At 63.1% G+C, this 56,723-nt stretch carries 57 protein-coding genes and 1 tRNA gene (1 of these 58 running past the window's edge); 26 read left to right on the forward strand and 32 right to left on the reverse strand.

Going from position 1 to position 56,723, the window contains the following annotated elements:
• The first annotated feature begins 140 nt into the window (after window positions 1–140).
• A complete protein-coding gene (locus VNM24_02700) occupies window positions 141–716 on the forward strand; it encodes an MFS transporter (GenBank protein HWQ37507.1) in 576 nt (191 codons plus the stop codon).
• Between the two features lie 45 nt (window positions 717–761).
• Here the strand turns inward: VNM24_02700 and VNM24_02705 are convergent, their stop codons facing one another.
• The gene (locus VNM24_02705) at window positions 762–1,469 is read right to left on the reverse strand and encodes a type 1 glutamine amidotransferase (protein HWQ37508.1); all 708 of its coding nucleotides are present in this window, start codon (window positions 1,467–1,469) and stop codon (window positions 762–764) included.
• 11 nt (window positions 1,470–1,480) lie between these two features.
• Between VNM24_02705 and VNM24_02710 the strand changes: the two genes are divergently transcribed.
• The gene (locus VNM24_02710) at window positions 1,481–2,125 is read left to right on the forward strand and encodes a TIGR02281 family clan AA aspartic protease (protein ID HWQ37509.1); all 645 of its coding nucleotides are present in this window, start codon (window positions 1,481–1,483) and stop codon (window positions 2,123–2,125) included.
• 61 nt (window positions 2,126–2,186) lie between these two features.
• Here the strand turns inward: VNM24_02710 and folE2 are convergent, their stop codons facing one another.
• The 4 genes from folE2 to VNM24_02730 form a co-directional block, all read right to left on the reverse strand.
• Window positions 2,187–2,996, reverse strand: a complete 810-nt coding sequence (gene folE2, locus VNM24_02715; GenBank protein ID HWQ37510.1) for a GTP cyclohydrolase FolE2 — start codon at window positions 2,994–2,996, stop codon at window positions 2,187–2,189.
• A 57-nt stretch (window positions 2,997–3,053) separates the two neighbouring features.
• Window positions 3,054–4,898 (reverse strand): 1-deoxy-D-xylulose-5-phosphate synthase, encoded by a 1,845-nt coding sequence (dxs, locus tag VNM24_02720; protein HWQ37511.1) that lies wholly within the window; start codon window positions 4,896–4,898, stop codon window positions 3,054–3,056.
• An 83-nt stretch (window positions 4,899–4,981) separates the two neighbouring features.
• The gene (locus VNM24_02725; GenBank protein ID HWQ37512.1) at window positions 4,982–5,851 is read right to left on the reverse strand and encodes a farnesyl diphosphate synthase; all 870 of its coding nucleotides are present in this window, start codon (window positions 5,849–5,851) and stop codon (window positions 4,982–4,984) included.
• 13 nt (window positions 5,852–5,864) lie between these two features.
• A complete protein-coding gene (locus tag VNM24_02730) occupies window positions 5,865–6,116 on the reverse strand; it encodes an exodeoxyribonuclease VII small subunit (protein HWQ37513.1) in 252 nt (83 codons plus the stop codon).
• Window positions 6,117–6,256: 140 nt separating this feature from the next.
• On the opposite strand from VNM24_02730, the gene VNM24_02735 reads away from it, so the two are divergent.
• Together VNM24_02735 and VNM24_02740 are read left to right on the forward strand one after the other, a co-directional pair.
• A complete protein-coding gene (locus VNM24_02735; GenBank protein HWQ37514.1) occupies window positions 6,257–7,096 on the forward strand; it encodes a sulfurtransferase in 840 nt (279 codons plus the stop codon).
• A gap of 103 nt (window positions 7,097–7,199) precedes the next feature.
• Window positions 7,200–7,634, forward strand: coding sequence for a hypothetical protein (locus VNM24_02740; protein ID HWQ37515.1), 435 nt, complete (start codon window positions 7,200–7,202; stop codon window positions 7,632–7,634).
• 35 nt (window positions 7,635–7,669) lie between these two features.
• Here the strand turns inward: VNM24_02740 and VNM24_02745 are convergent, their stop codons facing one another.
• From VNM24_02745 to clpS, 4 genes are all read right to left on the reverse strand, one after another.
• Window positions 7,670–8,947, reverse strand: a complete 1,278-nt coding sequence (locus VNM24_02745) for an FCSD flavin-binding domain-containing protein (protein HWQ37516.1) — start codon at window positions 8,945–8,947, stop codon at window positions 7,670–7,672.
• A 17-nt stretch (window positions 8,948–8,964) separates the two neighbouring features.
• On the reverse strand, window positions 8,965–9,270 hold the full coding sequence (locus VNM24_02750) for a c-type cytochrome (GenBank protein ID HWQ37517.1): 306 nt from the start codon (window positions 9,268–9,270) through the stop codon (window positions 8,965–8,967).
• Between the two features lie 166 nt (window positions 9,271–9,436).
• A complete protein-coding gene (gene clpA, locus VNM24_02755) occupies window positions 9,437–11,698 on the reverse strand; it encodes an ATP-dependent Clp protease ATP-binding subunit ClpA (protein HWQ37518.1) in 2,262 nt (753 codons plus the stop codon).
• Window positions 11,699–12,016 carry an ATP-dependent Clp protease adapter ClpS gene (gene clpS, locus VNM24_02760; GenBank protein ID HWQ37519.1) on the reverse strand — a complete coding sequence of 106 codons (318 nt, stop codon included), beginning with the start codon at window positions 12,014–12,016 and terminating at the stop codon, window positions 11,699–11,701. It abuts the gene before it with no gap.
• A gap of 272 nt (window positions 12,017–12,288) precedes the next feature.
• Here clpS and VNM24_02765 point away from each other — a divergent pair, with 272 nt between their 5' ends.
• Window positions 12,289–12,495 carry a cold-shock protein gene (locus VNM24_02765; GenBank protein HWQ37520.1) on the forward strand — a complete coding sequence of 69 codons (207 nt, stop codon included), beginning with the start codon at window positions 12,289–12,291 and terminating at the stop codon, window positions 12,493–12,495.
• A gap of 93 nt (window positions 12,496–12,588) precedes the next feature.
• Here VNM24_02765 and icd read toward each other — a convergent pair whose 3' ends face one another.
• Entirely contained in the window at window positions 12,589–13,833 is a 1,245-nt protein-coding gene (icd, locus tag VNM24_02770; protein ID HWQ37521.1) for an NADP-dependent isocitrate dehydrogenase, read from the reverse strand.
• 487 nt (window positions 13,834–14,320) lie between these two features.
• On the opposite strand from icd, the gene aceA reads away from it, so the two are divergent.
• The 6 genes from aceA (at window position 14,321) to purB (ending at window position 21,342) form a co-directional block, all read left to right on the forward strand.
• Window positions 14,321–15,598: an isocitrate lyase gene (aceA, locus tag VNM24_02775; GenBank protein ID HWQ37522.1), complete on the forward strand. Its 1,278-nt coding sequence runs from the start codon at window positions 14,321–14,323 to the stop codon at window positions 15,596–15,598.
• Window positions 15,599–15,705: 107 nt separating this feature from the next.
• The gene (aceB, locus tag VNM24_02780; protein ID HWQ37523.1) at window positions 15,706–17,322 is read left to right on the forward strand and encodes a malate synthase A; all 1,617 of its coding nucleotides are present in this window, start codon (window positions 15,706–15,708) and stop codon (window positions 17,320–17,322) included.
• 169 nt (window positions 17,323–17,491) lie between these two features.
• Window positions 17,492–18,124, forward strand: a complete 633-nt coding sequence (locus VNM24_02785; protein ID HWQ37524.1) for a MarC family protein — start codon at window positions 17,492–17,494, stop codon at window positions 18,122–18,124.
• A 1-nt stretch (window position 18,125) separates the two neighbouring features.
• Complete coding sequence (locus VNM24_02790) at window positions 18,126–18,572, forward strand: NUDIX hydrolase (protein HWQ37525.1); 447 nt, start codon at window positions 18,126–18,128, stop codon at window positions 18,570–18,572.
• A 16-nt stretch (window positions 18,573–18,588) separates the two neighbouring features.
• A complete protein-coding gene (gene mnmA, locus VNM24_02795) occupies window positions 18,589–19,707 on the forward strand; it encodes a tRNA 2-thiouridine(34) synthase MnmA (protein ID HWQ37526.1) in 1,119 nt (372 codons plus the stop codon).
• Between the two features lie 249 nt (window positions 19,708–19,956).
• Window positions 19,957–21,342, forward strand: coding sequence for an adenylosuccinate lyase (gene purB / locus VNM24_02800; GenBank protein ID HWQ37527.1), 1,386 nt, complete (start codon window positions 19,957–19,959; stop codon window positions 21,340–21,342).
• Between the two features lie 31 nt (window positions 21,343–21,373).
• Here purB and VNM24_02805 read toward each other — a convergent pair whose 3' ends face one another.
• Genes VNM24_02805 through queA form a run of 6 tightly spaced genes read right to left on the reverse strand, consistent with a single transcriptional unit; the run spans window position 21,374 to window position 27,472 of the window.
• The gene (locus VNM24_02805; GenBank protein ID HWQ37528.1) at window positions 21,374–22,027 is read right to left on the reverse strand and encodes a DedA family protein; all 654 of its coding nucleotides are present in this window, start codon (window positions 22,025–22,027) and stop codon (window positions 21,374–21,376) included.
• A 12-nt stretch (window positions 22,028–22,039) separates the two neighbouring features.
• The gene (gene secF, locus VNM24_02810; protein ID HWQ37529.1) at window positions 22,040–22,969 is read right to left on the reverse strand and encodes a protein translocase subunit SecF; all 930 of its coding nucleotides are present in this window, start codon (window positions 22,967–22,969) and stop codon (window positions 22,040–22,042) included.
• Between the two features lie 28 nt (window positions 22,970–22,997).
• A complete protein-coding gene (secD, locus tag VNM24_02815; protein ID HWQ37530.1) occupies window positions 22,998–24,860 on the reverse strand; it encodes a protein translocase subunit SecD in 1,863 nt (620 codons plus the stop codon).
• 46 nt (window positions 24,861–24,906) lie between these two features.
• Window positions 24,907–25,278 carry a preprotein translocase subunit YajC gene (gene yajC, locus VNM24_02820; protein ID HWQ37531.1) on the reverse strand — a complete coding sequence of 124 codons (372 nt, stop codon included), beginning with the start codon at window positions 25,276–25,278 and terminating at the stop codon, window positions 24,907–24,909.
• 56 nt (window positions 25,279–25,334) lie between these two features.
• Window positions 25,335–26,438 carry a tRNA guanosine(34) transglycosylase Tgt gene (tgt, locus tag VNM24_02825; GenBank protein ID HWQ37532.1) on the reverse strand — a complete coding sequence of 368 codons (1,104 nt, stop codon included), beginning with the start codon at window positions 26,436–26,438 and terminating at the stop codon, window positions 25,335–25,337.
• Complete coding sequence (gene queA, locus VNM24_02830) at window positions 26,435–27,472, reverse strand: tRNA preQ1(34) S-adenosylmethionine ribosyltransferase-isomerase QueA (protein HWQ37533.1); 1,038 nt, start codon at window positions 27,470–27,472, stop codon at window positions 26,435–26,437. The genes tgt and queA overlap by 4 nt, the downstream gene beginning before the upstream one ends.
• 203 nt (window positions 27,473–27,675) lie before the next feature.
• Here queA and VNM24_02835 point away from each other — a divergent pair.
• The 9 genes from VNM24_02835 to VNM24_02875 all read left to right on the forward strand — a co-directional run bounded on the left by VNM24_02835 (window position 27,676) and on the right by VNM24_02875 (window position 35,748).
• Window positions 27,676–27,762, forward strand: a tRNA-Leu gene (locus tag VNM24_02835).
• Between the two features lie 91 nt (window positions 27,763–27,853).
• Window positions 27,854–28,639 (forward strand): fumarylacetoacetate hydrolase family protein, encoded by a 786-nt coding sequence (locus VNM24_02840; GenBank protein ID HWQ37534.1) that lies wholly within the window; start codon window positions 27,854–27,856, stop codon window positions 28,637–28,639.
• Between the two features lie 61 nt (window positions 28,640–28,700).
• The gene (locus tag VNM24_02845) at window positions 28,701–30,146 is read left to right on the forward strand and encodes an ATP-binding protein (GenBank protein HWQ37535.1); all 1,446 of its coding nucleotides are present in this window, start codon (window positions 28,701–28,703) and stop codon (window positions 30,144–30,146) included.
• A complete protein-coding gene (locus tag VNM24_02850; protein ID HWQ37536.1) occupies window positions 30,143–30,685 on the forward strand; it encodes a hypothetical protein in 543 nt (180 codons plus the stop codon). The genes VNM24_02845 and VNM24_02850 overlap by 4 nt, the downstream gene beginning before the upstream one ends.
• Window positions 30,682–32,031, forward strand: coding sequence for a sigma 54-interacting transcriptional regulator (locus VNM24_02855; GenBank protein HWQ37537.1), 1,350 nt, complete (start codon window positions 30,682–30,684; stop codon window positions 32,029–32,031). The genes VNM24_02850 and VNM24_02855 overlap by 4 nt, the downstream gene beginning before the upstream one ends.
• A 223-nt stretch (window positions 32,032–32,254) precedes the next feature.
• Window positions 32,255–32,758, forward strand: a complete 504-nt coding sequence (locus VNM24_02860; protein HWQ37538.1) for a hypothetical protein — start codon at window positions 32,255–32,257, stop codon at window positions 32,756–32,758.
• Between the two features lie 7 nt (window positions 32,759–32,765).
• Complete coding sequence (locus VNM24_02865) at window positions 32,766–33,179, forward strand: PA2779 family protein (GenBank protein HWQ37539.1); 414 nt, start codon at window positions 32,766–32,768, stop codon at window positions 33,177–33,179.
• Window positions 33,180–33,318: 139 nt separating this feature from the next.
• Entirely contained in the window at window positions 33,319–34,152 is an 834-nt protein-coding gene (locus VNM24_02870) for a PA2778 family cysteine peptidase (protein HWQ37540.1), read from the forward strand.
• Window positions 34,153–34,569: 417 nt separating this feature from the next.
• Window positions 34,570–35,748, forward strand: a complete 1,179-nt coding sequence (locus VNM24_02875) for an acyl-CoA dehydrogenase (protein HWQ37541.1) — start codon at window positions 34,570–34,572, stop codon at window positions 35,746–35,748.
• Between the two features lie 130 nt (window positions 35,749–35,878).
• On the opposite strand, the gene VNM24_02880 is transcribed toward VNM24_02875, so the two are convergent.
• From VNM24_02880 to VNM24_02910, 7 genes are all read right to left on the reverse strand, one after another.
• Entirely contained in the window at window positions 35,879–36,634 is a 756-nt protein-coding gene (locus tag VNM24_02880; protein ID HWQ37542.1) for a glucose 1-dehydrogenase, read from the reverse strand.
• Between the two features lie 84 nt (window positions 36,635–36,718).
• Window positions 36,719–37,741 carry an XdhC family protein gene (locus VNM24_02885; protein HWQ37543.1) on the reverse strand — a complete coding sequence of 341 codons (1,023 nt, stop codon included), beginning with the start codon at window positions 37,739–37,741 and terminating at the stop codon, window positions 36,719–36,721.
• A gap of 330 nt (window positions 37,742–38,071) precedes the next feature.
• Window positions 38,072–40,279 carry a molybdopterin cofactor-binding domain-containing protein gene (locus VNM24_02890; GenBank protein ID HWQ37544.1) on the reverse strand — a complete coding sequence of 736 codons (2,208 nt, stop codon included), beginning with the start codon at window positions 40,277–40,279 and terminating at the stop codon, window positions 38,072–38,074.
• Window positions 40,280–40,293: 14 nt separating this feature from the next.
• Window positions 40,294–40,743, reverse strand: a complete 450-nt coding sequence (locus VNM24_02895) for a (2Fe-2S)-binding protein (GenBank protein ID HWQ37545.1) — start codon at window positions 40,741–40,743, stop codon at window positions 40,294–40,296.
• A 321-nt stretch (window positions 40,744–41,064) separates the two neighbouring features.
• Window positions 41,065–42,285: an acyl-CoA dehydrogenase family protein gene (locus VNM24_02900; GenBank protein HWQ37546.1), complete on the reverse strand. Its 1,221-nt coding sequence runs from the start codon at window positions 42,283–42,285 to the stop codon at window positions 41,065–41,067.
• A gap of 68 nt (window positions 42,286–42,353) precedes the next feature.
• On the reverse strand, window positions 42,354–42,821 hold the full coding sequence (locus VNM24_02905) for a thioesterase family protein (GenBank protein ID HWQ37547.1): 468 nt from the start codon (window positions 42,819–42,821) through the stop codon (window positions 42,354–42,356).
• 62 nt (window positions 42,822–42,883) lie between these two features.
• On the reverse strand, window positions 42,884–43,345 hold the full coding sequence (locus tag VNM24_02910; GenBank protein ID HWQ37548.1) for a MaoC family dehydratase: 462 nt from the start codon (window positions 43,343–43,345) through the stop codon (window positions 42,884–42,886).
• Window positions 43,346–43,512: 167 nt separating this feature from the next.
• Between VNM24_02910 and gnd the strand changes: the two genes are divergently transcribed.
• A complete protein-coding gene (gene gnd / locus VNM24_02915; protein ID HWQ37549.1) occupies window positions 43,513–44,430 on the forward strand; it encodes a decarboxylating 6-phosphogluconate dehydrogenase in 918 nt (305 codons plus the stop codon).
• Window positions 44,427–44,924 (forward strand): gluconokinase, encoded by a 498-nt coding sequence (locus VNM24_02920; protein ID HWQ37550.1) that lies wholly within the window; start codon window positions 44,427–44,429, stop codon window positions 44,922–44,924. The genes gnd and VNM24_02920 overlap by 4 nt, the downstream gene beginning before the upstream one ends.
• On the opposite strand, the gene VNM24_02925 is transcribed toward VNM24_02920, so the two are convergent.
• Window positions 44,912–45,676 (reverse strand): aldolase/citrate lyase family protein, encoded by a 765-nt coding sequence (locus VNM24_02925; GenBank protein ID HWQ37551.1) that lies wholly within the window; start codon window positions 45,674–45,676, stop codon window positions 44,912–44,914. The two genes, VNM24_02920 and VNM24_02925, sit on opposite strands and share 13 nt — an antisense overlap.
• Window positions 45,677–45,773: 97 nt before the next feature.
• Here VNM24_02925 and VNM24_02930 point away from each other — a divergent pair, with 97 nt between their 5' ends.
• Entirely contained in the window at window positions 45,774–46,682 is a 909-nt protein-coding gene (locus VNM24_02930) for a dihydrodipicolinate synthase family protein (protein HWQ37552.1), read from the forward strand.
• A 7-nt stretch (window positions 46,683–46,689) separates the two neighbouring features.
• Here the strand turns inward: VNM24_02930 and VNM24_02935 are convergent, their stop codons facing one another.
• From VNM24_02935 to VNM24_02970, 8 genes are all read right to left on the reverse strand, one after another.
• Window positions 46,690–47,019: a lysozyme inhibitor LprI family protein gene (locus VNM24_02935; GenBank protein ID HWQ37553.1), complete on the reverse strand. Its 330-nt coding sequence runs from the start codon at window positions 47,017–47,019 to the stop codon at window positions 46,690–46,692.
• Between the two features lies 1 nt (window position 47,020).
• Window positions 47,021–47,797, reverse strand: coding sequence for a hypothetical protein (locus tag VNM24_02940; protein ID HWQ37554.1), 777 nt, complete (start codon window positions 47,795–47,797; stop codon window positions 47,021–47,023).
• Window positions 47,798–47,922: 125 nt separating this feature from the next.
• Window positions 47,923–48,555, reverse strand: a complete 633-nt coding sequence (locus VNM24_02945) for a hypothetical protein (GenBank protein ID HWQ37555.1) — start codon at window positions 48,553–48,555, stop codon at window positions 47,923–47,925.
• Window positions 48,556–48,789: 234 nt separating this feature from the next.
• The gene (locus VNM24_02950) at window positions 48,790–49,527 is read right to left on the reverse strand and encodes a 2-phosphosulfolactate phosphatase (protein ID HWQ37556.1); all 738 of its coding nucleotides are present in this window, start codon (window positions 49,525–49,527) and stop codon (window positions 48,790–48,792) included.
• Between the two features lies 1 nt (window position 49,528).
• Complete coding sequence (locus tag VNM24_02955; protein HWQ37557.1) at window positions 49,529–49,987, reverse strand: MaoC family dehydratase; 459 nt, start codon at window positions 49,985–49,987, stop codon at window positions 49,529–49,531.
• Window positions 49,988–50,121: 134 nt separating this feature from the next.
• Window positions 50,122–50,985, reverse strand: coding sequence for a 3-hydroxyacyl-CoA dehydrogenase family protein (locus VNM24_02960; protein ID HWQ37558.1), 864 nt, complete (start codon window positions 50,983–50,985; stop codon window positions 50,122–50,124).
• 64 nt (window positions 50,986–51,049) lie between these two features.
• Entirely contained in the window at window positions 51,050–52,240 is a 1,191-nt protein-coding gene (locus tag VNM24_02965; GenBank protein ID HWQ37559.1) for an acyl-CoA dehydrogenase family protein, read from the reverse strand.
• 58 nt (window positions 52,241–52,298) lie between these two features.
• Window positions 52,299–53,495 (reverse strand): acyl-CoA dehydrogenase family protein, encoded by a 1,197-nt coding sequence (locus VNM24_02970; GenBank protein HWQ37560.1) that lies wholly within the window; start codon window positions 53,493–53,495, stop codon window positions 52,299–52,301.
• 168 nt (window positions 53,496–53,663) lie between these two features.
• Between VNM24_02970 and VNM24_02975 the strand changes: the two genes are divergently transcribed.
• The 3 genes from VNM24_02975 to VNM24_02985 all read left to right on the forward strand — a co-directional run.
• Entirely contained in the window at window positions 53,664–55,013 is a 1,350-nt protein-coding gene (locus VNM24_02975; protein ID HWQ37561.1) for an aspartate aminotransferase family protein, read from the forward strand.
• A gap of 89 nt (window positions 55,014–55,102) precedes the next feature.
• On the forward strand, window positions 55,103–56,614 hold the full coding sequence (locus tag VNM24_02980) for a M81 family metallopeptidase (GenBank protein ID HWQ37562.1): 1,512 nt from the start codon (window positions 55,103–55,105) through the stop codon (window positions 56,612–56,614).
• A gap of 16 nt (window positions 56,615–56,630) precedes the next feature.
• Window positions 56,631–56,723, forward strand: partial view of a CoA-acylating methylmalonate-semialdehyde dehydrogenase gene (locus VNM24_02985; protein HWQ37563.1) — the start only. It continues 1,434 nt past the right edge of the window; the window shows 93 of its 1,527 coding nt (coding positions 1–93); it begins with the start codon at window positions 56,631–56,633; the stop codon falls past the right edge of the window.

Consider the following 56,723-nt stretch of genomic DNA (forward strand, 5'->3'; position numbering starts at 1 on the left):
CCGCCGATAGGTCCCGCCTTCTCACCGCCTGGCGGGCTCTTTCCGGGCCGCTCGGAGGCGGGCACAATTGGTTCGTGGGCGCTTGGTCGCGCCCTAGAGTCACGACAAAACAAATACTTAGCACGCCATGGCGAGGTCAGATGACCACGATTGCCGTCGTCAAGAAGGCCGGGGTTGCGGCGATTGCAGCCGACACCCTCACCAAGTGGGGTTCGGCCAAGGAAACCGCGACCTACATCGCCAACAGCGAAAAGATCCTGAAGGTCGGGGCGAACTATGTCGCGGTGACCGGTAACGCGACTTTCAAGATGATTCTGCGTGATTATTTCCAGGAGAACGCAGATCAGATCCGGCTCGACAATGCGGCCGACATCTTCAAGACCTGGAACCGGTTGCACGCCGTCCTGAAGGAGCGTTATTTCCTGCTGCCCGAAGAAGACAAGGAGGACGCCCTGGAGTCGTCGAGGATGGACGTGCTCATCGCCAACCCCAACGGGATCTTCGGCGTGTCCGGGCACCGCACGGTGCAGGAGTTCTCCAAGTTCTACGCCTACGGCAGCGGCAGCGACTACGCCCTGGGCGCCCTGTGGGCCAGCTATGACCGCCCGAATCTGTCCGCGGTCGAAATCGCCCGCCGCTCGATTCAGGCAGCTGCAGAGTTCGACGACGGCACGGGACTGCCGGTGCAGGCGCGCACCGTGCGCCTCAAGAAATGAATCTCCGCCGGAACTGGCGGAGCGCCGCGCTTCGGCCCCGTCGGATCAGCGCTTAAGACCGCCGGTCCAGATCTCATAGAGGCGATCGGCCACGCGATGCAACGCCGCGAGGCGCGCCTCCAGCTCCCGCGTGATCTGGTCAGGTGACTGCACGGCCGGGCTGTGGCTGCTCTGCGCGATCTCCTCGGCACCGCTTCGCAGCCAGCTGTGCACGAGGTCGGCGGTCATTTCCACATGGCACTGCATGGCCAGATGAGGACCTAGGACGAACGCCTGGTTCTCGCACCAGCGATTGCCCAGAATCCGGACCGCCCCCGGCGGGATGGAGAAGCGCTCACCGTGCCAGTGAAAGGCCTCGAAGGCGCTGACCTCCCCCAACCAACGGTGCGCTTCCGGACCGATGGACACCTCTACCTGACCCCACCCGATTTCCTTGACCGGATTTCGCCCCACGGTTGCGCCGAGCGCCTTCGCCATCAACTGCCCCCCTAGGCAGTGCCCGAGCACCGGCACGTTGTCAACGACCGCCTTGCGGATCAGGCGCAACGCGGGTGCGATCCACGGCAAGTCGTCGTTCACGCTCATCGGACCGCCCATGAATACCAGTCCGCCGAAGGACGACGGGTTGTCGGGTACGGCTGCGCCCTCGTCGACCGCGATCAGACGCCAAGGCAAGTTGCGCGCATCGAGGTAATTGGCAAAATACCCCGGGCCCTCGGTCCGCGTGTGCCGGAAGATCGCGATCGGTTTCATGGAGCGCTTCAATGAGTCGGTTGACGTCCTGTGTCCTGCTTGCCGCCACGCTTAGCTGGGCCGGCGCTGCCCGGCCCGCCGAGGTCGTCGTGCACGCGCTTGCGCAAGGGCGCGCCACGCTCAGCGTGGACAAGGGCAAAGCCAGGACCCTGCGGGTGGGCGAAGTCCATCAGGGCGTGAAGCTTATCAGTGCGAACACCCGGTCCGCAGTCATCGAAGTCGAGGGCAAACGCCGGCGCGTGACGATGGGCGAAGCGGTCGCCGCGAGTTCTCCCCAGCCCGGCACTCCCCAAGTCATCCTGACTGCCGACGGGCAGGGTCATTTCTTTACCACCGGCACGATCAATGGCGTGTCGGTGCGCTTCCTCGTGGACACCGGGGCGACGATGGTATCCATGGATGTCGAGGCCGCACGCAGGGCGGGAATCGACTACCTGCGCGGCGAGCGCGCCCTGTCGATAACCGCGAACGGCGTCACGCCGGTCTATCGGGTAAAGCTCGACAGCGTGCGCGTCGGTGACATCACGCTCACTAACGTCGACGGCACGGTCCACGAAAACGCTGCGCTGCCGGTCGTCCTGCTCGGCATGAGCTTTCTTGGGCGTCTGGAAATGCGACGCGAGGCAGACCGGATGACCTTGACCAAGAAGTACTGACTGCGCTGGCCGCGATGCAAGAGGGCCGCCGCGGCGGCCCTCTTGGGTTTGCAGGCGCGACTCAGCCGGCGCTAGCGCGCCGCTTGTCACGCTCGATCAACGCGTAGGCCGAGTGGTTGTGGATCGACTCGAAGTTCTCGCTCTCCACCACATAGGCGTCGATGCGCGGATCCTTGTTCAGGCGGGTGGCCACGTCGCGCACGATATCTTCGACGAACTTCGGATTGTCGTAAGCGCGCTCGGTGACGAACTTCTCGTCGGGCCGCTTCAACAGGCCGTAGAGTTCGCACGAGCCTTCCACTTCGGCCACGCGGACCAGTTCCTCGATCCAGACGTGCGCGTTGGTGCGGGCGGTGATCGTGACGTGGGAGCGCTGGTTGTGCGCACCGTAGTCCGATATGCCTTTGGAGCACGGGCACAGGCTGGTGACCGGCACGACCACTTTCATGGAAAAGCCGTACTGCCCGCGGTCGATCTCTCCGGCGAAGGTCACCTCGTAGTCCATGAGGCTCTTCACGCCGGACACCGGCGCACTCTTCTCGATGAAGTACGGAAAGACCATCTCGATGTGCCCCGATTCCGCCTCGAGGCGGTTGACCATTTCGCGCAACATGGACTCGAACGACTCCACCGAGATCTCCCGTTCGTGCGCGTTGAGGATCTCGACGAATCGGGACATATGGGTACCCTTGAATTTGTGCGGCAGCCCGACGTACATGTTGAAGTTGGCGATGGTGTGCTGTACGCCACCGGTCTTTTCCGCAACCTTCACGGGGTGGCGAATGGCCTTGATGCCAACCTTGTCGATGGCCAACCGCCGGTTGTCGGCGCTACGCTGGACGTCGGGAATCACCGCTTCGGGATAGTTCATCGCGAACTCCGCACAAACTGACGGCAGGATTATAGACGCCCGCTATAGTTGAGTAAACTAGTCAACTACGCGGTTTCGAATCGAAGCCAGAATGCCCTCGGCGTCCAGTCCGCACTCGTGGAGCAGGCTCGCCGGGTCGCCATGGTCGACAAAACGGTCCGGCAGGCCCAGCTGCAAGACCTTGTGGGCAAGACCTTGTCTTTCCAGGACCTCCAGGACTGCGCTGCCCGCACCTCCCTGGATGACATTCTCCTCGACCGTCACCAGCCAATCGTGCGTCGAAGCCATCTGCCGGACGAGTGCCTCGTCAAGGGGCTTGACGAACCGCATGTCGACCACGGTTGCATCGAGCACCTCGGCCGCCTGCAGGGCGGCGCTGGTTGGGGCGCCGAAAGCCAGGATCGCAATGCGGCGCCCCTGACGGCGCACCGCAGCCTTGCCTACCTCCAACGTGTCGAGGTCGCGCGGGACCTCCACGCCGGGTCCGCTGCCGCGCGGATAACGAACCGCCGCCGGGCGGTTCAGCGCAAACGCGGTCGAGAGCATCCGCCGGCACTCGGCCTCATCGCTCGGTGCCATCACGGTCATATTCGGCAGGCAGCGCAGGTAAGACAGGTCGAAGCTGCCGTGGTGCGTCGGGCCATCGGCACCGACCAACCCCCCGCGGTCGACGGCGAACACCACCGGCAGATGCTGGATGCAGATGTCGTGTATCAACTGGTCATACGCCCGCTGCAGAAAGGTTGAGTAGATAGCCACCACGGGCTTCAGGCCTTCGCACGCCAGCCCCGCGGCAAAGGTCAAGGCGTGCTGTTCGGCAATTCCCACGTCGAAATAGCGTTCCGCGTATTCCTGGGAGAAGCGCACCAGTCCGGACCCTTCGCGCATGGCGGGGGTAATGGCCACCAGGCGCTCATCGTGTGCCGCCATGTCGCACAGCCAGTCTCCAAAGACCTGCGTGTAGGTCGGTTTGCCCCCGGCTTTCGGAACGATGCCTACCTTGGGGTCGAACTTGGTTACTCCGTGGTAGAGGATTGGATCCTCTTCCGCCGGCTTGTACCCCTTGCCCTTGCGGGTAACCACGTGCAGGAACTGCGGCCCATCCAGCTTGCGCAGGTTGGAGAGCGTGGCGACCAGCACGTCGATATCGTGACCGTCGATCGGCCCGACGTAGTTGAAGCCGAACTCCTCGAACAGCGTGCCCGGCATGACCATGCCCTTCAGATGCTCTTCGGCGCGACGCGCCAGTTCCAGCACGGGCGGCATCTTGCCGAGGACTTTCTCGCCGGCCTTGCGCGCCGCCGCGTAGAAGCGTCCCGACATCAGGCGAGCCAGGTAGTTGTTCAGCGCGCCGACGTTCTCGGAGATCGACATGTCGTTGTCGTTGAGTACCACCAGAAGATTGGCGTTCATCGCTCCGGCGTTGTTGAGCGCCTCGAATGCCATGCCCGCGGTCATGGCGCCGTCGCCGATGACGGCGACCACCCGCCGGTTCTCTCCCTTGCGTTTCGCGGCCACCGCCATGCCCAGCGCCGCGCTGATCGAGGTGCTGGAATGGGCGGTACCGAAGGTGTCGTATTCGCTCTCCTCGCGCCGTGGAAATCCGGCGATGCCGCGATACTGGCGCAGGGTCAACATCGCCTCGCGCCGGCCCGTCAGGATCTTGTGCGCGTAGGTCTGGTGGCCGACATCCCAGACGATGCGGTCACGGGGCGTATCGAACACGTAGTGCAGCGCGACGGTCAGTTCCACGGTCCCGAGATTGGAGGAAAAATGCCCGCCGGTCTTCGAGACCACTTCGATGATGTAGTCGCGCAGTTCGGCAATGAGCTGAGGAAGCCGTTTTCGATCGAGCGCGCGAAGGTCCGCCGGAGTATCGATGGACTTGAGCAAGCCTGTCATGTGCGCATTATCCTGCGCGAGCGACTCGAGTGGAGCTTGCTCTCGCCACGCCTCGCTGCTCACGGTCTCGATTCCTTTCCTGGTCAGAACTTGCGCGACACGATGAATTCGGCGAGTTCGCGCAGCCTGCCCCCGTTGCCGGGCAATCCGTCGAGCGCCGCCAAAGCATCGTCGCGCAGCTCGCCAGCCAGTGCCCGCGAACGCTCCAGTCCCAACGCCGCCACGTAGGTCGGTTTTTGGTTCTTGGCATCCTTTCCCGCGGTTTTCCCCAACGTGGCAGTGCTCCCATCCGCGTCGAGCACGTCGTCGATTACCTGAAACGCGAGTCCGATGAACTTGCCGAAATGATCCAGCTGCCTCAACTGTACCGACGTCAGAGCGGCGCCGCAGCGCGCGCCGAGCAGGATCGCCGCCCGGATCAGCGCTCCCGTCTTGTGCACGTGCATGAACTCTAGTTCCGGGACGGTGAGGTTCTCGCCGACGCTCTGCAAGTCGATCGCCTGCCCGCCCGCCATGCCTCGCGAGCCGGCCGCCCGGGCGAGCATCGCCACCATTTCGACCTGGATAGTCGTATCGTCGACCAGATCAGGCTCGGCGAGCAGCTGAAAAGCCAGGCTGTGCAGACTGTCGCCGACCAACAGGGCGGTCGCCTCGTCGAACTCCAAGTGCACGGTCCGCTTGCCGCGGCGCAGCTCGTCGTTGTCCATGCAGGGTAGATCGTCGTGCACGAGCGAGTAAACGTGAATCAGCTCCACGGCGGCGGCCACGCGATCCACCCGTTGCAGCTTTGCCTGCGCCAGCTCGCCCGCGCCATAGGCGAGCAGCGGTCGCACGCGTTTGCCTCCCCCGAGCGCGGCGTAGCGCATCGCGCTGTGCAGCCGCGTCGGAGCAACGTCGACCGATGGCAGGACACGGGAGAGCACCTGCTCGACCCTGGACCGGCGGTCGAGCATCCATTGCTCGAAGCTAGCCGGCGTCGTCTCCACTCTTGAGATCTTGCAGAGCGCCGGCCTCGAGCACTCTGACTTGCTGCTGGGCCTCCTGCAGTTGGGCTTGGCAGAACTGGAGCAATTCGGCGCCGCGTTTGTACGCGGCGAGAGATTGCTCGAGCGGCAACTGGCCCGTTTCCATGCTGGCCACGATGGCTTCGAGTTCGGCAAGGGCGGATTCGAAACTCGCGGGCTTGTCGTCGGATTTCGACTTCGTGGCGTCGCTCACGGAAACCGGGCGGGGCGGAAAAGCGCAAAAATAGCCCAAGGCCGCCTCGCAAGCAACGCCGCACCAGACCGGCGCGGCAGGTTTGCGCAACACCTGCGCGGGCCGCTACCATACGCCGACCTCGCCACCGCCACCGCACCATGCACTTCTCCACGCTCGTATCGGTCGACGCGCTCGCCGCAAACATCGATAACCCGGCCTGGATCGTGTTCGACTGTCGTCACGAACTGGGCAATCCGGAGTTCGGTATCCAGGCCTACACGCAAGCACATCTGCCTCATGCGCGTTTCGCGCACGTGGACCGCGATCTGTCGGGCCCGGTGACCGGTACCAACGGCCGTCATCCCCTCCCTGAGCCCGACATCTTCGCGCGCTGGCTCGGTCGTGCGGGGGTCGACTCTTCCAAACAGGTAGTCGGATACGACAGTGCCGGCGGCAGCTATGCAGCCCGGCTGTGGTGGATGCTGCGCTGGCTCGGGCACGACCGGGTTGCGGTGCTCGACGGCGGGTGGAACGCATGGCTGAAGGCCGGGCTGCCGGTCACGCGCGAGGTCCCGCAGCCCGTTCCCGCCCGCTTCGTGCCCAGCCCGCGCCCGAGTTGGGTCGATGCCCGGTTCGTGCTGGAACACCTGGGAGCGCCAGACATGGTGCTGATCGACGCACGCAGCAACGATCGCTACCACGGCAAGAATGAAACCATCGATCCCGTCGCGGGCCACATTCCCGGTGCGCGTAACCGGTTCTTCAAGGACAACCTCGATTCAGAGGGCTTGTTCAAGCCGGCGGCGCGGCTGCGCGAGGAACTGCTCGCCGTCATCGGAACGGCACGACCCGGGCAGGTGGTCCATCAATGCGGGTCCGGGGTGTCCGCCTGTCACAATCTCCTGGCGATGGAAGTGGCCGGCCTGCATGGTTCCAGACTTTATCCGGGTTCCTGGAGCGAGTGGATTGCCGACCCATCGCGGCCGGTCGTCACCTGACCGTCCGCTTGGGGGCGGCTTTCTCCTCCGGCCAGTGCGAAGAGCCAGGGCCGCACGCACGCCCGGCTCCAGTGCTCTTGCGATCTGCGACTGGGAGAGGCCAATGAGAGCGTTCTCGACTAGATTCACACGGCTGGTAGTCGCGTTGACAGTCGGCGCGCTGGCTAGTGGTTGCGAGTCCACACCAGGCTTCGGCACGCGGGGAAAGGTTGTGGTCCGCAGCGAAAAGACGACCGTGGCCGTCGTGTTCAGCGAAGGCGACCGCCGCCTGATCACCGAGCATTACGCTGGGCGCAAGAAGAGTCTCCCGCCGGGGCTCGCGAAGGGAAAACGCCTTCCCCCGGGACTCGAAAAGCAGGTGGTCAAGAACGGAACCCTCCCGCCGGGCCTGCAGCGCCGGATGCTGCCAAGAGACCTGGAGGCAAAGCTATCGAAACTGCCGGAGGGTTACGTGAGGGTGATTATCGGCACCGATATCGTGCTCGAAGACACTCGGACGCGAATCGCCGTTGACGTCATCAAGGATATTGCCTATTGACGGGCGTGCCGTCGCTGCCCGCGGTCAAGCGCTGCTCAGGCAAGCATGTCGTTCCAGATGTTCCTGCCCCACGCCTCGGCGTAACGCCCCTCCAGCTCGCTCGGCCCGGTGGATACACCGCTGGCGCCCTTGATGACCTCCATCGTCTTCTTTTCCGCGTTGTAGGCATGGACCGAGGCGACATGGATGACCTCCTTGTCGCTCACGAAGCTGTAGCAGGTATTGGTCACCAAGGGCTCCGGGTTGGGTTGCTCGCCGTGCAGTAGCGCGATCACGGCGGCGGCACAGACCTTGGCGTGCTGGTTGGCCATGTGCCCCGACTTGGGCATCTGCGGCGCGGCCAGAATCGCGTCCCCCAGAACATGTACGTTCCTGGCCGCCTTGGATTCGTAAGTCAGGAAGTCGACTTCGCACCACTTGCCATTGGCGGTGATCAGTCCGGCATCGAGTGCGATTTTCGCCGCGCGCTGCGGTGGAACGACATTGAGCACATCGGCCTTCACGTCCTCGAAATCGAGCTTGGCCGTCAGAGTCGCCACGTCCACATCCACCAGATTGCTGTTGGGGCGGTATTCCACCATACCGCCATAACGTTCCGACCACACTTTCACGAACAACGCTTTCTTCGACTGCACGTCCTCGTTGGCGTCGAGGATCAGCACCTTGGACCGTGGTTTGTGGGTTTTCAAATAGAAGGCGACCTGGCAGGCGCGCTCGTACGGCCCGGGCGGACAGCGGTATGGGGCTCGCGGGATCGTGATTGCGTACACGCCGCCGTCGCGCATCGCCTCCAGCTGGCGGCGCAGGGCCACGGTTTGGGGCCCGGCCTTCCAGGCATGCAGTACGCGTTCCTGGGCGGCCCGGTCGCGCAGCCCGGGAATTTCCTCGTGGAGCAGGTCTACCCCCGGTGAGACGATCAATCGATCGTATTGCAGGACCGCACCGCTCGCGAGGCGCACTGCCTGCGCCGCGGTATCGACAGCGACGGCTTCATCTCGGACCAGCCTTACGCCGTGGCGCGCCGCGAGCGTGCCGTAGTCGCGTGTGAGGTCCTTCAACTCGATCACTCCCGCAAGGACGCGATTCGACAAGGGGCAGGAGATGAACTCGCCGTTGCGCTCGACCAGGGTGACCTCGATATCCGGCGACCACATTCGGACGTACTTCGCGGCCGTTGCCCCGCCATAACCTCCGCCGATGACCACGACCCGTCCAGCGCTTTTGCCCGACGCCGCGGATGCGCATCCGACCGCCCCCCCCGCCGCCGCGGCAGCGCCCAGCCACTTGATGAACTGTCTTCTGGACAATGACATGTCGGCCCCCGTTCGACTCATCGCTTCTGGGACGCGAAGAATTCCGCGATGCGCTCGATCTGCGTATCGCTATAGCCTTTGGCATGCTGGTGCATCACGGTGGCCGGACGTTTGTCGGCCTTGAACTCCAGCAAAACACCAATAATGTACGCCTTGTCCAGGCCGGCAATGCCGGGAATCGCGCCCTCGCTCTTGCCGTTTGTCCCATGACAGCCGGTACAGGTAGCGGCCCAATCGCGGGCTTGTAGATCTTGCTCGGCCGCTCCCGCTACAGGGGTCAGAAATGCGGTCAGAAATGCGATCGACCCGATGAAGGTTCTCATTGTTGGCCTCCTTGCGAGTGCCTATTTGGCCGCGGATCGGGCCACCCAGCGGGACCCGCGGGACAGATTCTAATCTCCTGAGGGCCGGGTCGACCATCCGACCGGCCTGCCCAAGTAGAAAGGCCGGCGAACGCCGGCCTTTTCTCTTTCAGCGGCTGCCCGCCAGCTAAGCTACGCTCTCGGCTTCTTCCTCGAAAACGAGCCGGGTCTTGCCTGTCGCGTCGATATCGACAGTCACCTTGCCTCCGCTCGCCAGCCGCCCGAACAACAACTCGTCCGCCAGTGCGCTGCGAATCGTTTCCTGAATAAGCCTCGCCATCGGGCGTGCGCCCATCAGCGGATCGAAGCCGTGCTTCGCCAGATACTCCTTCAGTGCAGGGGTGAAGGTGATATCAACCTTCTTTTCGTGCAGCTGTTCTTCGAGCTGCATGAGGAACTTGTCCACGACGCGGAGGATGATCTCATAAGACAACGGCGCAAATGAAATGGTGGCGTCCAGCCGGTTGCGAAACTCCGGCGTGAACAGCCGCTTGATCTCGGCCATCTCGTCGCCCACCGACTTGCTCGGCGTGAACCCCATCGACACCTTGGACAGCTCTGCGGCGCCTGCATTGGTCGTCATGATGAGCACGGTATTGCGGAAGTCGGCCTTGCGGCCGTTGTTGTCGGTCAGGGTTCCGTGGTCCATCACCTGCAGCAGGATGTTGAAGATGTCCGGGTGTGCTTTTTCGATCTCGTCGAGGAGCAGGACAGAGTACGGGTGCTTGGTGATCGCCTCGGTCAGCAACCCGCCCTGGTCAAAGCCCACGTATCCTGGAGGCGCACCGATGAGCCTGGAGACGGCATGGCGCTCCATGTACTCCGACATGTCGAAGCGGATCAGCTCTACGCCCATAACATAGGCGAGCTGCCGCGCCACTTCGGTCTTGCCGACCCCGGTGGGACCGCTGAACAGGAAGCATCCAATGGGCTTCTGCGGGTTGCCCAGCCCCGACCGTGACATCTTGATCGCTGCCGCCAAGGCGTCGATCGCCTTGTCCTGGCCGAAGACCACGGCCTTTAGGTCGCGATCGAGGTTCTGCAGCTTGGTGCGATCCGAGGAGGACACGCTGGTAGCGGGCACCCGCGCGATCTTGGCGATGATCTCCTCGATCTCGTGCTTTCCGATCACGCGCTTCTGCTTGGAGCGCGGTTGAATGCGCTGGGCGGCGCCGGCCTCGTCGATGACATCGATCGCCTTGTCGGGCAGATGGCGGTCGTTGATGAAGCGCGCGGACAGCTCCGCGGCCGCGGACAAGGCACCCAGCGTGTATTTCACGCCGTGATGAGCTTCGAAGCGAGTCTTCAGCCCTTTCAGGATCTCGACCGTCTCCCCGACCGAGGGTTCGGTCACGTCGATCTTCTGGAAACGACGCGACAGCGCGTGATCCTTCTCGAAGATTCCGCGGTACTCGGTGTAAGTCGTCGCGCCGATGCACTTCAGCGCCCCCGTGGAAAGCGCGGGCTTTAGCAGGTTGGATGCGTCCAGCGTCCCTCCGGAGGCTGCACCCGCTCCGATGAGCGTGTGGATCTCATCGATGAACAGGATGGCATGGGGATTGTCGGTAAGCTGCTTGAGCACGGCCTTCAGCCGCTGCTCGAAGTCGCCGCGGTACTTGGTGCCGGCAAGCAGCGCACCCATGTCCAAGGCGTAGACCTGGCAGCGGGCGAGAATTTCGGGCACGTTGCCCTCAATGATGCGCCGGGCAAGACCCTCGGCGATCGCGGTCTTGCCCACCCCCGCTTCACCCACCAGCAACGGGTTGTTCTTGCGCCGCCGGCACAGCGTCTGGATGACGCGCTCCAGCTCGATTTCCCTGCCGATCAGCGGATCGATCTTGCCGGAAATGGCGAGCGCATTGAGGTTGACCGTGTAGTTCTCGAGCGCGCCGCCCTGCGATTGTTCCTGGTCGGAGTCGGCATCGGTGTCCTGTTGTTGCTTCGCCGGTGCTGCTTGCGGCACCTTAGTGATGCCATGCGAGATGAAATTCACTACGTCGAGCCGCGTGACACCCTTCTGGTGCAGGAAATACACCGCGTGGGAGTCCTTCTCCCCGAAGATCGCAACCAGCACATTGGCGCCGGTGACCTCCTTCTTGCCGGAGGACTGGACGTGAAGGATCGCGCGCTGTATGACCCTCTGGAATCCCAGCGTGGGCTGCGTGTCGACGTCCTCGCCACTCACCACCGGCGTGTGCTCGTTGATGAATTCGGTCAGCAGCTTGCGCAGTTCCTCGATATTGGCTCCGCACGCGCGCAGCACTTCCGAGGCCGACGGGTTGTCCAGCATCGCCAGAAGCAGGTGCTCCACGGTAATGAACTCGTGGCGCTTCTGCCGCGCCTCCATGAACGCCATGTGAAGGCTAACTTCAAGTTCCTGCGCAATCATCTAGGTTTCTTCCATCACGCACTGCAAAGGATGCTGGTGCTGCCTTGAAAACGATATCACCTGTTCCACCTTGGAAGCTGCGACATCCCTCGGATAGACACCGCACACTCCCATGCCTTCCCTGTGTACTTTGAGCATGATCTGCGTGGCCTGTTCTCTGCTCATTAGAAAGAATTTCTGGAGTACGGAGACCACGAAATCCATCGGAGTATAGTCGTCGTTCAACAGTAGCACTTTGTACAGGCGTGGAGGCTTGACCTTGCTCTTTTCCACCTCCAGAACCGAATCTTCGCGGGTGCCTGTGGCCATTCTTGCCATGTCGCTGTACAGCGCGTCCTAGCGCTAATTTTGCTTATTGACGGCGAAAATACAAGTACGTTGTGACCCCGTGTCGGTCTCCGCTCTTGCTGCCTAAGGGGCGGTTCCGAGGCGGTTTTTTGCCCTTGACTTGGACTAGGGAATGACCTAAAAAGCAGCCGGGTGTTTGGCTTCAAGGTCACTGCTGTACCGGTTCTGCCGATAACGCGGACTTGAAACTCAAACAACGTCGGCGGGTGTCCAGCCCGCGCTTTCAGTCAGGGAAGGGGGATATGGCAACTGGTACGGTGAAGTGGTTCAACGATGCCAAGGGTTACGGTTTCATTACTCCGGACGACGGCAGCGAAGACCTCTTTGCCCACTTTTCGGCGATCCAGATGAGCGGGTTCAAGACGCTGAAAGAAGGGCAAAAGGTATCGTTCGACGTGACCCAGGGACCGAAAGGCAAGCAGGCATCCAACATCCAGGCCGTAAGCTAGGCGTTTCCGGGCGACAGAACCCGGGCGAAACCGGACAACTGACTCAAAAGCCCGCAGTCTTCGACTGCGGGCTTTTCATTTCGGCCGATGGGCTTATCGCGGCATTCGCTCGACCATCGCCTCGCCGAACCCCGAGCAGGACACCTGCTTTGCGCCCTGCATCAGGCGTGCAAAGTCGTAAGTGACCACCTTGTCGCTGATGGTCGCCTCCATTGAGCGCACGATCAGATCGGCGGCCTCGGTCCAACCCATGTGGCGAAGCATCATCTCTGCCGACAAGATCAGCGATCCCGGGTTGACGTAGTCCTTCCCCGCGTACTTGGGCGCCGTACCGTGGGTGGCCTCGAACATCGCCACCGAATCGGACAGATTCGCCCCCGGCGCGATGCCGATGCCGCCCACCTGGGCGGCCAAGGCGTCCGAGACGTAGTCGCCGTTGAGATTGAGCGTGGCGATCACGTCGTACTCTTCGGGCCGCAGCAGAATCTGCTGGAGAAACGCGTCGGCAATGACATCCTTGACGACGATCCCGTCCGGCAGCTTCATCCACGGTCCACCGTCGAGGACCTGGGCTCCGAACTCGCGCTTGGCCAGTGCGTAACCCCAGTCCCGGAACGCGCCTTCCGTGAACTTCATGATGTTGCCCTTGTGCACCAGAGTGAGCGAGCGCCGCTTGTTGGCGATTGCGTACTGGATTGCCTTGCGCACCAGGCGTTCGGTACCCTCGCGGGAAACCGGTTTGATGCCGATGCCCGAGGTGCGGGGAAAACGGATCTTTTTCACGCCCATGTCATTCATCAAGAAGTCGATCACTTTCCTGGCTGCATCCGACTCGGCCGGCCACTCGATGCCGGCATAGATGTCCTCCGAGTTTTCCCGGAAGATCACCATGTCGGTCTTCTCCGGATGCTTGAGGGGGCTGGGCACCCCTTGGAAATAGCGCACGGGCCGCAGACAAACGTACAGATCAAGCTCCTGGCGCAGCGCCACGTTGATGGACCGAATCCCACCGCCGACCGGGGTGGTCAGTGGCCCCTTGATCGAGACGACAAACTCCTTCGCTGCCTGCAGCGTCTCTTCCGGCAGCCAGACATTCTCCCCATAGACCCTGCACGACTTCTCACCGGCGTACATTTCCATCCAGACGATCCTGCGTCCAGTACCGTAGGCGGCGCTCACGGCCGCATCGACCACCTTGCGCATGACCGGCGTGATGTCCACGCCGGTTCCGTCGCCCTCGATGAACGGGATGATCGGATTGGCAGGCACTTCGAGCGTGGAATCCTTCCTGACTCGGATCTTTTCCCCTTGCGGGGGGACTTTGATGTATCGATACATGAACAGACGCCTCGTTATCGTTGGCTGGCCTGGTGACTGGAAGAAGTGCGTGAGACCGGAGACAAAAATCAAGCGGCGATTCTACCTCGCAGCCATCTGCGCCGAGCTGCCTGACCGCTCAGCGTCGTGCCTGCGGACGCTGTAGATAGGATCCCTAAAAGGCGCTTTCGCATCGCGCAAACGGGGGCTAGACTGGAACGCAACATGTTGAACGAACGGGGTTCGCCGCCGTGCGACGCGAATGTTGCGGTGCCGCAGCGTCCACGTTACGGTAGCTAAGCTGCGTTGCACGCGGGTGCACGTTCGTGGCCCCGGTGCGGTGACGCCACCAACGCGGCCATTTACCCGAGTGGCCGCAGAGGTTTCTAGGCTTCGCCAGCAGTCCGGGGGGGCCCGTTCGGTGCCCCGACCCCGAGGCCGAGTGGAAGTTGAGGGCAACCAGATCGGCGCTTCACTCAACAGGCTTATTTTTAAGGGAGAGGTGTGAATGAACCGCGATCAGACCATCGCCGGCATGCGGAAAGAGTGGGCGGAGAACCCGCGCTGGCGGGGAGTTAACCGACCGTATTCCGCCGAGGACGTGTTTCGCCTGCGCGGCAGCCTGCAGATCGAGTACACATTGGCGCGCCGCGGCGCGGAGAAGCTGTGGACCCTGCTCAACGAAGAACCGTTCGTCCATGCGCTGGGTGCGCTGACCGGCAACCAGGCGGTACAGCAAGTGCGCGCCGGCCTGAAGGCCATTTATCTTTCGGGGTGGCAGGTGGCTGCCGATGCCAACCTCGCCGGCGAGATGTATCCGGACCAATCGCTCTATCCGGCAAACAGCGTTCCGTCCATAGTGCGGCGCATCAACAATGCGCTGATGCGCACTGATCAGATTCAGCACCTGGAAGGCGGCCAGGAAGTCGACTGGTTTGCGCCTATCGTCGCGGATGCGGAAGCAGGGTTTGGCGGCGTGTTGAACGCCTTCGAACTGATGAAGGCCATGATTGACGCCGGCGCGGCGGGCGTGCACTTCGAGGATCAATTGGCCTCAGCCAAGAAGTGCGGCCACATGGGAGGCAAGGTACTCGTCCCGACACGCGAGGCCGTCCAGAAGCTTGTCGCGGCCCGACTCGCGGCGGATATTCTGGGCGTGCCAACGGTCCTTTTCGCCCGCACCGACGCCGAAGCCGCGAGCCTGCTCACATCGGACATCGACGACAACGACAAGCCGTTCTGCACCGGCGAGCGCACCCCAGAAGGCTACTACCGCGTAGTGCATGGAATCCAGCAGGCGATTTCGCGCGGGCTGGCCTATGCGCCATACGCCGACCTGATCTGGTGCGAGACCGGAAAACCGGACCTGGCGTTCGCACGCCAGTTTGCCGAGGCGATCCACAGGAAATTCCCGGGGAAACTGCTGGCGTACAACTGCTCGCCGTCGTTCAACTGGAAGAAGAACCTCGACGACGCGACGATCGCTCGGTTCCAGCGTGAACTGGGTTCGATGGGGTACAAGTTCCAGTTCATCACGCTGGCCGGCTTCCACGCGCTGAATTACTCGATGTTCGAACTGGCTCGCGGGTACGCGCGCGAGCACATGAGCGCCTACGTGAGGTTGCAGCAGGCCGAGTTCGCCGCGGAGCCGACGGGCTACACGGCCACCCGCCACCAGCGTGAAGTGGGTACGGGATACTTCGACGAGGTAATGCAGGTGGTGCAAGCCGGGCAATCCTCGGTGACGGCGCTATCGGGTTCAACCGAAGAGGAACAGTTTGCCTGACACTGGGTTGGGGCGACGCCGCGGGCAGCCATCCGCGCCCGCGGCGTTTATACTTTCCTCACGACGCAAAAGCATATTTCACATCGCGGAAACCCCAAAGCCCCTTCATGACTCAATACACAACTCCGCCTGGCATCCGAATCATCGGTCGCTTCACCCCCGAATACGCCTCCATCCTGACGCCCCAAGCGCTCGACTTCCTCGCCAAACTGCATCGCGGTTTCAACAGCCGTCGCATCGAGCTGCTGGGCCGGCGCCAGGAACGGCAGCGCGAGATCGATGCCGGACACCTGCCGGATTTTCTCCCGCAGACCCGCCACATCCGTGCGGGCGACTGGCAAGTGGCGGCGGTGCCGGCGGATCTTCGGGATCGGCGCGTGGAGATCACCGGCCCCACTGACCGAAAGATGGTAATCAATGCGCTGAATTCCGGCGCCAACGTGTACATGGCGGATTTCGAGGACTCGAATACGCCCACCTGGGACAACCAGGTGCAGGGGCAGGTCAACATGCGCGACGCGGTGCGCCGAACCATCGAGTTCACCAGCCCGGAGGGAAAGCAATACAGGCTCAACGACGAGATCGCGACCCTGCTGGTGCGCCCGCGAGGGTGGCATCTGGACGAGAAACATCTCTTTGTGGACGGTCAGCCAATGTCGGGCGCGCTTTTCGATTTCGGCCTGTACTTCTTCCACAACGCCAAGGAAAGGGTGAAGCGCGGCTCCGGTGTTTACCTGTACCTGCCAAAGATGGAATCGCATCTGGAAGCCCGGCTGTGGAACGACGTGTTCGTCTTCTCCCAGAAGGAACTGGGGCTTTCGCCGGGCACAGTGAAGGCCACGGTGCTGATCGAGAACATCCTGGCCGCGTTCGAAATGGACGAGATCCTGTACGAGTTGCGGGAGCATTCCGCCGGATTGAACTGCGGGCGCTGGGATTACATCTTCAGCTGCATCAAGAAGTTCCGAAACCAGAAAGACTTCGTCCTGGCCGACCGCGGGTTGGTCACCATGACCAGTCCCTTCATGCGCGCCTATTCGCTGCTGCTGATCAAGACCTGCCATCACCGCGGCACTTTTGCGATGGGGGGGATGGCCGCGCAGATACCGATCAAGAACGATCCGGCCGCCAACGAGGTCGCGCTCGCAAAAGTGCGTGCTGACAAGGACCGGGAAGCAAGCGATGGGCACGACGGCACCTGGGTCGCACACCCTGGCCTCGTTCCTATCGCCAAGGAAGCATTCGACAGGGTGATGAAATCCCCGAACCAGATTTCGAGGCAGCGCCCCGACGTGAAAGTCGCCGCCCGGGATCTGCTCGATTTCCGGCCGAAAGGACCCATCACCGAGACCGGCCTGCGGCTCAATATCAATATCGGCATCCAGTATCTCGGTGCCTGGCTCGCGGGAACCGGTTGCGTGCCGATCTTCAATCTGATGGAGGACGCCGCGACGGCGGAAATATCGCGCGCGCAGATCTGGCACTGGATTCGCAGTCCGCTTGGCATCCTCGAGGATGGACGCAAGGTCACGAAGGACCTGTTTCAGGAGCTGCTGCCGCAGGAACTGAAAAAAGTGCGGGAGATCCTCGGCGAGAGAGGCTACGCGGCTGGCCGGTACGAAGAAGCCGCAAGGATGTTCGCCGACTTGACGCTCGCAGACGAGTTCGTCGAGTTTCTGACGCTGCCTGCGTACGAATACGTGGTATCCCAAGAGCATCGTTGACCGGATCGTGCAGCATCGAGGATGCAGGGCGTCCTTGATGGACGGCCTGCGATCGCACTCGGGAGCAAGCCACGCCCTCGGCGGACGCACGAGGAGGCGGGCCCGGGTTCCAGTTCTTGCAGGCTAACGGGACAAGCGGTTCTCCCGCCGTCGAGCACCGGGAATTGACATGCTGGACTGGACTCAACTTGTCAAATTGACAGTGACGCTCGTTGCCATCGTTGACCCGATCGCGGCCTTGCCGGTGTTCTTGAGCGCCACAGGCGGACTGAGCCGCGCCGCACGCAACCGCGTGGCAGTAACGGTAACCTTGACCGTGTTCGGAGTACTGACCGCTTCCGCACTGTTCGGAAAAGAGGTTCTCGCCCTGTTCGGCATCAGCCTGCCTTCCTTTCAGATCGGCGGAGGTATCTTGTTCCTGTTGCTCGCTGTTTCCATGCTGCAGGCCAAGGAGAGCTGGATCCGGCAGACCCCGGCCGAAGCCGAGGAAGCGATCGAGCGGGCGGGACTGGCGATTGTGCCGCTTGCCATTCCGCTGCTCGCCGGTCCGGGAGCCATCACCACCATGATCATCGCGGCTCATGAATCGCCGAGCGCACTTTCCCGTCTCGGCCTGCTCTTGCCTGCGGCGCTGATCGCCGCCGTGGTGTGGCTCACACTGATCTCCGCCAACCGGATCTCCGAGCGGCTCGGCCAGACCGGTATCAATATCATCACGCGCGTCATGGGTCTGATCATTGCGGCAATCGCCATCGAGTTCATCTACAAAGGCCTGGTCGAGTTGTTCCCGAAGCTGCGCTGAAATGATCTGGAAACCGGATGTCACCGTGGCCGCCATCATCGAAGCAGATGGTCGGTTTCTCCTGGTCGAGGAGCGTACTCGCGAGGGCGTGAAACTCAATCAGCCGGCAGGGCACCTGGAACCTCACGAATCTCTGATCGAGGGTGCGGTGCGCGAAGCGCTCGAAGAAACCGCCTATGACTTCGTGCCTGAGCATTTGATCGGCATCTACCGCTGGAGCAAGACGGACGGCAAGGTCACCTATCTGCGTTTCGCCTTTGCCGGCAAGCTCGGCGAGCGGCACGCGAAGCGGCGGCTCGACACCGGGATCGTGCGTGCGGTATGGCTTACGATCGACGAGATCCACGCCAGCCAGCAGCGTCATCGCAGCCCGCTGGTCCTGCGCTGTGTCGACGACTACCTGCGCGGCAGGCGGTTTCCGCTGGATCTGCTGGTGCACTGCGACTGACGGGACAGGCCGGACGATGGGCAAGCAACGGGTCATCATCGGCATGTCCGGCGGAGTGGATTCCTCGGTCGCGGCATGGCTGCTCAAGCAACAGGGCTACGAAGTCGTCGGGTTGTTCATGAAAAACTGGGACGACGATGATGACGAGCAGTATTGCACCTCGCGCCAGGATCTGATCGACGCGGTTTCGGTCGCGGAACTCATTGGCATCGAGATCGAGGCGGTGAATTTCACCGCGGAGTATAAGGAGCGCGTGTTCTCCAGCTTTCTGGCGGAGTATCGCGCCGGACGAACGCCCAATCCCGACGTACTGTGCAATGCCGAGATCAAATTCAAGGCGTTTCTCGAGCACGCGCTGAAGCTTGGAGCCGACCGGATCGCCACCGGACATTATGCGCAGTTGCGAGAGGTCGACGGACTGTACCAGCTGCTGAAGGCCGAGGATGGACTCAAGGATCAAAGCTACTTTCTTTACCGCCTCAATCAGGATCAACTCGCGCGGACGCTCTTTCCCCTGGGCACCATGCACAAACGTGACGTGCGCGCACTGGCGAGGAAGCTCGGATTGCCCAATTACGACAAGAAGGACTCGACTGGCATCTGTTTTATCGGCGAGCGCCCGTTCCGCGAATTTCTCAGTCGCTACCTTCCGAGCGAGCCGGGTGACATCACGACCGTCGAAGGTCGCGTGATAGGCCGGCACATGGGCTTGATGTATTACACGATCGGACAGCGGCAAGGGCTGGGAATCGGGGGACCAGGACAGGCGTGGTATGTCGCCGGCAAGGACATCCAACGCAACCGGTTGGTCGTGGTTCAGGGCCGCGAACATCCCGCGCTGCTGTCCAGCGCGCTGATCGCCTCGGAACTCTCGTGGATCAGTGGACGCCCGCCACACACGCACTGGGTCTACGGTGCCAAGACCCGCTATCGGCAGAAGGACGCGCCCTGCGAGATCGAGCGTGTCGATGCAGATCACTGCGAGGTACGTTTCGCCGAACCGCAGTGGGCGGTGACGCCGGGACAGTCGCTGGTAGTCTACGAAAGCCGTGTCTGTCTCGGCGGTGGCATCATTGCTCGCGCGGTTCCGGTAACAGACGACCTTCCAGCACAAGCCGAGCTTCAGGCTGGCTGAGGGCGGGCTGGAGGCGGGGGGCGAGCCCTGCGCCAGCCCCCATGCCCTATATCCCCCGACACCTCGCGCCAGCCTCGCAGTCGCGCCTGGAACGGTCGAGGTCCTCCAGGAATCTGCACTTCCTGGCCTTCTTCCGGGGCGGCAGGAAGGGAGGTGTCGAGTATCTGCCCTCGCCAGCGCACAACGCGCAGCAGCCTCGGCCATGGTGCTGCGTGCTAACATTGCCTCGTGAAATCAGAACGTTCTGCAATGGGGTTCACGCCGCTGACGGCGTTGTCGCCGCTTGACGGGCGTTATCACGGCAAGACCGCGCCCCTCGCCGATTACTTCAGCGAGTTCGCGTTGATCCGCTATCGGGTTCGCGTGGAAGTGGAGTGGCTCAAAGCGCTGTGCGCGGCAGAAGCGCTGCGCGAGATCCACCCGCTGTCGAACTCTGCGATCGCCCGTCTCGAAGGACTGGTGGAAAACTTTTCGCTGGCGGACGCCGAGGCGATCAAAGCCTGGGAAGCCCGCATCAATCACGACGTCAAGGCGATCGAATACTGGCTACGGGAGAAACTCGCTCTCGACCCCGAGACGGCGCGCGTCGCGCGATTCGTCCATTTCGCATGCACGTCCGAAGATATCAACAATCTGTGCCATGCGCTGATGCTGCGCGATTCACGTGCCCGAGTCGCGCTCCCACTGATGGACCGGTTGATCGACGCATTGTCCGCGCTTGCCGACAGCACCGCCGACATGCCGATGCTCTCGAGGACGCATGGACAGCCGGCGACGCCCACGACGCTGGGAAAGGAACTGGCGAACTTCGCGTACCGCCTTGGCCGTCAGCGGCGACGCCTCGCGGCGATTCGCCTTTCCGCCAAGATCAACGGGGCAGTCGGCAACTACAACGCCCATCTGGCAGCCTATCCGGATTTCGACTGGGAGTCATTTGCCCGGGCTTTCGTCGAGCAGTTGGATCTGGAATTCAATCCCTACACGACACAGATCGAACCGCACGACGTGATCGCCGAGCTGTTCGACGCGTACGCGGCCTTCAACGTCGTCCTCCTCGATTTGGACCGAGACATCTGGGGCTATATCTCCCTCGGCTACTTTCGCCAGCACACCACGGAGGGTGAAGTCGGCTCTTCGACCATGCCCCACAAGGTCAACCCCATCGATTTCGAGAATTCCGAAGGCAACCTCGGTATCGCGAACGCCCTGTTGCGGCACCTGAGCGAGAAACTGCCGATCTCCCGCTGGCAGCGCGACCTCACCGATTCCACGGCGCTGCGTAACATGGGCGTCGCATTGGGGCACAGCATCCTGGCCTACGACTCCTGTTTGCGGGGTCTGGGCAAGTTGCAGCCCGACCCAGCCCGGCTTGCCGAAGATCTCGATGTGAACTGGGAAGTCCTGGCCGAAGCCATCCAGACCGTGATGAAGCGCTACGGCGTCGAGGACGCTTACGAACAGCTCAAGGCGCTGACACGGGGCCGGAGCGGAATGACGCGCGAAGCGTTGCACGAGTTCCTCCGAGCACTGTCCATTCCGCCTGCCGAAAAGCAAAGGCTGCTCCGGCTCGCGCCGAGCGCCTATACCGGGCTTGCCAGCGCACTCGCGCGCCGCCTCGCGCGCAGCCGATTCTAGCTTCCCCCGGCTTTTCGCCAAGGGAGGCGATCTAACCCGCGGTCCTGGCGACCGCGCGCCGCTGCCGCCGGTACTCGATCACACCGGGCATGATCGACACCAATACGATCCCGAGAATGATGGCGGTCAGATTGTCCTTGACGAAGGGAAGATTGCCGAAGTAGTAACCGGCGTAGGTCAGCGACACGACCCAGAGTATGCCACCGGCGATGTTAAACGCGAGGAAGCGGCGGTAATTCATTTGTCCCACTCCGGCCACGAAAGGCGCATAGGTCCGGATGATGGGAATGAAGCGCGCGAGAACGATAGTTTTGCCTCCATGGCGCTCGAAGTAGGCGTGAGTTTTCTCCAAATAGGCGCGCTTGAAGAAGCGGGAATCCTCGAAGTGGAAGACCCGCGGCCCGATGTAACGGCCGATCGCATAGTTGACCGAATCGCCCAGAATTCCGGCAAGCGTGAGCAGTACGGCCAGCCAATGGACGTTGAGTTGTCCTGCCGCCGCCAGGGTCCCGCCGACAAACAGCAGTGAATCGCCGGGCAGGAAGGGCGTGACGACCAGCCCGGTCTCGAGGAACACGATCGCGAACAGAATCGCGTAGACCCAAGTACCGTAGCTTTGGACGAGTTCCCGAAGATGCTGGTCCAGGTGCAGCAGCAAGTCGAGAAGGCCGGCCAGCAGATCCACCGCTAGACCGCCTTATACGACAGCCTCTTCCTTCTTCCTTTCCGGCCTGACCAGATCCTCGCGCGTCACGCCCAGCCACATGACGATGGGACTTGCCACCAGAACGGAAGAATAGATGCCGAACAGAATACCGATGGTAAGTGCCAACGCGAAGTAGAAGAGCGTGTCGCCTCCGAAAATCAGCATCGACGTCACCATGATCTGAGTGCTGCCGTGAGTGATGATCGTGCGCGACATCGTGCGCGTGATCGCATTGTTGATGATCTCGGGCGTGGAAGCCTTGCGCAATTTGCGGAAGTTTTCGCGAATGCGGTCGAATACCACGACAGACTCGTTGACGGAATACCCTAGCACCGCCAGGACCGCCGCCAGCACCGGCAGCGAGAACTCCCACTGGAACAGCGCAAAGAATCCCAGAATGATCACCACGTCGTGCAAGTTGGCGATGATCGCCGCGACGCCGAATTTCCACTCAAAGCGCAAAGCCAGATAGGCAACGATCCCGAGCGAAACGAGCAGCAGCGCCAGCGCGCCGTTTTCCACCAACTCACGCCCCACCTGCGACCCGACAAAGTCCACTCGACGCAGCTCCACGGTCGGGTCGTCCTCCCTGAGCGCCTTGATGACCGTTTCGGAAAGCTGAGCACCACTCACGTTGGGCTTCACCGGCAACCGGATCAGTGCGGTCTGCGAGCTACCAAAACTCTGCACCACCGCGTCGCCGAGGCCGGCACGCCCCAAGGTGTCCCGAATCTTTGCGATCTGTGCCTCATGTCCGTAGTTCACTTCCATGACCGTACCGCCGGTGAACTCGACGCCGAGGTGTAGTCCACGGGTGGCGAGGAAGAACACCGCGAGCAGGAAGGTAATCAACGAGATCACGTTGAAAACCAGCGCATGACGCATGAAGGGAATGTCGTTTCGGATCCGGAAGAACTCCATGATTCGCTGTCCTCTTCAGGCGATCTTTCTACACGGGTTGCTGGCGCTTGTGCCAGTCGGTGTTGCCGATCGGAAGCCGTTCGAGCTTGCGCCTGCTGCCGTACACATAGTTCACGATGCCCCGCGACACGAACACGGCGCTGAACATAGAAGTTAGGATCCCGAGGCAATGCACGACCGCAAATCCGCGGACCGGCCCGGTGCCGAACAGAAACAGGGCGATGCCCGCGATCAGCGTCGTGATATTCGAATCCAGGATCGTCGCCCAAGCCCTTTCGTAGCCCGCGGCGATGGCCGCCTGCGGCGTCGTTCCGTTTCGAAGCTCCTCGCGAATCCGCTCGTTGATCAGTACGTTGGCGTCGATCGCCATGCCCAGCGTCAGGGCGATGGCTGCGATTCCCGGCAGCGTCAGTGTCGCCTGAAGCAGCGACAGCAGCGCAACCAGCAACATCAGGTTGACGCCCAGAGCGATGACCGAGATGACGCCGAATACGCTGTAGTAGACGATGATGAAGATCGACAGTGCCGCGAAACCAATCCACGTGGAATGGAATCCGCGTCTGATGTTGTCTGCCCCCAAGCTGGGGCCGACCGTGCGCTCCTCGACGATTTCCATCGGCGCAGCAAGGGCGCCCGCGCGCAGGAGCAATGCGACGTCCCGCGCTTCGGTCGTTGTCATGCGACCGGAAATTTGCACACGCCCGCCACCGATTTCCTGGCGCACCACGGGAGCCGTGACGACCTCGCCCCTGCCTTTCTCGATCAAGACCATCGCGATGCGGCGCCCGACGTTCTCGCGCGTGGCCTGCTGAAACAGGGTCGCGCCGCGCCCATCGAGCGTCAGATGAACGGCGGGCTCCCCCGTCTGGCCGTCGAATCCGGGCTGCGCATCGGAAATCCGATCACCCGTCAGAATGACTTCCTTTTTGAGGAGGTAAGGAGTTCCTTCGCGGTCGTAGAGCAGGTCGGTGCCCAGAGGAATCTGCCCCCCGATTGCCGCCTGCAACGTTACCGGGTCCATCTTGTCCTCGTCCACCAGTCGCACTTCGAGGCTGGCGGTTCGACCCAAGATCTCTTTCGCCTTGGCGGTGTCTTGGACTCCGGGCAACTGAACGACCACCCGATCGGCGCCGGATTGCTGAACGATCGGCTCGGCCACACCCAACTCGTTGACTCGATTGCGCAAGGTAGTGATGTTCTGCTGCAGAGCGAATTCCTGGATGCGCTTCTGCACTTCCGGCTTGAGCGTGCCTACCAGTCTTGGTTCCGCGTCGGTTCCCTCTGCTCGCAGCGCCAGATCCGGTACTTCGCGTTCGAGCAGCGTCAGCGCTTGATCGCGCATTGCCACGTCGCGAAAGCGCACGACCACGCCCTGCCCTTCGCGCTGAATGCCCCCGTAGCGCACATCCTTGCTGCGCAGCACTTGGCGGACATCCTGAGCGTAGCGGTCCGCGGCCTTGGTCAGTGCACCCTGCATATCGACCTGCAGCAGAAAGTGCACGCCGCCCCGCAAATCGAGACCCAAGTACATTGGAAGCGCGTTGATGTTCGCCAGCCAGCGCGGCGAGTTGGAAAGCAGGTTGAGAGCGATGACATAAGCCTCGCCCAGTTCAGACTGCAGGACGTCCTTGGCCCTCAACTGAGTATCGGTGTTCGCGAAACGCAGCTTGACCCCGGTGGGATCGAAAAAAGAGGCCTCGGGGACGATATTCGACTTCCGCAACACCTCCTCAGCACGTCGCAGCAGAGATTCGTCGATCTTGGCGGTCGCCTTGGCTGCCGAGATCTGCACGGCCGGCGACTCCCCGAAGAAGTTCGGAAGCGCGTAGATCGCGCCGAGCACGAGCGCTGCGGAGATGACCAAATACTTCCAGAGCGGATAACGATTCATGAGAGGCTGGGGAACAAGCGGTTCGGCGGCGCAGCACCGCGCAGCGTTAAGCCGAGGAACTCGTGATGTTCTTGATCGTGCCTTTTGGCAAAAGCGATTGTATCGACGGTCGCTGAACGTGGATCTCGACGTTGGGCGCGATCTCGAGCGAAACGTACTGATCGCCGATTCGCGTGATCTTGCCGACAGTTCCTCCGGCCGTCACGACCTCGTCGCCCTTTTGCAACGCCTGAAGCATATTGCGATGTTCTTTCGCCCGCTTGGCCTGCGGCCGAATCAAGAGGAAGTACAACAGCACGAACATCAGGATCAACGGCAGCAGGCCAAACAGATCCATCCCGCCGCCCGATGCTGTCTGGGCATAGGCATTGCCGATCAACACTGGAACTCCTCCGTATCGCGGGCTCCGGCGCACCATAGGTCCCGCTTCGCACGCCGCGACCACGCTTGGATAAAAAGGGACTGCGCATCTTATCATGCGACCACTTCGGCCACTCCCACCTGCGCGGCCAGCTCCGCCAGCCTACCCTGCGAGATCGCCTCGCGCAGCGTCCGCATCAAGGACTCGTAGAAGTGCAGATTGTGCAAGGTGTTCAGGCGTGCGCCTAGGATTTCGTTGGTCCGCTGCAAATGATGCAGATAGGCCCTCGTAAAGTTCCTGCACGTATAGCAGGGGCACGACTCGTCGGGCGGTCGAACATCTTGGCGGTATTTTGCGTTTCGCAATTTGACGACCCCTTTTCCCGTGTAGAGCCATCCGTTCCTCGCATTGCGCGTTGGCAGGACGCAGTCGAACATGTCGACGCCCTCGACGACGGCCGCGACGATGTCGGCGGGCGTTCCTACACCCATCAGGTACCTGGGTTTGTCCTCCGGAAGCCGCGGAACGATGTGTCGCAGGATGCGCAGCATGTCCTGTTTCGGTTCGCCGACCGACAGTCCCCCGATTGCGTAGCCGTCGAACCCGATCCCGACCAGCCCGGCGAGCGACTCCTCTCGCAGGTCTTCGTACATGCCGCCTTGGACGATGCCGAACAGTGCATTCGGGTTGCCACGATGCGCCTGCCGACTGCGCAGCGCCCAGCGCAGGCTCAGCCGCATCGACTCCGCCGCCGTCACGTAGTCGGCTGGATAGGGCGTGCACTCGTCGAACACCATCGCGATGTCCGAGTTGAAATCCCGCTGGATTCGCATCGACTCCTCTGGCGAGAGGTGACAAGGACTTCCGTCGATCGGCGAACGGAAGATCACCCCCTCTTCGCTGATCGCACGCAATTCGCCGAGGCTGAAAACCTGGAACCCGCCAGAATCGGTCAGGATCGGCCTGCGCCATCCGCCGATGAACCCGTGCAAGCCGCCATGCGCCCGGATCACCTCGGTGCCTGGCCGCAGCCACAGATGAAACGTATTGCCGAGGATGATCTGCGAGCCGATGTCCTCCAGATCTCGTGGCGTCATCGCCTTCACCGCGCCATAGGTCCCGACCGGCATGAAAGCCGGTGTCTCGACGACGCCGTGAGCGAGATCGAGCCGCCCGAGGCGGGCGCGATCCTCTTTGGCCAGCAATGTGAACTTCACGCCCTCTGCGCTCCTCCAGCTCGCTCGATCAACATGGCGTCGCCGTAGCTGAAGAAGCGATAGCGCCGTTCAATGGCATGGCGATACGCGCGACGGATCGCATCGAGGCCGGCGAAGGCGGCCACCAAGATGTAGAGCGTGGAACGGGGAAGATGAAAGTTGGTCAGCAGGCAGTCGACCACCTCGAAACGGTAGCCGGGCCTGATGAACAGGCTGGTTTCGGCGTTGCCGGCGCGCAAGGTGCCGTTCGACCAGGCCGATTCGAGCGCGCGCAGGCTCGTCGTTCCAATCGCGAGCACCTTGTGCCCTCTGGAGCGGGCTTCGCTCACTGCCGCAGCAGTCTCTTCCGGTATCCGGTACCACTCGCTGTGCATGATATGCCGATCGATGACATTTACCCGGATCGGCTGGAAGGTTCCCGCTCCGACGTGTAGCGTGATCGTCGCGAGCCTTGCTCCGACCTCGCGCAGGCGGTCGAGCATCGCCTGGTCAAAATGCAGTCCTGCCGTTGGCGCAGCCACGGCACCGGGATGCACAGCGTAGACTGTCTGATAGCGCTCTTCATCGATCGTACTGGCTTCACGCTGGATATACGGCGGCAGCGGAACGCTGCCGATCCGCTCCAGGAGAGGGGCGATGTCTGTGTCGAACTCCAGTTCAAACAAGTCACCTTCCCTGCGCCGCACGACCGCCTCTGCGCCATCCTTGAACGCGATGCGCTGACCAGCTTTGGGCGGGTGACTCGCGCGTAGCATGACGAGCGCCCGCCGGTCCTCCAAGAGCCGTTCGACCAGCAGCTCCACCTTCCCTCCGGATGCCTTGGTCCCGAACAGGCGAGCCTTGATCACCCTTGTATCGTTGAATACGAGTACGTCGCCCGGTTGCACGAAGCGCGGCAGATCAGCGAATCGCCAGTCGCACAGCCCTCCGCTTGCTGCATCGAGGTGAAGGAGCCGGCTGGCACTGCGCTCCGGCGCCGGATAGTGCGCAATCAGGTCCAACGGCAGTTCAAAGTCGAACTCGTCGATATGCATCGCTCGAATTATATTGGCTGCAGGCAGCGATTCCTTGCTGCTCGACTGCGATTTCCGCGATAATCCACAGCCACCGCAGGATTGACTTGGCCGGGTAGGTGGTGGTTAGACAATGAATCCTCCAGCACTCGTTCCGGCATGGACGGGGCTTTGCCGCAGGTGGACTGCACGGCCGGAGCGGTTTGCTGAACTTTCTGATCGACGCCGGGATGGCGGAACTGGTAGACGCAGCGGACTCAAAATCCGCCGGTGGCAACACCATGTGGGTTCGATTCCCTCTCCCGGCACCAACCCGTGACAGGGCGCTCTCCAGCCACGGGCAGACGACTTGGCAGGCCCGTCTCCACGCACTCTTTTCAGACCTCGAAAACTACCCGTGAAATGAATCGGGCGGATATCGACGAAGCGGCAGCGATCCTCTGGACCACCTGGGACCGGGAGCAGCGCCTCGAGGCCTTGCCACCGCAGTGCAGGCCGGTTGAGCGCGCAGACGGCTATGCGATTCAGGCCGCCGTGGCGCGAAAGAGTGGTTCTCAGCTCTTCGGCTGGAAGATCGCCGCTACTAGCCGTGCGGGACAGCGGCACATCGGCGTGGATGGTCCGCTGGCCGGACGGCTGCTCTCCCAACGGGTGGTCACGTCGGGTGCGACGGTATCCCTTGCCAACAACCAGATGCGCGTGGCCGAGGCCGAATTTGCGTTCCGGATGGGCAAGGCCCTGGCTGTGCGCCAGACCCCGTACAGCATCGAAGAAGTCATGGCTGCGGTGGAAACGCTGCACACCGCAATCGAGATTCCCGACTCGCGTTTTCGCGACTTCACCAAGGTCGGGGCAGCGCAGCTCATCGCTGATAACGCCTGCGCGTGCTGGTTCGTCATCGGCCCGGAGGCGCCATCCCGGTGGCGCCAGATCGACCTGGCCGAACATGCCGTCACCGTTCAACGCAACGGCCAGCGAGTGGTAGATGGAAAGGGACACAATGTGCTCGGCGACCCGCGCGTGGCGCTCGTCTGGATTGCGAACGAGTTGAGCGCCTATGGTGAGCAACTCAACGCTGGCGACGTGATCACGACCGGAACCTGCGTGACGCCCGTGCAGATCTTTTCGGAGGACCGCGTGCTGGCCGATTTCGGCGTTCTGGGACAGGTCGAGGCGCGCCTGAACTGACACCTGCGGATGCCGGGCGCGTGGCGCCAAAGTTCTGACCGTGCGATAGTGTACGCAGGCCATGCAGCTGTATTACCCACGTTCGTTTCTCAAACTGATCCTGACCGGGTTCGCGCTCGCGGTCCTGCCACTCGTTCTCGCCCTTCTGTACAACGCCTATACCATCAGCCGGCTCGCCGACCACAGCCAGCGGGTGCTGTACCAGGCAGTGCAGGCCACGCAAACCAGTCGGGCGTTGATCGAACACGCCACAGCGATGGAGCGCAGCGTGCGCCAGTTCGCCATCGTCGGGGAGCCCGCAGTCCTGCAGGGCTATTCGCTGGCGCACGAACGCTTTCTGCAGACGGCCAAGCGTCTCGGCGGTTTCCCGCTCGAACAGTCGCAGCAGGAAGCGCTGGCGCGCTTGATCCGGACCGAAGGCGACCTTCATGCGCAGGTCTTGCAGACGGCGTCGGATCCGGAGGCGGCCGCGCGCTTGACTGCGGGCTTTTCGGCGCTTTCGCAGGCGGCGCGCGACCTCGACGATCAGGGCAATGTGCTGGTGGATCGGGAAGTGGAAACGGTCCAGCGAATGGCTGGCGAGACCCAGAAATTCGTATTCTGGCAGTTACTCGGGCTCGCGCCGGTGGCTGTCTTTCTGATCGTCGGCGCGACCCTGCTCATCCGGCGCCCGATATCCCAGATCGAGACGGCCATCCGGCGACTCGGGGAAGGAGGATTCGACTCGAAGATCAGCGTAAAGGGACCGGCCGACCTGGAGTCTCTGGGCCGTCAGCTCGACTGGCTGCGTCTGCGGCTGCTCGACCTGGAGGAGCAGAAATCACGCTTCCTTCGACATGTGTCGCACGAACTGAAGACGCCGCTGACCGCCCTGCGGGAGGGTGTGGAGCTGCTGGCCGACGAGGTGACGGGAAAGATGACGCCCGGTCAGGTCGAAATCGCGAGGATCTTGAGACAGAACACCCTGCGCCTGCAGCGCCTGATCGAAGACTTGCTAAACTATCACAGCGCCCAATTTCACACCGCTGCGCTCACCCTCACGCGGTTTAATCTGCGGGTTCTCGTTTCCCGGGTTGCCCAGCATCACTCTCTCGCCATGCGCGCCAAGAATCTCAGCCTGAACCTCTCCGCGTCGGACCTCGAGGTGGAAGGGGACGAGAAGAAGATCGAGGCTATTGTGGACAATCTGCTGTCCAATGCAATCAAGTTCTCGCCCGTCGGCGGCACCATCCGGTTCCAGTTGCGTCGCAGAGGGGCGGACGTCGTGGTAGACGTGATGGATGACGGTCCGGGAATCGCTCCGGCCGACAGGGTGCGCGTCTTCGAACCCTTCTATCAGGGCACTGCCCAGTATACGGGAGCTGTCAAAGGCACCGGTCTGGGACTGGCTATCGTCCGAGAGTACGCTCTGGCGCATCATGGGACTGTCGAGGTCATCGATGACGGAAATCCCGGAGCTCATCTGCGCGTGGTCCTGCCGAGCCGGCAGCTGGAGGCCGCGGCTTGAGGTGCCTGATCGCGCCCGCGATGTGTGCGGCGCTGTTCGCCGCCTGCGCCGTCACGCAACCGACGCGCGACCCTGCGCCGCTGCTGCCCCCACCCCAAGTCAAAGCCAGCGATGCCGACCGGCTGCTCAAGTACTATCACCGGGTGTTGTCCTTGAAAGGCGGTGAACTCGCGCGCGAATACGAAAGGGCTCGCCAGGCCTTCGAGCGGGAAGGCTCGGACGTGAATCGTATCCAACTCGCGATGCTGCTTTCTCTGCCAAGCGCGGGTTTTCGGGACGATTCCGCGGCTATCGGCCTGCTGCAACCCGTGCTGAAGGAGCAGCGCGGCGAGGAATCGTCGCTTCGGCCGCTTGCGTTGCTCATGCAGAGCTACATTCTGGAAGTTCGACGCGCCGAAGATGCCTTGCAGACACAGACCTCGAAGCTGCGTGACGAGCAGCGGCGCGGCGAAGCCTTGCAGCAGAAGCTGGAAGCGCTCTTGGAGATGGAAATGAAGATGATCGAGCGGGAGCAATCCGCCCAACCGAAACCCAGATGAACGGCAAAGGCAAGGTACTGATCGTCGACGACGACCCGGATCTGTTGCGGCTGTTGACGTTTCGCCTGGAAGGCGCCGGATATGTCGTGGAGAGCGCGGACAGCGCCGAGCGGGCGCTGGCGCGTCTCGCTGTCTCAGTGCCCCAGGTCGTGATCACCGATCTGCGGATGAGCGGAATGGATGGCATGGCGTTGTTCGAGAACATCCGCAGGAGTCATCCGGCATTGCCGGTCATCATTCTAACCGCTCACGGCACCATCCCGGATGCGGTCGCCGCCACGCAACGTGGTGTCTTCGGCTACCTCACCAAGCCCTTCGATGGCAAAGAGCTGCTGGCTCAGGTGGAGCGGGCGATGAGCGTGAGCGGAGCCCCGGCCCCAAAGGGCGCGGCCGAGACGCAGTGGCGGGCCGGCATCATTACCCGCAGCCCAGTCATGGAAAGCATCCTGAGCAAGGCGAGACTGGTCGCGAACGGCGACGCGAGCGTGCTCATTCGCGGCGAAAGCGGCACTGGAAAAGAGATGCTTGCCCGAGCCATTCATCGCGCAAGCGCCCGATCGGAGAAGATGTTCGTTGCCGTCAACTGCGCCGCCATTCCCGAGCAACTCCTGGAATCCGAACTGTTCGGCCACATGAAGGGTTCATTCACCGGAGCCGCGCGAGACTACAAGGGCTTGTTTCAGGCCGCGGACGGAGGGACTGTGTTTCTTGACGAGATCGGCGACATGCCCATTCCGCTGCAAGTAAAGCTGCTCCGCGTGCTTCAGGAACGCGAGATCCGGCCTATCGGATCAACCCAGACGATTCCGGTCAATGTGCGCATCATCTCCGCTACGCACCGCAACCTGGAAGACGAGATTGCCGCCGGGCGTTTTCGCGAAGATCTCTACTACCGGCTCAATGTGGTCTCCTTCGTCTTGCCTTCGCTCGCTGAGCGTCGAGAGGACATTCCGGCGCTCGCTGCTCATTTCCTTTCGCTGCTTTCAGCCAAGTACAACAAGCCGCTCAACGGCTTTTCCGCAGAAGCGATGGAGGCCCTGGTCAAGGCATCATGGCCGGGAAACATCCGTGAGCTCTACAACGTGGTTGAGCAGGCAGTGGCGCTCGCGACGACCCCGATCATTCCGCCCACCTTGATTGAGCACGCATTGACGGGTCGAACTGCGGAGTTGAGTTCCTTCGAGGCCGCTCGCAGCGAATTCGAAAGGGAGTACCTCGCCAAGCTGCTCAAGATCACCGGAGGCAACGTAACGCAAGCAGCCCGGCTGGCCAAGCGAAACCGAACCGAGTTCTACAAGCTGCTGCAAAGGCATCGGCTGGACCCGAAGATGTTCAAGGCGCTTTAGGGTGGACCGGAGCTTACGGGTCGCTGGACAGCGACACAAAAATCCGTCCATAAAACATACAGTTAAGTCGTACTCCACAGCTCGTGTCGCCAACCGGAGACAAGCGCATATTAGGTTCCTGTCGAGCTTGTGCTAAGAGGTCAATGATTTATCGAGGAATGCTCTGCTGGCATACGGGCTGCTTGCTGCTCTGCCTTGGAACCGAGACTCACGCAGCCGCAGAATGGCCCGAAAAAACAACCTCTTCTATGCCCTGGCAACCAGCGCGGTGTTCTCGGTCGCGACCTTTGGCGTGGTCGGCATCGCCGCAATTACAGGCCACCTTCGGGTCGGAGATGCCGAAGTGGATCGCTTGTTTGTAGCCGATCCTCGTCCGCTGAGCCACGCGTATGTGGCCATTCCGCTTGAGCGCCAAGCCCGCCCGCTGCATGTCGGTCTGACTCGTCAGCCCGACGAGGCATCGCCAGCGGCAAGCCGAGCATTTGCCTTGCGGCTTGGCGAGCGCATTGCCGAGCCGACCTGCGCGATATGCGGGGTGGTCAACTCGATCGAACGGGGTAGCGTCAGCCGTTCACGGTCGGCACAGGGGCGCGATATCGACGGCTTCGTGATCACGGTAAAAATGCAGGACGGAACTGTCAGGAAGATCCACGAACTGGAGCGCCCGAGGTATTCCGTCGGTCAGCGGGTCCGCTTTGTGAACGGCTCGATTGTTACTCTGGGATAGACAGGACGTGAACGCATTGCGCGTCTTCGGCAGACGATGGCTCGCGGGACTGGTCGCGCTATCCATGGCCTGCGGTGCGGCGGCGCCTCTTTCATCGGCCGAACTCATCGGCACGGATCAGGTCGCAGCGGCGATGCGCGAAGGCAATGCGCTGCCGCGCGCGCGTATCTCAGCCCTGCTGGAACGACCGGAAGTCCAGGCGGAACTGATCAGGCGTGGTGTGTCCGTCGACGAAGCCCGCAAGCGCGTAGCAGCGCTCACCGACGAGGAAGTCGATCAGTTGGCAGGTGGTGGCATCGAATCTCTGCCGGCCGGTGCTTCAGACGTTTTGGGAGCGATACTGGTGGTCTTCGTCGTCTTGCTGATCACAGACATCTTGGGATTTACTAAAGTATTCAGCTTCACCCGCCCGATGAAATAGTCTCTTGATGCACGGTTGCGTGTTGGGCGTCCGATTTCCTCCCTTATCGGGCGCCCTTTTTTTTCTTTTGGTTGCCTGCTCTGCATCCCCGACCCGGGTGGTGTTGGGGGACCTATCCGCGTCAGACATCCCTCCGCGCATGGAACTGTCCGAGACACCGTTTTTTGCCCAGACCGCTCATCAATGCGGGCCCGCCGCCTTGGCAACGGTGCTGGCCGCTTCCGGTCAACCAGTGAATCCGGACCTGCTCGCGCGGCAGGTCTATCTGCCCCAGCGCAGAGGCAGTCTGCAACTGGAGATGCTCGCCGCGACACGCCGTCACGGTCGCCTTGGCGTGCCTATCGATCCCGAACTCCCCGCGCTTCTGAAAACCATCGCTGCCGGTCATCCGGTCCTTGTGCTGCAGAATCTGTCGCTGCCCTGGCTTCCGCGTTGGCACTACGCAGTGGTCATCGGCTATGACTTGGATTCGGGCGAGTTGATACTTCGCTCCGGCGGCAATCCCCGTCTGGTGGTGTCGTTGCTCGCTTTCGAACGAACCTGGGTTCGATCAGGGCGCTGGGCTATGGTGGCCTTGAGCCCAGGAGCTCTCCCCCCGACTGTGAACGAGAAGGAGTATCTCACCGCCGCACTGGCTTTCGAGAAACTGGGTAAGCCAAGCGCCGCGCTGCAGGCTTACGACGCAGCAGTGCGCCGCTGGCCCGCCAGCGTCGCGTTCTGGATGGGTTTAGGGAACGCCGCCTACAACCTGCACGATTGGTCGCGCGCCGAACAGGCCTACCGCCGGGCTGCGGCAGCACCCGGTGACCCGGTTCCCGCACTCAACAATCTCGCCCTGGCCCTTGCGGCACAAGGGCGTCGGCGCGAGGCGATCGAGGCTGCCGAGCAGGCCGTAGCCGCTGGCGGCTTTTTCTCGGCGACGGCGCGGGCAACTCTGGCTGAGTTGCGAGCGTCGGCTGGCACCGAAGAATGAAGCGCGCCACGGTGCTGCTCGGCGTCGCGCTTACGCTGGGTGCTTGCTCCACGGGGAAGGAAGCCAACAAGGTAAACCTTGAGGGGTACCCGCCTGCGTTTCGCGCGGGTTACATCGACGGCTGCAACAGTGCCCGCCGTCTTGCTGGAACCGTTCGCGACGAGCACCGATTCAGGACAGACCCGATGTACGCTACCGGATGGCGCGACGGGCTTGACATCTGTAGGGCAGAGAAGAAAAGGTAGTGCGCCGATGGCAAGTCGCGCTTACCGCCTTCTTGTCTTCGACGATCAGCGGCTGAAGGCGGCCCCGCAGCCGGACCCTGCTGCACCCGTGAACAATCTCTTAGAATAGCGCGCATTCGCCGGTCCGCCCGCACCCGTCCCGCGCCAGAGGAAGAACCAGATGAACGCGCCAATGACTCGCCCCGAGTTCCGCTGGGATGACCCGCTGCTCTTCGATGAGCAGCTCACGGAGGAAGAGCGCATGGTGCGAGACTCGGCGCGCGCCTATTGCCAGGAAAAGCTCATGCCCCGCGTGCTCGAGGCGCATCGCCACGAGCGATTTGACCGGGAGGTATTCCGCGAGATGGGGGCACTGGGGTTTCTTGGGTGCACCCTGGAAGGCTACGGTTGCGCAGGCGTGAACCATGTCTGCTACGGGCTCATCGCCCGTGAGATCGAGCGGGTGGATTCCGGTTATCGCTCCATGATGAGCGTTCAATCGAGCCTGACCATGTATCCGATTTATGCCTACGGCACGGAGTCGCAACGCCGTAAGTATCTGCCCGGCCTTGCCAAGGGCGATCTGCTGGGTGCTTTCGGTCTGACCGAACCGGATTACGGATCCGACGCCGGTAGCATGATTTCGCGGGCGAGAAAGGTCGATGGCGGGTACGTGCTGAGAGGCGCGAAGATGTGGATCACCAACGCCCCGGTCGCCGACGTGTTCGTCGTGTGGGCCAAGGACGACGCCGGCATTATTCGCGGCTTCATCCTAGAACGGGGAATGAAGGGCCTGTCCACGCCGAAGATCGAGGGCAAGTTCAGCCTGCGCATCTCCATTACCGGTGAAGTGGTCATGGAAGACGTGTTCGTTCCGGGCGAGAACCTTCTTCCCAACGTGGAAGGGCTTAAAGGCCCCTTCGGTTGCCTGAACAAGGCGCGCTACGGAATTGCCTGGGGGGCCCTCGGAGCGGCCGAATTCTGCTGGCACGCCGCCCGCGAGTACACACTGAACCGCAAGCAGTTCGGTCGCCCTCTGGCGGCGAATCAGCTCGTGCAGAAGAAGCTGGCCGACATGCAGACCGAGATCACCCTCGGATTGCAGACAGTATTACGCGTCGGCCGCCTGATGGATCAAGGTCGTGCGGCTCCCGAAATGATCTCGCTGGTCAAGCGCAACTCGTGCGGAAAGGCCCTGGAGATTGCGCGCCTGGCGCGCGACATGCACGGCGGAAACGGCATCGCGGACGAATACCACGTCATCCGCCATGTCATGAATCTCGAAGCGGTCAACACCTACGAAGGCACGCACGACATCCATGCCTTGATTCTCGGCAGGGCTCAAACCGGCATCCAGGCATTCACAGCGTGAGGTCAAGCGCCGCCGTTGTAGCCTGAAGCAAGGGCGGGCGCGCGGTTTGACTTCCCGCACGTGCCTTGGCGAAAGCGGGCGTTTGCGCTCGGCGATGGGTTCAACCACGCGAGCACGAGCGGCGCGCTGACTACACGCAGCGGCCGCCGTCGACTTCGAGGCAGGCGCCGGTGATGAACTCCGCTTCGTCCGAGGCGAGATACAGGCAGGCATTGGCCACGTCGAGGGGCGTGCTCAAGCGTCCGAGGGGAATCGTGGCAATGAACTTGGCACGCAGTTCCGGGGTATCCGCTCCCATGAACTGCGCAAGCAGCGGCGTGTCGCCTGCCACCGGATTGACCACGTTCACCCTGATCTTGTCCGGCGCGAGCTCGACCGCCATCGCGCGGCTGGCGATGATGGCCGCACCCTTGCTTGCGTTGTACCACACGAGCCCCGGGCGCGGTCGCACTCCCGCCGTCGAGGCAATCGTGATAAAAACCCCGCCGCCACGTCGGCGAAACACAGGCACCACGTGTCTCGCGCTCATGTACAGGCTCTTGACGTTGACGGCGAACACTCGATCGAACTGCTCTTCAGTCACGTCGGTCAGCGGCTGATTGCGGTGTGTCGTGCCGGCGTTGTTAACCACGATGTCAAGGGCAGCGAAGGTATCCAGAGTACCCTGGACGAGCCGCTCCCAATCGCTGCTCTTCGAGACGTCACCCTGGATGAACTTCGCGCTTGCGCCGGCGGCATTGATTTCGCCGACCACGCGCTCGCCGCCTTCGGGACGCAAATCGTTCACGACCACGCGGCATCCTTCCCGTGCAAAGCGCCTTGCGATACCTTCCCCAAAACCCGAACCGCCGCCGGTGACAATAGCGGTCTTACCTTGAAGTCTCATCCCGCCGACCTCCCTGCATGCGAACTCGATCAAAAAAACTGGGAGCCCCTCGGGCTCCCAGTCAGAACTCCTGCGCCCTGCGCGTCAGGCGCGCGCCGGCACGCACACCTGCTGATTGCCGTCGGCCGACACTTCCTTTGCTTCCTTCGATCCGACGGCGGACAGCTCCACGCCGTGACGAACCGCGGTCATTTCCGCCAGTATCGACACGGCAATCTCAGGCGGGGTCTTGCTGCCTATCCGCAGTCCCACCGGCCCGTACAGGCGCGAAAGCTCCGCCTGCGAAAGGTCGAACATCGCCAGACGCTCACGGCGCTTCTTGGTGTTGAGCCGCGAGCCGAGCGCGCCCACATAGAACGCGGGCGACTTCAACGCCTCGATCAGCGCCAAGTCGTCCAACTTCGGGTCGTGCGTCACCGCCACGACCGCGCTGCGCGAGTCCAAGTTCATGGCCACGACCACGTCGTCGGGCATACCGCGGTCGAGCGCCACCCCTTGCACGTCCCAGGTGCTGGCATATTCTTCGCGCGGATCGCACACAGTTACCTGATAGTCGAGCGCCTGAGCCATCTGCGCGAGATACTTGGACAGTTGTCCGGCCCCGATAACGAGCAGTCGCCAGCGAGGTCCATGCACTGTCCGCAGGACCTTCCCATCGAAGCTCAGCTCGTCGCTGCGCGAGGCCGGTGCCAACGTGACCGCGCCAGTATCGAGATCGAGCGTGCGCGCCACCAACTGATGCTGTTCGACGCGCGTCAGCAGTTCTCCGTGCGTTGCCTTGTCGACTATCGGCTCGAGAACGAGTTGCAGGCGTCCGCCGCACGGCAAGCCGAAGCGCAGCGCGTCTTCCTTGGTGATCCCATAAACGGCCGTCTCGGGTCTTCCCGCGGCGAGCGACTTGTTGCGGATCCGCGCGATCAAATCATCCTCGACGCAGCCACCGGAGACCGAGCCTGCGACAAGCCCGTCGTCGCGCACCGCGAGCATGGAACCCGGCGGTCGGGGTGAAGACCCCCAAGTTTCGACTATTGTTGCCAACACTACGCGATGCCCGCTACCGAGCCAGTCGACGCTGCTTTTGAGAACCTGAAGATCGACGCTGTCCATGGACGGGGATCGTTCTATCCGCACAGGAATAGCGATTTTAGAACGTGTATGCGGTGAAGGCTACCGAAAAGAAAGCGGGCTGGAGCTATCGACACGCCGGTCATGCCGAGCCGTTTCTAGCAACGGGCCCTGCGAAGCGGCGTCGAGCCGCTCAAGACCTTTGCCCGCAAGGGCATGCCCTATCTGCGCGGCTTCCTGGCGCGCTGCCGTTGGCCGCTGGCTACCAACCTCGTGGAAGGCAGCAAAAAAAAGACCCCCCAGCGTAACCCCGCTGGGGGGTCATTCCGGACTGCCGTCGACCGCTCTATGTCAGCGGCGGGGTGCGAAGCCTCACGACGCGCGGATGTTCTCCGGCGTGAACGGCAACACCCGACAGCGCTTACCGCAGGCGGCGAAGATCGCGTTGCCGATGGCCGGCTGCACCACCGCCGTGCCGGGCTCGCCCAATCCGCCCGGAACGCTGTCGCTCTTGATGAAGTGAATGTCGAGCACCTTGGGCGCTTCGTTGATGCGCGCTACGCGGTACATGTCGAAGTTGTTCTGCTCGACCGCACCGTTCTTCACCGTGATCTCACCCCACATGCACGCGGACTGACCAAAGTTGATGGTCGACTGCATCTGCGCGAGGGCCTGATCGGGGTGAATCAGCGTACCGGCGTCGACGACCGCCGTCACCTTGTCGATGATCACATCGTAGTTCGGAGTCACGGTCACCTCCGCGACCATGGCGATCACGGTGTTGTAGCCCTCCATCACCGCCACGCCCATGCCGCGCCCAGCCGGCAACTTCTTGCCCCACCCCGACTTGCTGCGGACCTCTTCCAATACGCGTTTCATCCGCGCGCCGACCGGCACGCCGGCCGACAGGCCCGACCACTGGTGCTTGGTAGAGCCCATGTCTAGCATGTCCAGGCGATACTGAAGCGGATCCTTGCCGGCCGCATGCGCCATCTCATCGACGAAGCACTCGAGCGCCACCGCGTTGAGGTTATGCGAAACCGCACGCCAGTAGCCCGGGGTCACGCCTGTGTCGTGCATCTGGTACGTGAACTTCAGGTTCGGAGTTTCGTACGGATAGTTGTCGATCCCCTCCACCGCGAACGGATCGATACCGTCCTTGACGATGCTCGGGAACAGACGCGCCGAGATCGAGGGGCTGGTGGAATGGAAACGCATGGCAACAGGCTTGCCATTGGCGTCCAGACCCGCGGTCAGCTGGTAGATGCCGGCCGGACGGTAGGAGTCGTGCATCATGTCGTCCTCGCGGCTCCAAACCATCTTCACGGGTGCTCCGACCGCTTTCGAGATCTCTGCAGCGTCGATCGCGTAATCGACCTCCACGCGCCGGCCAAATCCGCCTCCCAGGAAGGTGGTAATCACCTCCACCTGCTCTGGCTTGAGACCGGTCGCCCCGGCGACCACGTGCGGAATCAACTGCTGGAACTGCGTGGGCGTGATGATGATCGCCTTGTCCGCACGCACGTCCGCGGTCGTGTTCATCGGCTCCATCGGCGAATGTGACAGGAATGGTAGGCGGTATTCGGCCTTTACCGTCTTGACGGCAGTGCCCATGCCCGCGTCCACATTTCCCGCCTCACGGAATACCGCACCGGGCTGCTTGGATGCCTCCTCGAGGCCGCCCCACACCTTGACCATGTCGAGATCGGCGTTAGGACCCGCATCCCAGCGAATCAGCAGCAGATCCTTGGCCTTCTTCGCCTGCCAGTAGGAATCGGCCACCACTGCCACACCGCGGCTGTACTGCACCACTGCGCGCACGCCCGGCATGGCCTTCGCCCGGGAATCGTCGTAGGAGGCCACCTTGCCACCGATCATCGGCGGCATGGCCACCGCAGCGTAGAGCATGCCGGGGACCCGCGTGTCGATGCCGAACTGCGCGGTGCCCTTGACCTTGGCTTCAGTGTCCAGACGCTTGATCTTGGTGTTGCCGACGTACTTGAACTGGCTCGAGGGCTTGAGCGGAACGTCTTTCGGCACTTCCATCTGCGCCGCCTTTGCCGCGAGCTGCCCATAATTCGCGCGTTTGCCGCCCGGGCCGGTAACCGCGCCGTTCGCGGCCTTGCATTGCGAGGCGTCCACGCCCCACATGTCGGCCGCAGCGGCAACCAGCATCATGCGGGCCGAGGCGCCGGCCTTGCGCAGCTTCTCCCACGCATCCCGGACCGAGGTCGACCCGCCGGTGATCTGACCACCGAGCAGCGCGTTGATATAAACCTCGGCAGGCGGCGCGAACTCGACCTTGATCTTGTTGATGTCGACTTCGAGTTCTTCGGCCACGAGGATGGGCATCGACGTATAGACGTCCTGACCCATTTCGGACCGTGCCACCATGATCGTGATGGAGTTGTCCAAACCGATGCGAATCCAGGCATTGGGGCTTGCGTAGCCGCCACCTGCATCCGCACGCGCTACGCGCGGGCCGGTGGGCAGATAGAAGCCGAGCGCGAGTCCACCGGCAACCGCACCACTGACCTTCAGGAAATCACGACGAGCTTCGTTCTTCACGATGTTTTCCATATGTCATCTCCCCCTTATGCCATCTTCGCGGCGGCCTTGATGGCGGCGCGAATGCGCGGATAGGTGCCGCAGCGGCAGATGTTGCCGGACATCCAGGCATCGATATCCTCATCGGTGGGATTCTTGTTGACGGCGAGCAGCGCGGCGGCCTGCATCATCTGGCCCGGCTGGCAGTAACCACACTGCGGCACGTCGAGCGCGACCCAGGCACGCTGCACTTTGTGACTTCCACCCAGTCCCTCGATAGTGGTTACTTTCTGACCGGCGACCGAACCGATCTGTGTCTGACAGGAGCGAATCGCCATGCCATTCAGATGCACCGTACAGGCGCCACACAAAGCCTTGCCGCAGCCGAACTTGGTGCCGGTCATACCCAGTGTGTCGCGGAGAACCCAAAGCAGTGGTGTGTCAGGCGGGACGTCTACGCTCGTTTGTTTTCCGTTTACTTGAAACGAGATCTTCATTGCAAAACTCCCCCTTTCGAGCAGTTTTTTAAGGGAATGTAACGTTAGAAGTTACGCGCGGAAAATACACCAAGGCCCACACTGTTTCAACCCCTCATAAGGCTTTGTTGATGTTTTAAAAAAAGCGCGCGAGCGAAGATTTTCGGAGGCCGGAAAGCACCGACCTCGACCGGCAGCGAAAGATAACCTTTTTGCGCTCAAATTCATCGCGTTCGCAGTCGAACTTCAAGCGAGCTCGAATGATGCGATGCACAAGCGCCTCAGACGATTTCGCCCCCCGGTGCTGCGTACGCACGCGAAGAACGCAATACGAAGCGCGGATCAACGGTGATCATACTTGCGCAGTTCGAGCTTGGCGATCTGATTGCGGTGCACCTCATCCGGACCATCGGCCAAGCGCAGGGTGCGATTCCAGGCCCACATCCAGGCAACGGGGAAATCGTCGCTCACCCCACCGCCGCCATGCGCCTGGATCGCCCAGTCGATGATCTGCTGGGCCATGTTCGGCGCGAGCACCTTGATCATCGCGATCTCGGCCCGCGCCTCCTTGTTGCCGACGGTATCCATCATGTAGGCGGCCTTGAGCACCAGCAGCCGCGCCTGCTCGATCATGATCCGCGCCTCGGCGATGCGCTCGTGCCAGATTGTCTGTTCGGCCACCGGTTTGCCAAATGCGACGCGCGTCTTCAGTCGCCTGCACATCAGTTCCAGCGCCCGCTCCGCCTGGCCGATGATGCGCATGCAGTGATGGATGCGCCCCGGTCCCAGCCGCCCCTGGGCAATCTCGAACCCGCGCCCTTCGCCCAGCAGCAGGTTGGTCGCCGGTACGCGCGCGTCCTGCAGCAGCACTTCCATGTGGCCGTGCGGCGCGTCGTCGTAGCCGAACACAGACAGGTGTCGCGTGATAGTGACGCCCCTGGTGTCTCGCGGGACGAGAATCATCGACTGCTGCATGTGCCGTTCGGGATGGTCCGGATTGGTCTTGCCCATCAGGATGAAGATCCTGCAACGCGGGTCGCCCGCGCCCGAGGACCACCACTTGCGGCCATTGATGACGTACTCGTCGCCCTTGCGCTCGATACGGCACTGGATGTTGGTCGCGTCGGATGAGGCGACGTCCGGCTCGGTCATGAGGAACGCCGAGCGGATCCTGCCGTCAAGCAGCGGCTCGAGCCATTGCTTCTGCTGCTCGGGCGACCCGTAGCGCAGCAGCACCTCCATGTTGCCGGTGTCCGGTGCCGAACAGTTGAACACCTCCGGCGCCCAGCTCACGCGGCCCATGATCTCGCATAACGGCGCATACTCCAGGTTGGTCAGCGCCCCGCCGTGCTCCTTCGGTCGCCACAGGTTCCACAAGCCGGCGGCGCGCGCCTTGGACTTGAGTTCCTCGATGACCCGGGTCGGAATCCAGGGGTCACCGCGCTTGCGGTTGTCATCGACTTCCGCAAAGAAGCGATTTTCGTTGGGATAAACGTGAGTCTCCATGAACTCGGCGACGCGCGCCTGCAATTGCTTGACCTTCGGCGAAAAGTCGAAATCCATTGCTCGGTTTCCTTCGTTGAAGGGAACTCCTACTGGACCGCCACCTGTGGCGGCAAAGCTGAGCGATTCTACCGCGACGCTCCCATCACTCCGCCACCGGTCTCGAGCGGCGGCGTCTGCTCGTAGCGGCGGATGGCCGCCTTGAGAAAATCAGGCACGGGCCTGGCGCGCCGCGCCGACGGATCGGCGCTCACGTAGACCAGCCCACCACTGACTAGCAACAGGTCTCCCCGATAGATCTCGAGCGCGAACTCCAGGCTGGTGTGGCCGATCCTGGGCACTCGCACGCAGACGTCGAGCTCGTCGTCGTATTGGGCTGGCGAGTGGAATTCGATCTGCGCCGTTCTGGCGTACAGATCCAGGCCTGCGGCAAGCAGGTCCTCCATGGGATACGGGTGGCCGAGGGCGCGATAGTATTCGGTCACTCCGACATCGAAGTAGGTGAGGTAGTGCCCGTTGAAAACGATGCCCTGCCTGTCCACCTCCGCCCAGCGCACGCGCAGGCGATGCGCGAAGCGGAATTGCGATCTCGCCACGCTGACCTCCTCGAATCCGGTCCAAAACTCCGAATCTTGCGGAAGTTCGGCACGCGCCCGTCTCAGGTGTAACGGCGTGTGACCCACTCCGCAACCAGCACCGGCTTGGCGGTGCCTTCACGCTCCACCTTTACGTCCCAGGTGATCTGGGCACCGCCCTCGATGTGCTCCAGCTCCTTCACGGCGAAGCGCGCGCGCAGCCTCGATCCCACGGGGACTGGCGCCGTGAAGCGCAGCCGGTTGAGCCCGTAGTTCACGCCCAGCTTCGAGCCGCCGAAGATCACCGCATCGTTTAGAAAGCGCGACAGCAGAGACAAGGTTAAAAACCCGTGCGCGATCGTCGTCCCGAAGGGCGATTCGCGCTTCGCCCGTGCCGCATCGACGTGAATCCACTGATGGTCCCCGGTGGCCTCGGCGAACTTGTCGATCATCTGCTGTGTCACCTCGACCCAGTCGCTCACCGCCAGTTGCGCCCCTACCGACTGCTCGAGCTGTTCCAGGCTGCTGAGTTCCACTCGCGGCATCGCGCGCTCCGTCAAGAACGGTCCCGACCGCGATTGTAATCACCGGCCCGCGGCTGCACCCAGCGCGATGCGGCGCGAACCCGCGCAACCGCGCTGCGGCTCCCGCTCCGTTTGTCTGCCGCGGCCGCCTCGCGGACAATTGAGTCCCTTGGCGCGGGAGGAACCGAATGCAGATCGGAATGATCGGTCTAGGCCGGATGGGAGCAAACATGGCGCGGCGCCTGGCCCGTCGCGCAGTCGAAGTGGCCGCCTACGACATGAGCCCGGTGGCCCGTAGCGCCATCGAGCGCCAGGCGGCCGTCACCACCCATCCGGATCTACGGGCTCTGGTCGGCTCGCTTGCCACGCCGCGCGTGCTCTGGCTCATGCTGCCCGCCGGAGATCCGACCGAGCGTGTGCTCGAAGAACTGGCCACGCTGTGTGCGCCCGGGGACGCGCTCGTCGACGGCGGCAATGCCCATTACAAGGATTCCATGCGCCGGCACCGCTGGCTCGCGGGGCGGGGTGTGCGCTTCATCGACGCCGGAGTCTCCGGGGGGATATGGGGCCTGGAGAAGGGTTATGCCCTCATGCTGGGCGGAAGCCGCGACGCGGTCGCGCTGATCGAGCCGTTCGTGAAGCTCCTCGCCCCGACACCCGACGCCGGCTGGGTGCACTGCGGGCCAGCGGGTGCCGGTCACTTCGCGAAGATGATCCACAACGGCATCGAATACGCGATGATGCAGGCATACGCCGAAGGCCTGTCGATCCTCAAGGCGAAGACCGAGTTCGATTTTGACCTGGCCGCGCTCGCCGAATGTTGGCGGCACGGCAGCGTCGTGCGCTCCTGGCTGCTCGATCTCATCGTGGATTTTCTGCGCCGCGAGCCGTCGCTGGAAGCGATCAAACCGGTCGTGGCGGATTCCGGAGAGGGGCGCTGGAGCGCGATCGAGGCCGTCGAGCTCGGGGTGCCCGCGCCGGTCATGAGTCTGGCGTTGATGGCGCGCTTCACGAGCCAAGGTAAAGGCGACTACGCCGCGCGGCTGCTCGCGATGATGCGCGCCGGCTTCGGCGGTCACACGATCCAGCACGCGCGCGACGAATGATCGTGGTGCTCATGGGCGTGGCCGGCTGCGGCAAGACCACCCTGGGGAAGTTGTTGTCTGCGCGGATTGGCTGGCCGTTCTTCGACGCCGACGACTATCACCCGGCGGCCAACATCGAAAAGATGCGCAGCGCGATTGCGCTCACCGATGAAGACCGCCGGCCCTGGCTCGATCGCCTGAACGCGCTCCTAGCCGAACAGCAGGCCGCGAGGCGCGACGTGCTGCTCGGATGCTCGGCCCTCAAGCAGAAATACCGCGACCGCCTGGCCGCAGGCTTGACCGACGTGCGCTGGGTGCATCTGAAGGGCGACTTCGGCCTGATCGAAGCGCGCCTGAAGGCGCGCAAAGGACACTACATGCCGCCGACGCTGCTTGCTTCCCAGTTCGCCGCGCTCGAGGAACCGGTCGAAGCGATCGTGCTGGACGTCGCTGCCTCCCCCGAGGAACTCATGCGTCAACTGCTTGGTCGGCTGGGCCTGCGTCAGCCTTTGTAGGTCCTGACCACGGCCTCGGTGGCACGGGCGAGAAGGAACTGGTCGCTGGTGACTGCGACAAAAAGGGCTCCCTGCTCGATCCACTTCCTGGCATCCGCCTCCACGAAGGACAGGATTCCCGGCGCTTTGCCGGTCGCCAGGATTCGCCTGATCGCGTCGGCCATCGCCGCTTGCACCTCGGCGTGGCCCGGGTTGCCGAGGTGACCGAAATCGGCCGCGAGATCCTGCGGCCCGATGAATATCCCGTCCACCCCGTCGATCGCGGCGATGGCTTCGATCTGGGACAGCGCCGATCGCGTTTCCACCTGCAGGATCAAGCAGATTTCCTCGTCGGCATGCTTGAAGTAGTCGCGGACCCGCCCGAAGCGGTTGGCGCGCGAGTTGGCCGACACGCCACGCACGCCTCGCGGAGGATAGCGCACCGCCGCGACCGCCCGTTTGGCTTCCTCGGCGTTCTGCACGTAAGGCAACAGGAGCGATTGCACGCCCAGATCGAGCAGCCGCTTGATCAGCACGGTGTCGTTCCAGTAGGCGCGCACCAGCGTCGAGACCGGGTAGGGGGCGATCGCGTGCAACTGGTGATGCACCTGCGGCAAGTCGTTGGGTGCGTGCTCGGTATCGATCAGGATCCAGTCGAAGCCCGCCGACGCGCAGATCTCGGCGCAGGCGTGGCTCGCCAGGCTCAGCCAACATCCCACCTGCACGCGTTTGTCCCGCAAGGCGCGCTTGAGCTGATTGAGCGGCATGTCCATGCAGCGTGGCTCCCTTTTTCGGCCAACAAGCCCGCGATTCTACCGACTCCGCTATGATCCGCGCCGTGCGCCGGACTTTTCACTTTCACCCGCGATCATGAAGCTCGAAGGCGTCTTTCCGATCCTGCCCACACCGTTTCACGACGACGAGACGTTCGACCGCGAATCGATGACCGCGGTCGTGCGCTTCATGCGTGAGCTCGGCGTGGACGGCATCACCGTCCTCGGCGTGCTGGGCGAAGCCAGCCGTTTGAGCGATGGCGAGCGCGAGCTGGTGATTCGCACCGCCGTGCAGGCCGCCGACGGGCTGCCGGTCATCGTCGGAGCCAGCGCCGGCGCGACGTACACCGCCCGCGAATTGGCAAAGATGGCGCAATGCTCCGGTGCCTGCGCCGTGATGGTGACGCCGCACGCAGAAGCGGTTCCCAGCGACGAGCGCATCGTGGAGTATTACCGCGGCATCGCGGACGCGATCTCGATTCCCATCGTCCTGCAGGATCATCCGGCTTCAACCCAGGTCCACATGAGCGCGGCGCTGATCGCGCGCATCACGGCCGAGGTCCCGGCGATCGCCGGCATCAAGGAGGAGGCCGTTCCAACGGCACCCAAGATCCGCCAGCTGCGCGGCCTTCTCAAGCGGCCGCTGAAAATTCTCACCGGGCTGGGAGGGCTCTACGCGCTGTTCGACCTGGAAGCGGGATCGGATGGCTTCAACACCGGTTTCGCCTTCCCGGAGGCGCTGATGGCCATGCACCGCGCCTCCAGGGCGCAGGACTGGGTGCGTGTGCGTTCGATCTACCGGCGTTTTCTGCCGCTCATCGTCTTCGAGCAACAACCGGGAGTGGCGATCCGCAAGGAAGTCTTCCGTCTGCGCGGCCTGATCAAGACCGGGCGCGTGCGGCACCCCGGCGCCGGCATCTCGCCGGAGACCTCGGCTCAGTTGCGCGCGCTGCTCGACGAAACCTTGCCCGGTGTCGACCTCGCACGCCCGATCACGGTTGAATAGGCGGACTTCAGAAGCTGTCCAGCTCGGCGGTGCGCTCCTCGTAGGCGCGCAGCAGACAAGGCACGTCGTTGCACACATCGCGCACGTTGGCCTTCCAGTGGCGCTGGGTCGCGAGCAGCTTCTCCAGGCCCACCCCGCGCCGTAACGCTTCGCGAAATGCTCGTGCCATACGCTCGTCGGCGGCGGCCAGCCGGTCGTTGGAGCACACCAGCCGGTCAGGGTTGTTCGCCGGCTTGCTGCAGTCGATGACGGCCTGCGCGCAGAGCGCAGCCATCGCCACGGCGGCAGTGAAAACAAGCGGCATGATGCGCATCTGCGCGATCGCCCTCCGGCTCACTTCAATACTCTCGAATCGCGACCGCGCCCACGCCCCAGTCCGGGCTGCCGTCCGAAAGCCCCTGCACGACGTAGCCCTGTACCCGCCAGTAGCGATCCCTGCGATAACCGACGAACCCCAAGAGCTCCCGCTGGGGCTCGCCGCCCGCGATCACCCGCTGCCGGAAGTCGAAGCTGGCGCCAATGCTCACCGCCTCGTCGATCTGATACACCGCGCCGAACGATCCGTAAAATACGTTGCGCAGCGTCACGCCTGGAGGATCGCCGAGGATGGTGTAGCCAAGGGTGAGCAGACCGGTCGTATCGGGCGCAATCGGTTTGTAGAAATCGACCTGCCCGGCGAGATCCACCTCCCCGGTTCCCAGGCCGCGGCTTTCGCTGGCGGTGGGCAGCTTGACCTTGCCGGTCAGATCGATGATGGGCGCCGGGCCGCCACCGGGAGACAGGTTATACGTTGCGGATCCGACGCCATCGCCGATGCCGGACTCTTCTCGCCGCGCCTTGCCCGTCCGGCCCTGCACGTTGCCCAGCTCCGGGACTACACCGCCAGGACCCTCGATGCTGACCCAGGGGAGCGTGGCGCGGAAAGTCCACCGGCCCGTGTCGTAGCGGGCGGTGAGCGGAACATAGAGAATCTCGGTCTCCTGCGGGTTGCCGTAATCGCCCTCGCTGTAGTCAAACCCCAGCGTCCATCCCCATTGTCCGTCCTGCCGCGCAAGCGCCCCGGCCGAACAGGTAATCAAGCAAAGACCCACCAACAAGATGCGTTTCTTGTTCATTCTTGACCTCGAAAGCGAAGCGGCAGGCTGATGCCTGCCGCGCTGGGCAATTGTAGCCCGCAACCGCTCTCGCGCTTCCGAGCCTGCTCCCCTGGCCGGTGCATCGCCGGGCTGCCATGATGACCCTATCGATACAGGCGCTCCGGTCGATCGACTCGCTGGGGCCGGGGCCGATGTTGCGTCCCGATCGAGTGGTCCACGATCTCCACATCACGGCGCTGCCACCGCGACGCGATCGCCATCCTGGCCGCCGCGTCCTCCGCGCTGGACAGGCTCACCGCCTCGCCCAGCGGGAAGCCAAGCGCCTGCGCCACCTCGCTCCACAGCATCCCGCGCGCGCGCAGATTGAGCACGCCAGGCAGCGTCACCCATTCTCCGGCAACGACGACATCCCCGCCGGCCATGGCCGCGGCGATCTCCTGCGCATCGGGATCGAATAATCCATGCAGCGTGAGGTTGGTCTGCGCCAGCGAGAGCGCAAGGGACACGTTGCCGTACCCCAGCGGACCGGTGGCCGGCGCAAAACGAACGACTGACTCGTCGCGTCCGGTGAGGATGATTTCTCCGCCGCTTCGCAGTCCTTCGACCAGAGCGATGGCGTTGTCCGCCGAACCGGCAAACTCGGCGAACTCCTCGACGATGGCTGAGGGAGCCAGTCTGGCCGCCATGTCACCCTCCTGCGCCGCGTCTTGAGCCCGCAGCCCGCCGCACAGGATCATTGCAAACCCCACCGAAGCCACGATTACCGATGGACGCATGGTCGCCACCTTGTCGTTCGTGCGTGTCCCCGGGCGGTTTGCACGATCCGTACCAGTCTGCTCTGCGGCCGGATTCGGCCGGCGCGCGCGGACCAATAACTCATTGGCGCTTCGAGGATCGGATTCGGGCAGCCGCACATCGTGGCATGTTCGGCCGTGCGCCGAGCCGCGCGCCGTTCGGGGCCGCTTCCGCGTCCGGGGCGCGTCGCATCGTCGCCGGCCAGCGACGCGCCGCTAGGCGATGAGGCGTTCGCCCGCGAGCTTCGGGACCACCGACAAGCGTCCAAGCTCCGCAGCGAAAAGCACCTCGTGCTCGAGGCCTCGTTCGATCATCATGCGCCCCACGCGCGAGCGCAGCAAAGCCGCTTGCGCCGGCTCCGCGCGGAACACCGCGCGAGCGGCGAGCGCCGCGTCGGAAAAAGTGTCCGAATCCGCCTTCAGGCTGCGCATGAGCAGATCGACCAGATATCCCGCTCCGTAGATATCTTCCAGATTCGGTGTTCCCATAGAGCCGGAACAGATCAGCAGGATGGTCTTGCCGGGATGGGCTTCGACCAGCTTGGCGACCAGCGCCTCGCCGTTCAGCAGGGCACCCGCGTAGACGTGCTCGGCTCGCGACGCCTGCCTGAGCGCCACGGTACCGTTCGTCGTCGAGTAGATCAGCTTGCGCCCTGCCAACGGTTCTCTGGTGAGGGCCAGCGGTGTGGGTGGTGCGAAGCCCGGCAGCGTTACCGCGTACAGCTCGCCGGCGAGGATATAGCTGTCATCGGCGTGCTTTTGCGCCTCCGCCTTGGCACCCGCCTCGTCGAGTGTCGGGATGACCTCCTGCGATCCGTGGGCGAGTGCGGTGACGATGGTCGACGTGGCGAAGAGCACATCGAGCACGACGGCGACCTTGCCCTCGAGCCGCTCGTGCTCGAGGTCTTCCTTGCGGAACAGGACGTGGACTTTGTGGCGAAAGTGCTCGCTCAACTCAGGCTCCGGGGTTGCGCCGGCCGAACAGGCCGTAGCCTTCCATTGTCATCACGGTCTCGGCGCGCTGATTGACCACTTCCCACAGGAACTTGACGATGCCCATGTCCGGTCTGCTTCGGGAAGCGCGCGATTCGAGCGTCGTACGGTGCGTGGTGATGACGTCGTTGGGTCTCACCGGCTTGAGCCACTTCAAATTGTCGATCCCGGGAGAACCCATGCTGGCGGATTGCAGCAGATAGCTGTCGCACATCACGCGCATCACCAGCGCGCAGGTATGCCAGCCGCTGGCGATCAATCCGCCGTAGACCGACTCCTTCGCCGCGCGCTCGTCCACGTGAAACGGCTGCGGGTCGTACCTGGAAGCGAACTCGATGATTTCTTCCCGGGTCACGCGTTTCGAACCGAGCACGACCTTCTCTCCGATCTTGAAATCCTCCCAGTAGTACTTGCAAGCCAAGCCGGCCTCCTCCTTGGATGCCCGACAAGCAAACGGCGCAACGGCCGAAGATGCCCGACGGGTTGCTACCGCCATCAGACCTGTCTACCCGAACCGGTTCTGCGCGCAGTCGGATTGCCGCGCCCCGTGTCTCGTCACTTGTTCGGTTTGTCGTACCGGTACCAGCCACGGCCGGCTTTCTTGCCGTTGTAGCCAGCCTGCACCATCTGTTTGAGCAGCGGACGGGGCAGGAAGCGCGGCCCGTAGGCCGCGTGCAGAATCTGCTGCACCTGCAGGCACAAACTGTTGGTCACCGCGTCCGACAATTCGAACGGCCCTACCGGATGGCCCAACCCCAGCTTGCACGCGAGATCGATCTCTTCCGGCGTGGCTACACCCTCCTCCACGAGCCGCACCGCTTCGATCATGAACGCATGCAGAATGCGATTGACGGCGAACCCGACGACGTCCTTGACCTTGATGGGTGTCTTGCCCGCCTCACGGCAGACCGTCATTGCCGTCTCGACGGTGGAGGCCGCGGTATCCAGCCCGGCGATGACCTCCACCAGCTTCATCCGTGACACCGGAGAGAAGAAGTGCATGCCCAGGAACTTGAGCCTGCGCTCGGGCCGCACATACGAGGACAGCCCGCTGATGGAAATCGTGGAAGTGTTCGTCGCGATCACGCAGTCCCGACCGACGATCGTGTCGAGCCCGCGCAACACCTCGGCTTTTGCTTCTTCCTTCTCGAATACCGCCTCGATCACCAGGTCCCGGTCCGAAAAGGCGGCCAGATCGACGGTCGTACGGATGCGCTCGAGCGTCGGCTCCACCTCTGACCGCTGGTAGAAGCCCCGTCCGACGCCTCTCTCCAGGATGCCCGCGATGTTCTCCCGCGCACGCTTCAGAGTGTCTTCGGTCGTATCGCTGAGCAGCACTTCCTTGCCCGCGAGCGCGAACACCAGAGCGATCTCCGAGCCCATCAGCCCGGCACCGACGACACCGACTTTAGCGATCACGGGGAACTCCTTGGCTTGCCTTGACGCCCTTGCCCCTCCGGAAGGAGATCTCGGGACGAGAAAGTCAGATCTGCTTCCAGGTGCTGCGCGGACGCAGAAACTGCGATCCCGACACCTCGTCTTCTCTGAGTTCGGCGAACTGGCGGCGCTGCCAGGCGCTGTCTCCGAACAGAATGTCGATCGCCATGAGCCGCTTGAAATAATGGCCCACCGCCAGCTCGTCGGTCATGCCCATGCCACCGTGCAACTGGATCGCCTGCTGAGCGACGAAACGTCCGGCGCGCCCGATGAACTCCTTGGCGGCGGTGACCGCCCGCCGGCGCTCGTATCGGTCGGTCGCATCGACTTTCCCGGCCGCCAGCATCGCCATGGAGCGCGCCTGCTCGACCTGGATCAGCATGTCAACCGCCCGGTGCTGCAGCACCTGGAAGCAGCCGATCGGCACGCCGAACTGCTGGCGCGTCTTGAGGTATTCGACCGTCATCTCGTGCAGCCTGGACATCGCGCCCACGGCCTCGGCGCACAGCGCCGCCATGGCCCGGTCGACCACCCGCTCGATCAACGGCAAGGCGCCGTCGAGCGTGCCGATCACCGATTCCGGCCCCACGCGCACGCCGTTCAGCTGCACATCCAGGGCGCGCGTGCCGTCGATCAGCGGATATTCCTGGCCAGCCAGGTTCTCCTCGCTGCATTCGACGACGAACAGGGTCACGCCGCCGGGATCGTCGTCGGAGCCGGAGGTTCGCGCCGATACGATCAACTTTTCGGCAACCGGTCCGTGCAGCACCAAGGTCTTCTCGCCGGTCAGGATCCAGTTGTTCCCGTCCGGCGTCGCCCGCGCGGCGACGTGATTCAGCGCATAGCGTGAACCGGGCTCGAAGTGCGCGAAGGCAAGCAGCATGGTCCCGTCGACGATGCGCGGCAACAGGATCTTCTTTTGCCAGTCTGCGGCCCCGGTTTGGACGAGTCCGCCGGCCAGGACCACCGTCGACAGATAGGGCTCGATCACCAGATGCCGGCCGAACGCCTCCGCCACGAGCATGGTTTCGATCCCCTTGCCTCCGAAACCGCCGTACTCCGCGGGAAGCGACACCCCCAGCAGGCCAAGGGCGGCGAATCCTTCCCAGATCGGCGCGGACATCGTCTGCCGCTCGGCGATCAGCTTGCGCCGCAGATCCAGGGAATAGTTCTTTTCCAAGAACCGTTCGACCGCATCCTTCAGCAGTCGCTGTTCCTCGGTCAGCGAAAAGTCCATGTCGCACTCTTACCAGACGGCCGCGCAGGCACGAAGTAAAACGACTCCCCGGGTTTGTTCATAGCCCCAGGACCTGCTGGGCGATGATGTTGCGCTGGATCTCGTTGGATCCGCCGTAGATCGTCGTCTTGCGATAGTTCAAATAGCGCGCCGCGAGCGCAGCCGCGTAGTCCGGGCCGACCGTGGCGCCGATCCAGTTGTCGCTCCAGGCCATCGGCAGGTACGGCAACGCATAAGGTCCGACCGCCTCCATCTGCAGCTCGGTCAGCGCCTGCTGGATTTCAGTGCCGCGGATCTTGAGGATCGAAGCCTCGGGCCCGGGCGCCTGGCCCGCACGCTCCGCCCCTGCCACTCGCAACACCGTCATCTCCAGCGCCGCGATATCGATTTCCAGCTGCGCGATGCGGTCGCGGAACACCGGGTCGTCGATGAGCCGCCGAGACCCGGCACGCTCGCGTGCGGCGAGATACTTGAGATAGTGCAGCTCGCGCTTCGAGTGGCCGACGCCGGCGATGCCGGTGCGTTCGTGCGAGAGCAGAAACTTGGCGATGCTCCAGCCGCGTCCCTCCTCGCCGACCAGATTCTCGGCCGGGACCTCGACGTCCTGGAACCACACCTCGTTGACCTCGTGCTCGCCGTCCAGGGTGATAATCGGCCGCACCTCGATGCCTTTGGAACGCATGTCGATCAGCAGCATCGAGATGCCTTCCTGCTTCCTTCCAGTGCTGGCGGTGCGCACCAGGCAGAAGATCATGTCCGCCCAATGGGCCTGGGTTGTCCACGTCTTCTGCCCGTTGACGATGTAGGCTGCGCCGCGTCGCTGTGCGGTCGTCTTGAGTGAAGCCAGATCGGAGCCGGCGCCGGGCTCCGAATATCCCTGGCACCACCACTGCTCGCCCGACAGGATGCCCGGCAGGTACCTTGCCTTCTGAGGCTCGGTGCCGAAGGCGATCAGCACCGGACCGATCATGTGCAGGCCGAAGGGCGAAAGCCGAGGCGCGCCGGCGGCGGCGCATTCCTCCTCGAAGATATGGCGCTGGACCGCGTTCCAGCCGGTGCCTCCGTGTTCCACCGGCCAGTTGGGCGCCACCCAGCCTTTTTGATACAGGATGCGATGCACGCGCAAGACATCCTGCTTCTCCAGCCGGCGATGCTCGAGCACCTTGCGTCTGACATCACCAGGCAGCTTCTCTTCGAGAAAGGCACGCACTTCGGCGCGGAATGCCTGTTCTTCGGCGTTGAAATCGAGATCCATCGCGGGGGAAAGGGCGGCGGCGCGGCGCCGAAAAAGAAAGTTGCGAGGATACGGGAAGCCGCGGAAGGCTGGCAACCGCAGGGGCTGCGCCGGCGGCCGGTCTCTATATAATGGCGACGGGGGTTGGCTGATCAATCGCGCCGCTGACGGGCGCATCCGGAGGATCTCATGAATATCCGAGACGACCATGCAGTCCGGGAACTGAATCAATCGCTAAATCTGGAGCCCCTGTGGCTGCCGTTCACGCCCAACCGGCAGTTCAAGGCCGCACCGCGGCTGCTCGCCGGCGCCAAGGACATGCACTACTTCACACCCGACGGGCGCAGGGTCCTCGACGGTATTGCCGGGCTGTGGTGCGTGAACGCAGGACACTGCCGCGAACCAATCGTCAACGCCATCAAGAAGCAGGCCGAGACGATGGACTACGCCACCGCGTTCAACATGTCTCACCCCGGCGCGTTTCAGGCCGCGGCGTCGCTGGTGCGCATCGCACCTGAAGGGCTCGACCGCGTCTTCTTCGTCAACTCCGGCTCCGAGGCGGTGGACACTGCGCTCAAGATCGCGCTGGCCTATCACCGCGCCCGGGGTCAACCGCAGCGTCACCGGTTTATCGGGCGCGAGCGCGCCTATCATGGGGTGGGCTTCGGCGGAATGTCGGTCGGCGGCATCACCCCGAACCGCAAGGTATTCAGCCCCGCGTTGCTGCCGGGGGTCGATCATCTGCCGCACACCCATCTTCCGGAGAAGAACGCGTTCTCCCGAGGTCAGCCGGAATGGGGCGCGCACCTGGCCGACGAACTGGAGCGCATCGTTGCGCTGCATGATGCATCCAACATCGCGGCGGTGATCGTCGAGCCGGTAGCCGGATCGACCGGCGTGCTGGTGCCGCCGAAGGGGTATCTGCAGCGCCTGCGAGCCCTGTGCGACAAGCACGGGCTGCTGCTGATTTTCGACGAGGTCATCACCGGCTTCGGGCGCACGGGCGCCGCCTTCGCAGCGCAGACCTTCGGGGTGACTCCGGACATGATCACCTTTGCCAAGGGGATCTCCAACGGCGCGGTGCCCTTGGGCGGCGTATTGCTGAGGAAGGAAATCTACGATGCATTCATGACCGGCCCGGAGTGGACGATTGAATTCGCGCACGGCTACACCTATTCGGGACACCCACTCGCCACCGCCGCGGCCATTGCCACCCTGGATCTATACGAGCAGGAAGGGCTTTTCGATCGCGCGCGCGAACTGGCGCCTTACTACGAGCAGGCGGTACATTCGCTCAAAGGGCTGCCACACGTGATCGACATCCGCAACATCGGGCTGATGTGCGGGATCGAGCTGGCACCGATCGCCGACAAGCCCGGCGTGCGCGCCTACGAGCGCTTCGTGAAGTGCTTCGAAAAAGGCGTGCTCGTGCGCTCGGCGGGCGACACCATCGCGCTCACGCCGCCGCTGATCGCCGAGAAGAAACACATCGACGAGATCGTCGGCACGCTCGGTGATGTGTTGAAGTCCATCCCGTAGGCATTCACCACGAAGCAACTGCGCCGGAGTTTGCCTCGCGCCGGGTGGCAGGAGTCTGGTTTCTCCGTGCCTCTGTGGTCCAAACAACCATGAAAATCGTCATCGCCCAGATGCAGCACGAGACCAACACGTTCTCGCCGGTCGCCACGCCGTGGGAGGCTTTTGGCAACAACGGTCCGTATCTCGGCCGTGACGGTTACGAGGCGACCAAAGGCACACGCCTCGCGATGGCGGCATTTCTCGATCTGGCGGACTCCATTGGCGCGCAGATCCTCACCCCGGTGGTCGCCTGGGCCAATCCCAGCGGCCCGGTGGATCCCGGCGCCTACGAACGGATCTGCGATCTGATCTGCGAAGCTGTGTCCAAAGGCTGCGACGCGGTCATGCTCGATCTGCATGGAGCGATGGTGGTGCGAGACTGCACCGACGACGGCGAGGGCACGCTGCTGGAACGGATCCGCGCAATCGCGCCCCGAACGCCAATCGCCGTGTCACTCGACCTGCACGCCAACCTGACCGAGCGCATGGTACGCAATTGCGATGTCCTGACCGGCTACAAGACCTATCCGCATGTCGACCAGTACGAGTCCGGCCATCTCGCGGGCAGCATCCTGTTGCGCCAGCTGCGAGGCGAAGTCAGGCCGGTGATGGCCTGGGGCAACCGTCCGTTGCTGGCGCACACGCTCAAGCAGAACACGGCCGAGCAGCCGATGCAGGAATTCGCCGACGCGGCGCGCGAAGCCGAGCGCAAGGGATTGCTCGCGGCCACCGCGTTCGGCGGCTTCCAGCAGGCCGACATCTTCGAGGCGGGAGTCAGCGTGGTCACCGTCGCCGACGGCGATCGCGCTCTGGCCCAGGCAGCATGCGACAAGATTCTCGATGTGGCATGGGCCCGGCGGGAAGACTTCGTATATCGCGGCCGCCCGCTCGCGCAGGCGATCGCGCAAGCGAAGCGGATGGCAGATCAGTCCGGCGGCCCGATCCTGCTGCTCGATCACGCCGACAACTGCGCCTCGGGCGCCACTCAGGACACGATGCACGTGCTCCGGGAAGCGCTGCGTCAGGGCCTGACCGGCATCGCAGTGGGACCGATCCGGGACCCCGAAGCGGTGAAGACGCTGATCGATGCCGGCGTGGGCGCCAGAGTGACCCTGCCCATCGGCGGCAAGATGGACATGCCGGCCATCCAGCGCAAGGGCGAGCCGCTGGAACTTTCGGGCGTGGTCCGCGCGATCACCGACGGCGAGTACACGATCACGGGGCCGCAGTTTACCGGCATGCGCTGTTTCATGGGCCGCACCGTCGTGTTCGACACTGGCGTGGCGCGGATCGTGATCACCGAGCGCAACCAGGAGCCCTGGGACCGCGGCGTGTTCGAAAGCGTGGGCATTGATCCGACGCGCCAGCGCTATCTGCTCCTGAAGTCGCGCATGTACTACCGGCCCGTGTTCCTGCCGATCGCCAAGGGCGCCGTGCTGTGCGACGGCGTCGGCGTGGGCTCCTCGGACTGGACGCAGTTCACCTATCGCAAGATCCGCCGGCCGATCTATCCGCTGGACGAGCACGTTTTCGCCGCGGCGCCCGCAAGCGCCCACCGTTGACCTCTCCGATGAAACCATGAACAAGCCCATCACCAAGGAAGCACTGGCCCCGAAGGAAATCAGCCACTACGTCGCTGGCCACGAGGTGCGTGGCGCGAGCGGCCGTTTC

This window comes from Burkholderiales bacterium (assembly GCA_035560005.1).
Taxonomy (GTDB): Bacteria; Pseudomonadota; Gammaproteobacteria; order Burkholderiales; family Eutrophovitaceae; genus DASRFY01.

Bases quoted from the DNA above. Each gene is read 5' to 3' on its own strand.
- VNM24_02700 (HWQ37507.1), top strand. From the start codon at position 141: ATGACCACGATTGCCGTCGTCAAGAAGGCCGGGGTTGCGGCGATTGCA.
- VNM24_02705 (HWQ37508.1), bottom strand. From the start codon at position 1,469: ATGAAACCGATCGCGATCTTCCGGCACACGCGGACCGAGGGCCCGGGG.
- VNM24_02710 (HWQ37509.1), top strand. From the start codon at position 1,481: ATGAGTCGGTTGACGTCCTGTGTCCTGCTTGCCGCCACGCTTAGCTGG.
- folE2 (HWQ37510.1), bottom strand. From the start codon at position 2,996: ATGAACTATCCCGAAGCGGTGATTCCCGACGTCCAGCGTAGCGCCGAC.
- dxs (HWQ37511.1), bottom strand. From the start codon at position 4,898: ATGACAGGCTTGCTCAAGTCCATCGATACTCCGGCGGACCTTCGCGCG.
- VNM24_02725 (HWQ37512.1), bottom strand. From the start codon at position 5,851: ATGCTCGACCGCCGGTCCAGGGTCGAGCAGGTGCTCTCCCGTGTCCTG.
- VNM24_02735 (HWQ37514.1), top strand. From the start codon at position 6,257: ATGCACTTCTCCACGCTCGTATCGGTCGACGCGCTCGCCGCAAACATC.
- VNM24_02740 (HWQ37515.1), top strand. From the start codon at position 7,200: ATGAGAGCGTTCTCGACTAGATTCACACGGCTGGTAGTCGCGTTGACA.
- VNM24_02745 (HWQ37516.1), bottom strand. From the start codon at position 8,947: ATGTCATTGTCCAGAAGACAGTTCATCAAGTGGCTGGGCGCTGCCGCG.
- VNM24_02750 (HWQ37517.1), bottom strand. From the start codon at position 9,270: ATGAGAACCTTCATCGGGTCGATCGCATTTCTGACCGCATTTCTGACC.
- clpA (HWQ37518.1), bottom strand. From the start codon at position 11,698: ATGATTGCGCAGGAACTTGAAGTTAGCCTTCACATGGCGTTCATGGAG.
- clpS (HWQ37519.1), bottom strand. From the start codon at position 12,016: ATGGCAAGAATGGCCACAGGCACCCGCGAAGATTCGGTTCTGGAGGTG.
- VNM24_02765 (HWQ37520.1), top strand. From the start codon at position 12,289: ATGGCAACTGGTACGGTGAAGTGGTTCAACGATGCCAAGGGTTACGGT.
- icd (HWQ37521.1), bottom strand. From the start codon at position 13,833: ATGTATCGATACATCAAAGTCCCCCCGCAAGGGGAAAAGATCCGAGTC.
- aceA (HWQ37522.1), top strand. From the start codon at position 14,321: ATGAACCGCGATCAGACCATCGCCGGCATGCGGAAAGAGTGGGCGGAG.
- aceB (HWQ37523.1), top strand. From the start codon at position 15,706: ATGACTCAATACACAACTCCGCCTGGCATCCGAATCATCGGTCGCTTC.
- VNM24_02785 (HWQ37524.1), top strand. From the start codon at position 17,492: ATGCTGGACTGGACTCAACTTGTCAAATTGACAGTGACGCTCGTTGCC.
- VNM24_02790 (HWQ37525.1), top strand. From the start codon at position 18,126: ATGATCTGGAAACCGGATGTCACCGTGGCCGCCATCATCGAAGCAGAT.
- mnmA (HWQ37526.1), top strand. From the start codon at position 18,589: ATGGGCAAGCAACGGGTCATCATCGGCATGTCCGGCGGAGTGGATTCC.
- purB (HWQ37527.1), top strand. From the start codon at position 19,957: ATGGGGTTCACGCCGCTGACGGCGTTGTCGCCGCTTGACGGGCGTTAT.
- secF (HWQ37529.1), bottom strand. From the start codon at position 22,969: ATGGAGTTCTTCCGGATCCGAAACGACATTCCCTTCATGCGTCATGCG.
- secD (HWQ37530.1), bottom strand. From the start codon at position 24,860: ATGAATCGTTATCCGCTCTGGAAGTATTTGGTCATCTCCGCAGCGCTC.
- yajC (HWQ37531.1), bottom strand. From the start codon at position 25,278: ATGGTGCGCCGGAGCCCGCGATACGGAGGAGTTCCAGTGTTGATCGGC.
- queA (HWQ37533.1), bottom strand. From the start codon at position 27,472: ATGCATATCGACGAGTTCGACTTTGAACTGCCGTTGGACCTGATTGCG.
- VNM24_02840 (HWQ37534.1), top strand. From the start codon at position 27,854: ATGAATCGGGCGGATATCGACGAAGCGGCAGCGATCCTCTGGACCACC.
- VNM24_02845 (HWQ37535.1), top strand. From the start codon at position 28,701: ATGCAGCTGTATTACCCACGTTCGTTTCTCAAACTGATCCTGACCGGG.
- VNM24_02855 (HWQ37537.1), top strand. From the start codon at position 30,682: ATGAACGGCAAAGGCAAGGTACTGATCGTCGACGACGACCCGGATCTG.
- VNM24_02860 (HWQ37538.1), top strand. From the start codon at position 32,255: ATGGCCCGAAAAAACAACCTCTTCTATGCCCTGGCAACCAGCGCGGTG.
- VNM24_02870 (HWQ37540.1), top strand. From the start codon at position 33,319: ATGGAACTGTCCGAGACACCGTTTTTTGCCCAGACCGCTCATCAATGC.
- VNM24_02875 (HWQ37541.1), top strand. From the start codon at position 34,570: ATGACTCGCCCCGAGTTCCGCTGGGATGACCCGCTGCTCTTCGATGAG.
- VNM24_02880 (HWQ37542.1), bottom strand. From the start codon at position 36,634: ATGAGACTTCAAGGTAAGACCGCTATTGTCACCGGCGGCGGTTCGGGT.
- VNM24_02885 (HWQ37543.1), bottom strand. From the start codon at position 37,741: ATGGACAGCGTCGATCTTCAGGTTCTCAAAAGCAGCGTCGACTGGCTC.
- VNM24_02890 (HWQ37544.1), bottom strand. From the start codon at position 40,279: ATGGAAAACATCGTGAAGAACGAAGCTCGTCGTGATTTCCTGAAGGTC.
- VNM24_02895 (HWQ37545.1), bottom strand. From the start codon at position 40,743: ATGAAGATCTCGTTTCAAGTAAACGGAAAACAAACGAGCGTAGACGTC.
- VNM24_02900 (HWQ37546.1), bottom strand. From the start codon at position 42,285: ATGGATTTCGACTTTTCGCCGAAGGTCAAGCAATTGCAGGCGCGCGTC.
- VNM24_02910 (HWQ37548.1), bottom strand. From the start codon at position 43,345: ATGCCGCGAGTGGAACTCAGCAGCCTGGAACAGCTCGAGCAGTCGGTA.
- gnd (HWQ37549.1), top strand. From the start codon at position 43,513: ATGCAGATCGGAATGATCGGTCTAGGCCGGATGGGAGCAAACATGGCG.
- VNM24_02920 (HWQ37550.1), top strand. From the start codon at position 44,427: ATGATCGTGGTGCTCATGGGCGTGGCCGGCTGCGGCAAGACCACCCTG.
- VNM24_02925 (HWQ37551.1), bottom strand. From the start codon at position 45,676: ATGGACATGCCGCTCAATCAGCTCAAGCGCGCCTTGCGGGACAAACGC.
- VNM24_02930 (HWQ37552.1), top strand. From the start codon at position 45,774: ATGAAGCTCGAAGGCGTCTTTCCGATCCTGCCCACACCGTTTCACGAC.
- VNM24_02940 (HWQ37554.1), bottom strand. From the start codon at position 47,797: ATGAACAAGAAACGCATCTTGTTGGTGGGTCTTTGCTTGATTACCTGT.
- VNM24_02945 (HWQ37555.1), bottom strand. From the start codon at position 48,555: ATGCGTCCATCGGTAATCGTGGCTTCGGTGGGGTTTGCAATGATCCTG.
- VNM24_02965 (HWQ37559.1), bottom strand. From the start codon at position 52,240: ATGGACTTTTCGCTGACCGAGGAACAGCGACTGCTGAAGGATGCGGTC.
- VNM24_02970 (HWQ37560.1), bottom strand. From the start codon at position 53,495: ATGGATCTCGATTTCAACGCCGAAGAACAGGCATTCCGCGCCGAAGTG.
- VNM24_02975 (HWQ37561.1), top strand. From the start codon at position 53,664: ATGAATATCCGAGACGACCATGCAGTCCGGGAACTGAATCAATCGCTA.
- VNM24_02980 (HWQ37562.1), top strand. From the start codon at position 55,103: ATGAAAATCGTCATCGCCCAGATGCAGCACGAGACCAACACGTTCTCG.